This is a genomic window from Rhizobium pisi (assembly GCF_003938655.1).
Lineage (GTDB): Bacteria > Pseudomonadota > Alphaproteobacteria > Rhizobiales > Rhizobiaceae > Rhizobium > Rhizobium pisi.
This window is the reverse complement of sequence record NZ_RJJT01000004.1, coordinates 1-57671: the sequence shown is the minus strand read 5'-3', so window position 1 is coordinate 57671 and position 57671 is coordinate 1. Positions and strand designations below refer to the sequence as shown.

Sequence of the window (57671 nt, the reverse complement as noted above, 5' to 3'; positions counted from 1 at the left end):
CCCGGCCCACGACAGATCCACCATCTTGAGGTTCGGCACTTGATACAGCGCAGCGGGAAAATCGACGGCGTCAGAGATGGCCGGCGCGGCGCGGCGTAGCACATATTCTTCGCCGTGCGGGAGGAACGGATGCTGTCCTTCGGCGATGATGGCAAGGCTACGTCGGGCTCTGGTCACGGCGGCATAGAAAAGGCGGCGCGGCGCATCGGGATCCTCGTCCTTCGAGAGCCTGTCCCAACCGCCATTCAGGATAACGACATCTTCGAATTCCAAGCCTTTCGATCGATGCGCCGTCAGTAGCAGCAGTGCGCGCTGATCGCTGCGCGCATCATGGGCCCACTCAGCGAACCACTCGACGAGGTCAGGCACGGGCATGGTTTTGTTCGCAAGCTCTTTCGCCAGCGCGGCGACGCCTTCGGCGATCAGGTCCGTCCAGCGGTTGGACGGTATCGCGTTCAGCATGCCCACCAAATCACGGACGCCCAACAAACGTGTGGTCTCGCGGCGCAGGACGTCGATGAACTGCTGCATTTCTCGCAGGCGCCAGATGCTGGGGAGGCTCTCATTTGCCATCTCGACCGGAATGCCCAGCGTTTCGGCATAGGCGCGCACCGGCGCCAACCGCCGCCAGTCGCGAGCGATGACCGCCGCACGCGACCAGTTCCACTCCGGATCAAGGCGCGACAGTCGGGCGAGTTCGTCGACTGCGGCCATCGCCTGCGCCACATCGCCGGATGGGCAGTCCAACACCTGCACGCGCCCATGGGCCACCGGATCGAGCGCCGCCATCTCTCCACCGGGCGGTCCCTTGCTGCGCTTGCGATCGATGGCAATGTCGTGGCCGGCTTTCATGCGGGCCACGGCTGGCGCAATGACTGCGTTTGCGGCGCTGATGATATGCGCAGTCGAGCGATAATTTTCGACCAGAAACATCGGTCGTGCATTATAGTCAACCTCGAAGTGGCGGATGAAACGGATGGACGCCCCAGCAAAGGCGTAGATGTTCTGATCGTCGTCGCCCACAGCAAACAGGCTGAGGCGAAGCTCCTTATCGTCCAGTGAGCGGCCTGCAACGGCGGAAATCAATGCATATTCCTCAGGGCCAATATCCTGATACTCGTCTACCAGAATCCAGCGATAGCCCTGAATCAGCGTATCACGTTGAGCCTCTGCCTCTGGTTTGCCCAGTCCTTCGCCGTTCAACTGGCGCACGGCTTCCATAACGATCCCGTCGAAGTCGTGGGAGGTCTCGCTCGACGTTCCGGCAAAGCTCGCGCCCACCAGTCGCATTGCGAGGGCGTGGCAAGTGGATATGGTCACTGCAGCCGCGTCATCGCCGATCAGATGTCGCAGCCGGATGCGTATCTCGGCGGCGGCATGCCGGTTGTAGGTCAGCACCAGGATGCCGCGGGGGTCTTCGCGGCGGACACGGATCAGGTAGGCAATGCGGTGCACCAGAACACGCGTCTTGCCCGAACCCGGTCCCGCCAGCACAAGGACGTTTGTCTGTTCGCGGTCGTCAGCGACGATCTCTTGCTGAACTGGATTCTTCAGCGCCTCAACGATCGCTTTCCAGGAGCTGCCAGTGGTTTGACGCCGGATCTCACCGCCCTTGCCGGGCATCCAGCGACGCAGAAAGGAATCGCGTTCCAGCACGAAGTAATCCTCGGACAGCCGATGCGCCTGATCCATCGCAGCAAGGCCCCTTTCGGCATAGGTCGCCATCACATGGGTCTGGATCGTCTGCTCAACGTAGTGTTCCTCTAGGGGTGTAAAATCCTTCACGGTGAACTGGCCGCCCGAGGTGTTCAAATGGACCGTCATTGCCTGCCGGAAAATCGTTAGCCCTTTGCCCAGCGTTACCACCTCCTGCTCGTGCAGCCACAGAAGTGCGCGCTCCATCAGTTTTGTCATGTCCTGAATGCCGCTGCCGCGTAGCAGCGCGTCTCCTGTCAGGGCGGCGAGCAGATCACCCATCGTGGTTTCGACCTGGATATCCTTGCCGCGGCTGCCCTTTGGCAACCTTCCCAGAAGGTGTGCTAGCAACAGTTCGCCACCCTGCCGCCGCAGGTTTGCCGTCTGTTCCAATGCCTGCCAGGACCGTTGCAGCGTGACCATCAACGTGTTGCGCGAAGCCTTGCGCAGCCGCAAATTGCCCTTACCACCATCCTGATCGCGCCCGTCGCGGCCCATGCTGCGCAGCAGCTTTTCCACGATGTCGGGCCGCACAGCGCTGTACCCCTGATTTCGGAGCGCCTGACAGGTTTCGGCCAGATGCAGGGGAATGCCTTCGGCACCTTCGGCATCGGGGGCTGCCTCACGCATCAGGGCAATCAGCGCCGTTTCAAGCCGCGCGGCCTGCGCCAGACGCTGCTGGGAATGACCGTCGACTGCAACATGGACAAAGATCGTGACGACGACGTCGTTGCGGGCGATCCCTAGCGCCTCGAGATCGGCCAACGCCTTGTTCAGCATGCCCCCTGTTAATCCGCTGATCCCGGCCAGCTCGTCGGTGGAAATGCCCTGATTGGGCGGCGCGTTCATCAAGTGGCGCGTAATATCCAGAAGCTGCTTGCGACGGGTGCCGGTGATCGCGGCCTTGGCCAGGATGGCCTCGACTTCCTCCAGGTTGCGGATCCTGAGGGATGAGGGAAAGACCTGAACCTTGTTCTCCTCTCGGCTCAGCAGCGTGGCTTCCTCCAGCCAGGACACCGCGGTCTTCACCCTGGTGTCGTCGGTGTTGATGTCGCGCTCAAACTCCTGATCGCGTTCAGCTCGGACAACTTCGCCTGAGGTGGCCACCACGGTGCCGGTCTTCTTCGTCCGCTCGTCAAGTCGCCGCAGGGCCTTCAGGATCGCGCCGATTTCGTGCCGAGCCAGACGCGACCGGGCCGAAAGCGAGAACTGGCGCTCGACGTCCTCTTCGGCGAAGAGCAGCACGCAATTGGCATGAGCGCGGTCGCGGCCCGCTCGCCCGGCTTCCTGCAGATAGTTTTCCAGTGATCCGGGAATGTCGCCATGCACCACCAGTCGGATATCGGGCTTGTCGATCCCCATGCCAAAAGCGTTGGTCGCAGCGATAATCCGTAGTTCGCCGATGCGAAAACGTTCCTGAATGTCGCGTTTCTCCTCAGGCGAGAGTCCGGCATGGAACCGCTCCGCCGAAAGACCCCGCTGCTTGAGGAACTCGGCGACGCGTTGCGTCTCGCTGCGCGTGGCGCAATAGACCACTGCACCCGAAGCGCCCTCCTGTGGTAGCTTGGTCTCGATCACATCGAGGATGTCGGCCAGCTTGGTGCCCCGCTGCGTCGGCCGGACCTCGAAACTGAGATTGGTGCGCACTGCGCCACCGTCCAGCACCAAAAGTTCGCATCCAAGCCGTGACTTGAAATGCTCTCGGATGTCACGCACCACTTCAGGTTTGGCGGTGGCGGTCAAGCAGAGCACTTGCGCGGGCGCTTCATCCCCCGAGGATTCCTTGATGAAGCGGCTGACATAGCGGTAGTCCGGCCGGAAATCGTGGCCCCATTTCGACACGCAATGCGCCTCGTCCAGCACCCACAGCCCGATCGCGCGCTGCGCGAGAACCGATCGGACCGAGTTGCTGCGCAGTTGCTCGGGCGAGATCAGCAGCATTGCCGCCTCTCCCATGCGCACCCGGTCCAGCGCATCCTGCCGCTCAGGCATCGAAAGCATTCCGTTGATGGTTACGGCAGAGGAGATTCCTGCCCGCGCCATGCCCTGCACCTGATCGGCCATCAACGCGACCAGCGGCGAGATCACCACCGTCAGCGCTCCGGTCTTGTCGAACTTCGACAGGGCGGGGATCTGATAGCAGACCGATTTGCCGGTGCCGGTCGGCAGAATACCGAGTACGCTCGACCCGCGCATCGTCTCATCGACGATCCGCTCCTGCAGAGGGCGGCCCATATCATCCACCGGCTCAGCGCGGAAGGCATCGAACCCGAACCAGCGCGACAACGCGTGGACCGGGTCGTTCTTCTCGCTACACCAGGTGCAATCCGGGCTTTTGCAATTGGCGTCGCGTAGGTGCCCCACGATCAGTGCAGCCTCGCGGAACTGCGCCCGTACCCAAGGTGGCATGACGGAATCCCCGCCCGCGACCAAGATCCAGGACAAAGCATAGGCCATCGGCCAACCAAGCTGCGGGTTCGATAGGCGGTTCAGCGTTTGCTCGACCCGCCTCTCGCAGGCGCGCCCCGCCAGAAGCCGTGAGATCGCTTCTCTTGCCAAAAGAGGTTCGGGCGCAGGAGCACCGCGAACCTCCCGAAACACCGCGTCGAACCCGTCTGGGTTCTCCATTCTCGTAGCAAGGAAATGAAAGGCTGCAACGGCATCGGGTTGGTCGGCGTTCTGATGGGTCAGAGCCGCGAGTTGATTACGCAATACCTGAAACACCAGCCGCGCATCCAGTTCAGGATCATTGATATGGCCCGCTTGCAGGCGCCCGTCATGGTAGTGCTTGACCAGGTGGTGGTAGGGATTACGCGGAAATGCGAGCGGATTGAGCCATAGAGTGTCTATTGGTGATCTAAGAATTTTCGCCAGCCTGGGCCGCACCGCGAAAAGATGAGGCAAGTCATGCCGAAGTATGTTGTGGCCGAGCAGATGCACGCCGACAGTTGCTTCTGCTTCCAGGCGATCTAGGGCTGCAAGGAGATCGCGCTTTTTTGCCAGTATTGCGGGCCGAGCATCATCGCGCACCCCCGCAAAAGCGAAGATGCTGGCGGTTGCAGGATCAACTTCTAGGTCAATCGAAACGCAACACTGCAGGAAGGTTTGGAAGGGCTCAGACATATAGAAAAAGTTTTATTCGCGTGATGAAACGATTTGCGATCATGGTCGTGCGTTTGGCGAAAGGTCAACGTTCAACTTGTGCTACACAAGAACTTTGCCAGATGGCCACCTATCCAGCTCAGTTCTACAGTGCGACCCTAAACCGTCGCGACTGTCGACTGCTCCTCATATGCCTCGTAGAAAGCACGTGCGCCTGGGTTTCTCGCGGCGGCAACCAGTCGCGAAGCAATATCTGCCAATGCAGAACCCCTAGACCCATGGCACACAATACTTCGAGGCTAAGAGGCGACGCTAATGGCTGAGGACTCAGAAGGCTGGCTTGCAATCGGAGGGTTGAGGAACGGTCGAGTGGACGTCCGCTTTGGTCTGACAAGCATCATCGCCAAAGGGCTGTGTGGACGGCGCGAAGCGGAAATAATTTCCGCTTTCGGGTGTGGCGGGTGCGGGGCCCGGACCCGAATGGCAGTTTGGGCAATAGGTGATGCGTATAACTAACACGATGCCAACAACAGCGGCGTGCGCCGGACCCTGTCGATCATCAGCTCGCCCATACTGCAATAAGGTTTATTAACATATTGACCGCCCGAACCTTCAACGAACGAGCGATCTACGGACGAGTTAACGATGAAATCAGCCAGTCGAGTTCCGTGCGAGCGGACGAGAGCACGCTTGGGTAGGAACTGACGCTCGTCATGTCAGTCCCATATCTCTTGTCCATGGAGGCCGCGGAGCCCTTACCGATCATCAAGATCCTCAACGGGCTGCTTGAGGTGATGGTCCCTGACAAGTCATCACGATATTGTTCGGCTTGAGCGATGTCTTCCCGAGAAATTGGATGGTTGGGGCGTTTGAACTCAATCAGCAGATAGCTGTCAGCTAGATCCTGCGACAACAGAAGATCAGGCCGTTTCGAGGCCCGCTCGCCCGTAAATCTCATATCACTATAGTTCGCGATGACCCGTCTCAGTGTGATATTCGATGACATCAGAGCGTATTGACGGCCAAGAAGCCATAAATTTGTCTCGAAGGCCTTATGGACGTCTTTTTCGAGGGTCGCTTCGTTGTCGATAAGCTCCTGGAGGTAGTCTAGAAATCTCATTCGTCTGGTCGCTTGAGCGGCGATCCCAGAGAGCTCAACCATACCAAAATCTTCAAGGGCCGCTGCAAAGGAACTAACATCTGTGCGGTCGGTTGCATTTATCCGCTCGAGTACGGCCCAGTAGGCGTCATGCTCCATGGCGTCGAGCGCGACCTCTGCGATAGTCGCAATGCGGTCTTCGCTTTCCCGATAGAATCGCTGCAGGATCCGATGGAGGGCTTCCTCAGCGTAGCGTCGGCGGTGTTCTGGGAGGTCTTTCAGCCTAGCGTCCAACTGCTTCTTCAATCGAGCTAGCTGAAGGCTCATATCGCGAGAGTGGCTTTCCCTAAGCCCTTCTTTGACGATCGATTTCACATAAGATTGGATTTCTTGGAACGCCTTGCTGTTCTCGACCACCCCGCCCCAATCGGCAGTTACGAAATGGTCGTTACCTTCGAGCTCCACCTCTCCGTAGACTCGCTTCGACAGCTTGAGGGGAATTTCCTCGTCATCATCCAGGCCGAACATCATCGGCTTCCCGACGACCTTTCCGTCCATCTTCAGCACTATACCCGGTGATTTTGGTGCTTGCCTGCCGTCCGCAATCGTAAATTTCAAGCGAACTGAGCCGCTCTCTGCAAGGGTCTTCTCAGCTTCCACCAATACGCCCGGAACATCATCGATAGACAACTGCGCCTCATTTACGAATACCTTGAAGGCATCCTCTCGGCCATATTCGTGCACGAGGACTTCTCGAAAGCGATCGGGTGTAGGGAAATTCAATCGGCTATCAAGACCGGACAGGACGATTGTCGTGCCTGCATTAGCTTCGCCTGCATCCTCCTCGATGAATGGTAGAGGCACAGCTTCGAGGTCATTCTCGTTCTCGGCCAAGACGAGCTTGTCGATCGCCAGGCTGCATTTACGACCTCGGGCGACGGCTGAAACATCCATCCGGCTTGCCAATGACAGACCCGCGAACTTACCGATGCCCTTGCGACCCTTGACCTTCCGCTTGAGTAGAGGAGTTCGTTCGCCGGTGCGTGCCCGCTTATCGCTGGCGATGTTCAGGTATTCGTTCCTCATTTCCAGAGATGTCATTCCCGAACCGTCGTCGCGGACGATAATCGGATCAGATGACATAGGAGTCGGCAATGTGATCCAGACATTTTTAGCGTCAGCGTCCCATGCGTTGTCGACCAGTTCCTTTAGGGCTGCTTCGCTCGATCGGTAGGTTTCCCCTAGAAGTCTTGTCAGTCGTGTATTAACCGAAAAATGCACATCATCCATAAAACGCGTTCCCCAACCCGTATGTAAATCAGAGGTAGCAGAAGAAATAAGTCTCTGTAACCTTCGTCGGTAAGCCCCCACAGGAAACAGCGCGGCGCGGCCACCCAATCGTCAACGAGCCGCGCTCATCAACCGTTCCTCTGCCCTCCGCTGAAACAGGCAGGCAGGCTTGCCCTGAACTCGGTCGTGATCTCGAACTGTGCGGAACGTCCAGTCTTCTGCCGAACTACCATGCCACGAGTTCGAATTTCCTGGCCTGTGACGAGGGTCCCAATTTTCTGCCTCGGTGCTGTCGATGGCGAGATCGAACAGCGCACGGTCTCTCATTCGCCTCTCTCGGTCTAAGAAGAAGCGGACCGCCCAAATCTGGCGCTGCTTCAGAGGCTTCTCGACGCCAACTTGTCGGCCGGCGTTCCACGCCGGTCGGCCCAGCGCGGCAGGATCATACTGTGCTATCCCATTGTGGTTCTCCTTGGACCACCATTGGCCATTGGAAGAACGCACAGGTTCCAGGTTTCCAGGGGTGGTGGGAGCGGACTGTCAGTTATCCGGCAGCGCTTTCAGATAACATATGCGGTCTTCAAATGGCGGGGAGGCTTTCGGAAGCGACGAGAGACCTTCTAAGAGCACACCTCGGAATCCTCACTGCTCACGCTTAGGAATGTCGAATGTCTGGATGAATTGGATTAGCTCAGCTCCATACCTCTCTTTGAGAGTGCCAATAAACTGCGGTTCTGCACTGTTGGCAAAGCCCAGGAGTCCCTTGAGCTCTCCGAGTGATGCGGTACTGAGCTTCCCTAAAGACGCATGATGCACGGCCGCACGGATAAATCGCTTTCGCTCATGGCCAATTGAAACCTTCCCATCGTTTGTAAGGGTAAGCCCGGTGACTTTGCGACCATACTTCCGCGTGACCCGCGTGGTTTTGTCGTCGTTGACCGTCAGTGTGGGGTATTCAAGCGCTCGCAGGGTGGCACGTACAATCTTCTCTACATTGACAAGATGCCCCGTGCGCGGTGCTGAGAAAGTCAAATCATCGGCATAACGAGAATATACCACGTGATCCTTCGCCACTGCCTCAGTAATCGCCTTGTCAAACTCGAACATGAGGGCGTTGGATAGAAATGGTGACGAGGGCGCCCCGATAGCTAGCCTCAATACCGAGCTGTCCTTCGGTCGCTGGAATAGAAGCAGGCTCGTTAGTTGTATTTCCACCGGGTCCATCAGGACTCCAGTTTGCTTGCAATAAGCCGACCAGTCACGTGGTTTGATAGAGGGAAAGAAGTCCTTGAAATCCATCTTCAAGATTGGGCCGTCGCCAGCATGACGCAAAGCATTATCTTTGATGGACATACCAACACGATAAGCTGTTGCAGCTTCATGCATTGGGAGGTTTCGAAGCAGGACTTCAATGAGGCCGCGCTGGAGTGCTTTCACCTCGACAGCGGGTTGCGAGATTTCCCGGAAGCCTTTAGTGCGTTTGGGAATGCGATAAGTTTTATATCGAGCGGGTGCACTTCGCATAATGCGCTCTACAAGACCCACATCCATGCCAGTTTCTATCGCAAGAGCTTCAACGATCTTGCCCATCATAGCGCACCCTTTAGGGCCGATTGGATGCTACTGAAGCGGTCAGGGTCCGTAGCCTTCCAATGCTCGATCACTCGGGCTCGCCACCGCTCTCTGTCTTTCTCTTCCACAGGAAGTTCTTTGCGCAGCTTATATTCTATAGCTGGACCTCTGTTAGGCAGTGCACAGAAATATTCCTCAACACCTCTCTTGTCTTTCAGAATCCAATTAGCGTTCACCGCACACAACAAATAATCCGTGACCTTCTCAGGCTTAACATTCAGGTTCATCGCAAAGAGTAGCACATCGATTTCGGTCTCCGTCAGAGCGCCGTAGTGCTGGATTAAGCCAACTATCAGCTTAATGAGATGGCCAGCTCGATCGGGGATGAACGTGGTACGCTCCTTATAATCGCCTTTTCGTTTGGTGATGGCCGCAACAAGGGTTGCCGCGAATTTATCCAAATTGACGTCCGCCACTCTGGTGATGTCAGGAATGTTAATGTCCTGCCGGTTTAGTACACAAACAGCCGACTTGCCGTATTTGGCCTCAAGCCGTCGGACCGGACCAAGCTTCACAAAAGAAGGGTCGGCGTAATTTTTGTCGTCCATCACCACGAGCAGTCTGAGGGCGATTTCTTCAACCATCGCGAACGCGCCGAGCTCTGCGACGCTGCCGTAACTCTCAGAAAACAGAATAATCAGGTCCACGATTTGAGCAAATTCGCTCTCGAAACTGAGCCAGTCCTGATAGTTACCGTCAGGGGCAAATATCTTGAACTCCTCGGGCGTGACGTTTGCATAGTCTTTTAGAGCCGCACGGCCATAGACCAGCGTGTAGGCTTCGCGAAGGGACTCTGGTTTTGGGGTGCTGACGTCAATAGGCCCGCCACAAAGCAGGATTATTGGACTTGGCGCGCGAACATGCAGCGACTTCGCATCGAAGCGGTCGACCAAGTCTGTTATGTTACCCCCGGCTATCACCTTACCCTTGGAGGTGTGGAAGAAGGTGGGGTTTTACCGAGCGGAGCGGCCACCTGTGGCGGTAGGACCACGCGTTCTTCCGCACCGGATAAAACCTGCCAATCAATTGAGGTCTGACGAAACGTCGGACCAAGCACACAAGGTGCTTCTCGCGTAAGGTGTACAAGTTGTTTCATCCCCCCTCGTCCCTGTCAAGACTGTGCCCTGCCAGCGAAACAAGATCAAGAGACAGGAAAACGGAAAAAGATCAATCGGTTGTACGAGATAAGGTGCTGGCCATAGATTGGAATCTGACGAACGTCCATTAAGGCCATATATCTCGTGAAACCTGCCAAGCCGCTTGCCACCTCAATAAGATGGTTAGCCGACCAAAGCAGAAAGTCTGCTTCCCGCATTTTGCAATGCCGCGTGAATGACGGGAATGAGGGCGCAAAGCTGCCGGACGCTTCCTCGCTGCGGCGCCGCAAAACCGGAGGTCCGAAAGCGGAAATTATTGCCGCTCGACCGTCCAGTTGACTGATGTCCAAAGCCAGGGCACAAAGGTGGCATCCACGGTCGCTCGCGATGGGAAAACAGAGGGAATTTCAAGGCTTTCCGCTAAGTGTTTGAAATCATGTGAGAATCCAGGTCTCCCAGGCAGATCGTTTTTGACCGCTTTTTTGAATCCAAATTGGCGACCATCTTCCGCACGGAAAAGTGGCGTCTTCTCAATAAGTTGGGCGACTTCGGCCGCAGTTCCTTAGGCCATCCGTCGTATTCGAAGACTGTTAGTAAAATTGGCTGGGGACCCGCAGGCGATGACCGCAACGGGGCCGACAGCAGACTGACCGGTGATGGAGGGCGGGATGAAATAGCTGCCGCAGAGCGCGGCCGACTCCATGACCGCCTCCGACCCCATCTTGCAGCTCTAACCGCCGGCTTTGGCAAGTTTTATCGAACGGTTCAGACGGGCGCCGGCTGCTTCTTTGGCTTGGTGGCGGAGACAGCCTTCATATAGGGCGTTGTATCGACTGGAACAAAACGCAGTACGATATCACGGTATTTCCAGAGGTGCTGGAGCTGGTCGTATAGAAGCTTGAGTTCGTATTGGGCCATGAAGGGGAGATCGGAGGCCGTTGGAAGCTTTTTCTTCTTGTCCCATAGGATCCACAGGCACACACGGTATCCGCTGCCGGAGTTATCCTTTATATGCTCGGGAATGCGGTCCAAATAGCTTTGCTTCGTGGGCGAAGCGGAGGCGCCGATATGCTTGCGAACCTCGGTGAGCAACGCCTGATCACGAACGAAACTTTCGCAGTAGAAGCGGGTCTGCGCAAACAGGTAGCTGATCGATGACGAGCCGCCATAGGGCTTGCAATTGATGATTCTCATCACCCCGTCGTCAGTTAGGTCGAGGATGTCACAAAACTCCTTGTCCCTCCGGCCGCCTCCTATTCGTAATTTGGCTGTATCGAACTTGATGCTCTGTGGCCGACGCTTGCATGCCTCGTCGTTGAAGACACCTTCACGGTTCTTGAACTGTTTGGGATCGAATATGGAAATATGGTTATAGAGGGCCTCGCCTGGCTCCTGACGAACCTCGTTACTGACAAAATCGACGACACTCTTGTAGAAATCGCCAGCGACGACCTTCCATTCACCATCTGTAAGGATAAAGTGCTGCTTACCCAGCGTTTGCTCGAAGATGATGCAATCGTATAGCGACCACCACTTGTTCGACAGCACACGCTCATCGGCGTGCGAGTATGCCCAAATCCGCTTGTCGTGCAGCTTTTTGATTGTGAGCTGGTTGAGCTTAAGAACCGTCTTTAGCTGAACAGGGTCGAGATGCGCGTAAATATGATTCTCGGTGACTTCATGATCACTGTAGGAGAAGCTGAATTCCTCCGCAGCGAGAAACTCTGGAATCCAAAGCATCATCTGGTCGACATCACCTGCCTGCAGAACCTTCAGTAGCTTTGCGTCAAGCACTTCAACATCCTCGTCATCAGCGGCCTTGAAGTTTCGGTAGTTGGGAAAGAGCTTGGCAAAATCATCTTTGGCATAAGCGGCAAGGAAGCGCTCGCTGTGCTCGATCAACTTGTCCCACGTTAGCTTCTCGCTTCCCACGCCCTTGAATGTCAAATGGTCGCGACCTTGGAGAGTGATCAGTGGGTTGTCTTTCAGGTGCGCCGCCATTGACTTTAGGTCTTCGGCCTCGCTCAGGCCGAAGACGAAGCTGTTGGTCGGCTGTCCCACTTGGCGGTCAATCAGAGTAGGCGTGAGCGACTGGGTCTGCGTCCTGGTCTGCCGAATACCCTCGTTCCCGCATAGGTTCATCGCCGTTCGAATGCCAAAGTCACGCTCAAGCTTTTTACGCTGGACTAGAGCTGAAGCGCTACGCCCGAAAGCCGCTATGAGCTGTCGATTGTCGACTGTAAGCCCTAGAAGGGCGTTCGCGTTTCTGCTAATCCCGGCAAATACAATTGGTGCTTTGAGTTGCTCGTTTGCAAAGTCCAGCCAAGGCGGATTTACCTTAGGTGCCTCGCTCTCGAAGTAGACGAAGCGGCACGGCGTTCCTGAGACATTGAAATCAGCTTGAGTAACCTTCGCCTTCTTGATCACCTTATCCCATTCGAGAGCGTCTTCGAAACTCGTCTCTGGCTTGGCAAGATAAATCGAAATTTGCGTGAGTTCACGCTCGGCACCGTCCGCCATCAATCCCCCCGTCGTGCCACCGGAACTGGTTTCTACTTAGGGGAACTATGCAATATTATACACTACTATGACAAGAACCGTTGAGGCGCCCGCCTGCATTCCAACCATAGCAAACCATCGACCGGTCTTAGGGTCGCCCGCAATGAAAGGAAACGGCGTACATGAAGGCGCTTTTCCGACAGGAAGAACGCATTACCGTAAGCATTCGGCGAAGGTCACAGGTCAGGCCGCCTGACCACTGAGCGTCCTGGGTGTTCAGTTTCACGGCAGCAATTGCTCAAGCCTGCTGATCGGCGTGTCGGCACTGTTGCCGGAATTCCACGGACTGGATACCGATCCGGAAAGAGCAGCGGCGGGCTACCGCCCGCCACGCGCCCAGCGACCTTAGCCGCAGGGGCAATCGTGATCGTCGAATCGTCTTTCACTCGGCCTAAGTCAAGGCAGGTTCAGAGCGTGCAGCACCTCAAGCCAGCCCCGATGCCTTTTTGATCGCTTCCGTGGCCACGGCGACACCGATTTTCGTTGCAACGTCCAGGGCCCAGGTTCCAGCGGCCTTAAGCTTTTCAACAACAGTGGTCTCGTCACCGCTGCGCGCCGCATCCTCCGCCGCCGAGACGGCGGCGATGGCGTTAAACTGCTCCGTCGTCGTCGCCTGTCCAGCCATGTTTTGCTTCAACGTGGCGAGATCCTCCGCCAATGGAGCCATTTCTATTCCCTGGAGCATCGTTCCGTAGTTTTCATTGAAAGTCGTGTGTGTTGCCGAAGCGTTTGGTCCCACCGCCCCGGCCCTGCCCACAATGAACGTGTCCCTCGCCATATCTCGCCTCCGAAGTTGATGACCACTTGTAATATTTTCACGATGATGATTGCACCAAGAGTTGAACTGCCGCAAGTTAATTGGGTTGTATTTCGGGAGGCGAGCGCACGTGTTTACGGTCGAATATGTTTTGAGCTCGGACCCGTTGGTCGGCCTGATCCAGGACAGCCCCTGGGACATCTTCGGGCGGCCTTATGCGGCCTATCTTCTTTTTCTCTTCGGAGAGGCGGACGCGGAAGCTTCCGACTGGATCCGCAACAATCTACGCGCCTTGGATTCGGTGACCGGACGCGACGTTGCCGGTGTCGTATTTGCCAAAAGCGTCACCATTAAAGCCCGCAAAAAAAGAGGTCGCGGCAACGCGAACGGCCCACGCGGTATGACCCATGACCAGCAGACGATCGGGTTAAAGGACGTCATCACGAAAGGCGATTGGGACGCCGAACCGATGTTCCCCGACTACCTGTCGGATACTTGGGAGGATCGGGGTCCCGGTTATAATGGCAATCGCAATCCGAATGAACTCGTTGATATTGTTGCGACGACCTATGCCTCCGATGAAGTCGCCCAGCGGTTTGGCGTTTTCGAGGACGTGCCCTGCATCGTTCTTGTCGATGCTTTCGCCAGCACCGGCTTCGAAGTGATCCGGCTTGACGATACAGACCTCTCCCGCCTCTTCAAAACGCTCCGAACCGCCATCGGCAAATTCACACGCCTGGAGGGTTTTGCCGCAAAAAAGGATCGGCTGGAGAGATTGGCGAGGGCCCTCGCAGAGATTGCCGCCCTCAACGCGAACGCCTTACGCCTCAAGGCGACCTTCGACACCGAACTGGGACGCATCGATCATGCCAGTGTTGCCGCGCTGGCCACGGCCCAGACGTGGTTGCGTGAGGGGAGCATTCGACGGTTCACCAATACGCTTCGCAGCTCACCGCTTCTCGATCCGCGTGACGCTGAAAACGCCATCTCTCGCGCCGCGGACGCCGCCACGACCTTGTCAAAGCTGTCGAAGACGATAGGCAGCCTGACTTGGTATGCGGCCATCCGATCGTGGCCCTTGCCCGGCGAGGACATCGGTCGCTTGAACGCGATTATGGAAACGCACGCCAGCGCATTGATGTCGGTTGCCATCGCAGGCCGTGACGACTGGTCAAAGGCAGACCTTTGTTTCGAGCTCGATCGTCTGGTTAAGGTCCAGGGACGAATGGTCGAGGCGGTCTGGGGCAACCTCCCCGACCCGGCCGAACTCGCTAGGCATCAGGTTGATCAGGCGACGACGCTGGAAGCGCGCCACGCGAAAGCCGCTCAGGACAACCAAGCGCAAATGGCCGCCTTGCGGGCTACCGCCACCGGACTCGCTAAAGACATCAGCGCGAGTGATGTGTCGATCGTGCAGGCCTATCGCGACGCCAAACGCCACCTCTTCCAAAAGCCGGCGACGGCGAGCCCCGGCGTCTCAGCGGAGGCGATCCTCGCGGCCGCTTTGCAGAACACGACGATCAATGTGACCATGCGGGATATCTACATGGCCGCCAATGTCGCGGCAATGGGGCCCAATTCGCGGGCTGATAACGTCTCGTTTCACGGCGACAGCGAGGCGCCTGTCAGTCCGAGGCGCGGTCGATAAGTGAGATATTCAAAATCTCGGCGTTCGGTGACGGCCTTGTCGGCGACCTGCGTATAGAGCGAACGCGCATTGCAACGTCCCCAAAGGGGGCTTTATAGGACTATCTGAACAATGCCGCTATGTCATTCATAGGGCGGAACAGTTTGAGTGGCTGATCTGTAAACGGCAAAAAGCTCTCCCGCTCATAAAAGCGGCGGGCGTTGTCGTCCTTGGTATCGACGATGACCGCGAGCGAGGCAATCTCGCTGCGTACCGCGCGGAACAGGGCGTCGGTCTCGGGCCGAGTTCCAGCCGGCCATTGCGGATTTGATGATGTCGCCTTTGGCGCACAGGCGACATGACGCCACCATAGAGGCATGTCCGCTTTCGGGCCCCTTGGAGGTGACATCTACATCCGAAATGGAGGCGCATTGCGGAACCTGGTAAACTAGCGGCGCGCCACCGACAATTCAGCTCGGACACCCAGATCGTCGTCCAGAAAGTCCGTCTCCGCCTCGGCCCCAACGGCATCGAAATATCGACTGAGGAAATTGCGAAACGAGGCGGCGAGAGCGATATCGGCGATATTGAGGTCCGTGAACCCCAAGGCCCGGAGATGGTCAATATCGGCCTGGCCAATACGAGAGGCATCGATCGTAATCTGTTCGGCGTAAGCCAGCATGGCGGTTTGCTGTTCTGTTAGACCGGCGTTGCGGTAATCGCGATGCACGGCCAGCGTCTGTTCTCTTCCGATCATGCTGGACAGCGCCTTGAAGTAGACGTGAGAGCAATAGCTAGACGGCACATGTTTGGCCGTCACCAGCGTAATGAGCCGGAAGTTGACCAGGCCCAGGGAAAATCCATCTCTGATCTGGTGCAACAAGTGCTCGACCGGAGCGAGTATGTCCGGTCTTGCCGACCAGCATTGGGTGGCCTGCATCACGCGTCCCATCGACGCCACCTCGTTGGCATAGATCGTCGCCACTTCGCCCTCGGCCGGCTCTATGGTTCTCAGGAAAACCTTCTCCTCCCAGGTCGCTGTGAACTGGCTGCATTCTGCCTTGGAAGCGTCATTGTGAGAAGAGAGGGCAGGAACAGCGGTACCGATTTGCTTGCCTCATATGGAACCGTTGCGTCTGCTTTCAGGAACTTCTGGCGGCTTCCTGAAAGGCAGAATGGGGGGCGCAAAGCTGCCGGCGCCCTATGGCCGCCTACCCACAAAACTGAGGTCCGAAAGCGGAAATTATTACCGCTCGTCCGCCCTGTTGACTGAGGCCCAAAGCCAGGGCACAAAGGTGGCATCCACGGTTGCTCGCGACGGGAAAACATAGGGAATTCAAAAGCTCTTTTGCTAAGCCATTGAAATCATGCGAGAATCCAGGTTCCCCAGCCAATTCTCCCTAGTAGCGCCGGATATCGTTTTGGCAATGCCCAGACCTGTAGCCCACAGGTGATGCCCACGCGCGAAATATGCGGAGGCAGCGCCGGTGGCAGTTGGCGTTTGTGGACGGAAACTAGCACTACTTTGGCAGAATTGAATTTGGGGTCATTTGGAACCTGATACGGCAGTGAGGACATCGTTGTGGTGGATGGTGGTTTGAGAGCGCGGCTATGACAGCGCGCCGGATGGCCGGCAGTGTCGGCTTAGGCGGACCGTGCCTCTTCCTTTTTTTCCCGCTTTGCCTTGTTGAGGCGTTGATGTTCAAGAAAGGCATAGGCAATCATCGTCATCAACGCGTGTCGGTGTAGGCCCTGCCACGATCGGCCTTCAAAGTGATCGAGGCCGAGTTCTTCCTTCATCTGCTGATGAGCCTGCTCGCAGACCCATCGCGCTTTGATGGCGGCCGCGAGAGCTTTCAAGGTCGCCTCGGCCGGCAGATTGGAGAGATAATATTTGCGCTCGTCGTTTGAACGCCATTCACCAACGAGCCACGCCACTTCGCCCGGCATATGCTGCTGTCCCTTGTCGAGGATGCGTTGCGGGTTGCCATCAGCAATCCGAATGCGTAGGGCACCCCTGTGAAAATGCCCAAGATGGCCCATCATCGTAAATGGCCGGTTAATCTGCCAAAGTAGTGCTAGCTAGGCGAACGCCTGCCACCAGCGTTTCGGCTTTTTCGCGATGAAGCAGTGCGTGACTGCCCGAAGATCATCATCATGATATCCCTTCGCTTCAAGCTCGCGCATGATATCGGCAGGAACAGCGCCTTCAGGTTCTCGATCAAGATTATCTGCCAAAATCGACAGCCCCTTAAGGCGGCTGGTCGCTGCAGCGTAGTCGCGTGATGAACGCTTATTAAAGTTAAAAGCATCCACATACATGTAATTCACGACGACTTCCGCAGATTCATTCGCCGCAGCAATTTCAATCTTTCTGTCGACCAGATACTTCATGGCTTCGTCGCGAGATAGCCGGAGATGCGCCCATGGGTAATCTCCGAAATACTGGGGGAAATGATGCCCATTGCGAGAGTTCCACAGCGGAGAGGCGATGCTGTAGATCGCCCCGCCTGGAGCCAACACCCTCTCCATCTCAGCAAATGCCAAGAATACATCAGGGACATGCTCCATCGTCGCGAACGTATAGACAAGATCGAAGTAGCCAGATTGGAGGCTCTTCATCTCTTCTGCGCTCTCCTGATGATAGGTTACACGAGGATGCTTGAAGTCCCTACCGATGCCATCAACGACATCGACGCCGTGAACTTCCTTCGCTCCGAGGTCGACAAAATACGTGCAATCTCCGCCAGTGTTGCAGCCTATAACCAGAACTCTCTTGCCTTTGACATTCAGGATCTTGTTGGCAGTTGTGGCATGGTAAAGGTTGTAGTCCATGAAAATTCCTCTCCGATCACAACCTGCTTACAGATCAGGGAAGAGGTATTCAACTGCTCCCTGCATTTTCCGCCACAATTACACTGCACCAACATTTTCGCTAGTGTTTGAAGTGCCGCCGGACAATGAAATCCCTCACGAAGGGCCGCAGCATTCGCCGGTTGGCCAAATGATTTGCTTTTTCCCACCGTAACGCTCTTACAGACACGATTTCGCGTCAAGAACCATGCGACACGATCGCGTCGCGAATTTTGGCGAGCTGTTCACGTGAGAAGTGGGAACGATCTCACGGTGGTAGCCTCGGAACTGCCGATTGTCTCTAACCGAGGCGGTCACCGGTCGATTTACGATTTGTGATTTAAGGCAACCCGTGTAGAATCAGGCTAAGTGCCTCAATTTCTCGATGTGATTTGAAGCCGCCCGCGATCATTGCTCTCCATGATGAAATCCTCTCTCAACCACATGCCACTTCGCAAGCAGCGCGAGATTGGCCGCGTTCTCGAAATTCTCCACGAGGAGTTCGAGGACGCGCTGAAAGAGGGCACCGCGGATTTCAAGAAGCGGGGCAGGATTCTGAAGATCATCCTGTTCGGCTCCTACGCCAAGGGTGGCTGGGTCGATGAACCTTATACGATGAAGGGATATCGCTCCGACTTCGATCTCCTGATCATCGTCAACAACCGCAGGCTCTGCGAGTTTGCCGAGTACTGGTACAAGGCAGCCGACCGGCTAGTCCGGGAAAGCTTGATTGAAACGCCCGTGAGCTTCATCGTCCACTCCAGACGAGAGGTGAATACCTACCTCAGGGAGGGGCAGTATTTTTTCTCCGACATCAGAAACGAAGGCATCGTTCTGTACGAACTGGACAATGAGCCCCTGCCTTTGCCTGAGCTACTTTCGACGGAGGGTCGGCTACGTGTTGCGAAGGGGCATTTCGAGCAAAGGTTTAGGGCGGCGAGTCGTTTCCTCGAAATTGGCCGCTTCGCGATAGATCGGGGGTATGCAGAGAATGCTGCATTCGAACTTCATCAATCGATTGAACAGGCCTATTCTTGTGTCCTGCTTACGCTCACCAATTACGGCCCGCCATCGCACAATATCAAGTTCCTACGCTCGCTTGCGGAGGAGCAGGACCGACGACTGATCGAGGCCTTTCCTCGCGATCTGCACAGAGAGCGCGCCTGGTTCAACACGCTGAACGAAGCCTATGTGAAGGCACGGTACTCCGAGCATTTCGAGATCACCGACGAAGCGCTTGCTTGGCTCGGGGAGCAAACGGCCAACCTGATTGAGTTGGTCAAAGCCGTTTGCTCCGAGCATTTGGAGAAGCTGAGCGGAGTACTGTGTGGCGGCGGCTCGTGAAACGTATGTTCTTGATCAGCTGGTAGCGGAGATAGTCCGCGAGGACCTGAAAGTGATGGCACGAAATGGTCCGTCGGTCGGTGTTACCAAGGGTTTGGCCTATGCCTGAGGTGATCTAAGCCTCGCCTGAAAACGGGTCTATGTCGCGGGCCACCGCGGCATGGTGGGCTCTGCAATTGTGCGGCGCCTCGCATCCGAGGGCTGCGAGATTTTGACCGCCACCCGCGCCGAAGTCGATCTCAGGCGGGAGGACGAGGTGGAGGCCTGGATGAGGAAGAATCGTCCCGACGCCGTCTTCCTGGCTGCAGCGCGAGTCGGCGGTATGCTTGTGAACGCCACCTCTCCGGCCGACTTCCTTTACGACAACTTGATCCTGCAAGCGAACGTCATCCAACGCAGCCCATAAGGCGGACGTCGAAAAGCTGATGTTTCTGGGCTCGTCCTGCATCTGTTGGAAATTTGCAGATCACCTGATCGTTGAGGACGCGCTTCTGGCCGGATCGCTCGAGCCCACGAATGAATGGTATGCGATCGCCAAAATTGCAGGATCAAAGCTCTGACTAGGCCTATCGCAAACAGCACGGCTCATCGTAAGCATGCGCTGAGGACCGCAGGGTCAGGCTTTTTTTTGCGCGATCGGCGCTTCCACTTTGCGGCAGGAGCCTCGACGTGTTTGCGGGATTGGCGGCGTCGACGTCGCCAGGATCGTAGTGTACGTCGCCCCTCGTCCGACAAGTCGAGAAAGAAGGGATCATCGAAGTCAACGGTAGCCAGAAGGTCGTGCGTCCAGCCGTCGCCGAAGTTTAGAGATACTTGAATGATCTCGCGCCGATATCTTTGATAGCGGCAAGAAGAGTTTCCTTGCGAGAACCGATGGAGTCATCAAAGCCGTCATGAGGCACGCCGAACCCGATGTCACGGACCCTGTACTCATATAGATGGCTGCTGGTCCAGCCGAAAGCCTCCTGAAGAATCTCATGAAGCCGATCAAGCCGGATGCGGAATGGGTCGATAACGCGACGCATCACCAAGGGATCGATCGACGCCCGCATCTTCGGCACGGCGGCACTTTCACTTATGCTCCTGACGCCGGTGATCGGCGCGTGGAGGAAGGAAGCAGGACCGGGTAGGGATTCGGCCATAGCGCTCGCCCGTCTTCTGGCGACAAGTTACGTCATCACCGGCAGCTTTGGCATCATGTTCGGCAGAAGGCATTGGACCCGATCTTCGCCTTCATCGTCGCCCTGATCTGCGCGGATCGCGGCACTACGCGTTTTTCACCCGTCGTTCGGCGTTGACCTCAAGCAACCTCCGAGCATCTCCCTTTTTGTCGGCGCTTGATTGTTTTTAGCAGCTCAAGCAGATATGGTCGAAGTACGATGCGCCGATAGCCCTCGCTATCCATAATGGACGACACGAGGATTTCGACATTCCCGCTTTCAAGTCTTTCGTCGGGCAGCTACAAGCAACACACATTCAGTGAATGCCATGTTGAATAATAAACAGAAGTCAATTGCCTGGGCTGTGGTGGGGATGATAGTCGGAGCTGCCGCGACCGTGGATACGCAGGATTGACCGACAAGATATCGGCGGCAACCGCCGCAGCCCTTTTTCCCTATTGCATCGACAAGTCCCTTGGTGATCCCGACCGCTATCAAGTTGTCCTCGATCTGCGTGCAGCGAAAGTCGACGAGCGTGAAAGCGTCATAGAACAGTCGGGATGGGCGACTCCGCTGGAGCGACGAACCGATCGCGAGCTTGGTAAAGTGTGCTTGGTGAAACTCAATCTGTTTTAGCTACCGATTTGAAGCTATCCAATCAGCGCTACGTCAAGCAGGGCTTTCCATATGCGTGTTCTTCACTTCTTCAAGACTTACTGGCCAGACACCTTCGGGGGCATCGAGCGCACGATCCACGCTCTAGCCAAGGGCGGCAATGCTCACGGCATTCAGACCGATGTGTTGTCCCTTAGCCCCGATCCACTAATCAATACTGTCGAGTTCGATGGCCACATGGCTCACAAGGCGAAACAGAATCTCGAGCTGGCCTCGACCGGTTTCTCGCTGGACGTTTTTAGAAAGTTTCGCGAACTGAGCGCGCAGGCCGATATTGTACACTACCATTTTCCATGGCCTTTTATGGACTTGGTGCACTTCGCGACCCCACCTCGCAAGCCATCGATTGTGACCTATCATTCGGACATCGTGAAGCAGAAGGCGCTCGGCCGGATGTATAGGCCACTGATGTTGCACTTCCTCTCGTGCGTGGATCAGATCGTTGCGACATCGCCAAATTATCTTGAATCCAGCGAAGTTCTTCAGCGGTTCAAGAACAAGACCGTAGTCATCCCGTTGGGCCTCGACGGCGCAGATTCCGCCACTGCGGATGAAGCTGAAAAGAAGCAGTGGAAAGCCCGATTTCCAAAACCGTTCTTTCTCTTCGTCGGCGTTCTTCGCTACTACAAGGGCATTCACATCCTTCTTGAGGCTGCGAAGGAAGCGACTGCGGATGTTGTGATCGTCGGCGGCGGTCCTATGGAAGTCGAGCTCAAGGCGCGCGCGGCCGACCTCGGTCTGCAAAATCTGCATTTCGTAGGTGCGGTTTCCGACAACGCAAAGGCGGCGCTACTCGAACTGTGCATCGCATTGGTTTTTCCCTCGCACCTCCGATCGGAGGCTTTCGGTCTGTCGCTGGTAGAGGCGGAAAGGTTCGGAAAGCCGATGATCAGCTGCGAGATCGGAACCGGAACGAGCTACGTCAATCTCCATGGTGTCACTGGAATCGTCGTTGCGCCGAATGACACCCGGCAACTGGCGAAGGCAATGAACGATCTGGCGGACGATATCGAACTTACGCAGCGCTATGGAGCTGCAGCGTTCCGTCGCTATATGGAAAACTTCACGGCGGCGCGCATGGTTGCCGAATACGTCGATCTTTACAGGTCCCTAAGCTTACGCTGACCGAGGATGACGGTTAACAGATGCCGAGAGGTAGGCCCTAACCCATGAGGGCCTTGTACCAGACGGCGTAGGGCTGCATCAGCCACCATTTGATTGGCACGCTGCCGTGATGTTTCCGGACTGTGCGGATCGCCTCGCTGTAATGCTGGCGGCGCAGGGTTTTGGTCTTAGTCGTTTCGTGCTCGCGGTTGACGGCGACATCCTGCTGCACAAAATGAAGCGGGCCGCTTGCTTTGAAAAGGCGCCACCAGAGGTCGTAATCCATGACCATGTGCAGATCCGGATCGGCGCCGCCAACGGCTTCCCAGGCCGAGCGACGGATAAGCGTAGCAGGCTGAGAGATGATGCAGCGCAGCGCCAGCCTGCGCTCGCTGAACGGCTCTACCCACACCGGATAACGTCGTCCGGTCCTCTCTACGACATTTAACGCCAGGCCATACGCCGCCGGCGCATCCGGCGCCTCGTCGGCAAGCGCGCGGCAAAGATGCCCCAGTCCGCCTTTCAGATACCAATCGTCACTGTTCAGCCAGGCCACGTACGGTGCGCTGCCGCACGCAATGCCCTCATTGATGGCAGCGGCCTGTCCATTATCGCTATGGCTTCTCCAACCAGCCAGCCGATGCTCCCACTGACGGATGACTTCGATCGAACAATCCGTCGAGCCTGCATCCATGACGAACACCTCGACCGGCACATCCTGCTGGAAGATGGATTCCAGCGCCTGGTTGAGATACCGCCCCTGATTGAACGACGGGACGGCGATCGTCACCAAGGGTGCGCTCATAGCTTAACCCGCCGGCCGGTTTTGAAAGTCCGCATAGGCCTTGGCGATGCCTTCGATGAGAGGTGTGCTTGCCTGCCACCCAAGTTTCTTCATTCTATCGACATTTAGGAGCTTACGAGGCGTGCCATCCGGCTTTGTCTGGTCGAACACAATATCGCCGTCAAAACCCACAACCTTCATGACCGTCTCCGCCAGTTCCCGGATGGTTACATCCGTCCCGGTGCCAATATTGTAGAGACCCTCGGCGACGCCGCTCTCCATCAGGAACACGCTAGCATCGGCCATGTCATCGACATAGAGGAACTCGCGCATCGGACTGCCAGATCCCCAAACAACCATTTCGCGATCGCCCCGAACCTTCGCCTCATGCGCCTTTCGGATCAACGCAGGTAGCACATGGCTGTTGTTCAAATCGTAGTTGTCGTTCGGCCCATAAAGATTGGTCGGCATGGCGGAGACATACCTTGTGCCATGCTGGCGATTGTAGTTCTCGCATAGCTTGATGCCGGCAATTTTGGCAATCGCGTAGGGTTCGTTGGTCTGCTCCAGCGGCCCCGTCAGCAAGTAGTCCTCGCGGATCGGCTGGGGGCAATCCCGAGGATAGATGCAACTAGAACCCAGGAACAGCATGCGGTGCACGCCCGCCTGCCAGGCGGCGTTAGTTATATTGGCCTCGATAAGTAGGTTGGTGTATAAAAAGTCAGCACGGAATGTATTGTTGGCATGGATGCCTCCGACCTTGGCGGCAGCCATGAAGATGAAGTCAGGAGTTTCTTTGCCGAGGAACGCGGTGACGGCCTGCTGGTTCGCCAGGTCAAGCTCCTCGTGTGTGCGAGTCACGATATTGTCGTAGCCACCGTCCAGCAACCGCCGCACGATCGCCGATCCAACCATGCCGCGGTGCCCCGCAACGTAGATTTTTGCTTGCCTATCCATTGGCTCACTCGTGATAGTCATAGGCGGAAAAGCCATGGCGCTTGACCAGTTCGTCACGCTCGGCGGCCTTCAGATCCTCTCGCATCATTTCCTGCACAAGTTCCTCGAAGGTAATCTTAGGTGTCCATCCGAGTTTTTCCTTCGCTTTCGTCGCGTCACCGAGAAGGGTTTCGACTTCGGTGGGGCGGAAATAGCGCGGATCGACAGCGACGATGCATTTGCCTGACGGATCATAGCCTTTCTCGTCGATGCCTTCGCCCTTCCAAGAAATTTCTATGCCCACTTCACTTGCAGCTGCATCGACAAATTCCCGGACGCTGAATTGCACTCCGGTTGCAATAACAAAATCCTCGGGCGTCTCCTGCTGCATCATCAACCACTGCATCTCGACATAGTCCTTGGCGTGACCCCAATCGCGCTTGGCATCCATGTTTCCAAGGAACAGGCAATCCTGCAAGCCGAGCTTGATGCGGGCGATCGCGCGCGTGATCTTGCGCGTTACAAAGGTCTCGCCGCGCACCGGGCTTTCGTGGTTGAACAGGATGCCATTGCACGCATACATGCCGTAGGCTTCGCGGTAATTGACGGTAATCCAATAGGCGTAAAGCTTGGCGACGGCATAGGGCGAGCGCGGATAAAACGGTGTCGTTTCCCGCTGCGGAATCTCCTGCACCAGTCCGTAGAGCTCGGAGGTGGAGGCCTGATAGAAGCGGCAGGTCTTTTCGAGACCTAGAATACGCATCGCCTCGAGAATGCGCAGGGCGCCTAGAGCGTCGGAATTAGCGGTATACTCCGGCTCCTCGAAGGAGACCGCAACATGTGACTGGGCAGCGAGATTGTAGATTTCATCCGGCTGAACCTGCTGGATGATGCGGATCAGGCTGGAGGAATCCGTCATGTCACCGTAGTGGAGAATGAAACGGCGGCCGGTTTCGTGGGGATCCTGATACAGATGGTCGATACGGTCGGTGTTGAACAGCGACGCGCGCCGTTTCAGGCCGTGAACCTCGTAACCCTTCTCTAGAAGGAGTTCAGCCAGATAAGAGCCGTCTTGCCCTGTTACACCTGTGATTAGCGCCTTTTTCATGTGCTATCCATTCTTCCGTAAAGCGACCTGTAAAGCAGCATCGGCACGCTTGTGTTTCAAGAGATACGCGATATGGCGGATGATACGCTGCGCCGTATTCATCCTGCCATTAGCGTGGGCATGACGGAGCTCCGCCATTTCACGCGCACCCCGCTCACGAAAATCCGTTTGGGATTTCTGATTGCCGTGAACGCGGAACAATCCGAACAGCTCGGGCACATGGTTGAACACCGCCCCGGCCTGCATGAAACGCAAGATCAGATCCCAGTCCATCGCGAAGTGAAATCGCTCGTCGAAGCCGGCTCCCACCCTCTCCCATAGACCGCGCCGCCAGAACATGGTTTCCTGTGGTACGTAGTCGACAAACCGCAAGATCTCCTCGTCGTGCCCCGGCAATATCCAGCGACCGATCTCGCTTCCCTGTTCGTCGACAACAAGGCGGTTTCCGTAAATCACTTCGACCGAAGGGTTATCGCGAAAGTAGCGACCGACCAGATGAAGCGTTCCGGGTAGCAGCATATCGTCGGAATTCAGATAGGCCATGATCTCGCCGCTGCTGCGGGCAAAACCACGGTTCAGTGCATTTGTCTGTCCCTTATCGGCTTCCACAATGATGTCAACACCACGGTCGCGATAATTCGCGAGTATCGCTTGCGAGCCGTCGGAAGACACCGCGTCCTGAACGATGTACTGCAAATCGGGGTAATGCTGCGCCAGAACGCTGTCGAGCGTCATGCCGACGAACTTGGTCTGATTAAAGGACGGCGTAACAAGACTAATCCGCGGTAGATTGCGGTCATCGCCGGACCGCCCGATTGTGGCGATGCTAAGCGGACGCGGGGGATATTGCTGAAACAGGCCAAGCCGAAGGCCAGCCATGCGCCTTAGCGTTGTGCCGACGCCGAGCTCCGATAGGGTCGCCCTCATGCCAGGCCGCATTCCTTACGGAACCAAGTGGCATAGCGCGACAAGCCGGCCCGCCAGTCAATAGAGGGTTGCCAGCCCCAGACCACTGCCCGGGATATGTCAGCCTGGTAGTCGCGCGGATCGCCATGCCGCTCGGTGCCGCAAAACACGGGGCGGTCGTTCTTGCCCATAAGATCGAAGAGTTCGCCGACGACATCGGCGACGGTGACGGCGACACCGGAGCCGCCGTTTACCACCGGGCAGTGCGGGCCGGCATTATCCGCTGCACAGATCATGAGTTCGGCCGCGTCGGAAACATGCAGCCAATCGCGTGTTTCGAGCCCCGTCCCGAAAAACTCGGTCTCGTCAGCACTGATGCGGCGACAGGCATCCCAGAGGAGCTGTTTGCGGAAGCCTTCGCCGTAAATCGAGAACAGGCGGACGATTGCTGTGTTGAGTTTAAATAACCGCGCATAGTCGCGGACCAGCTCTTCGGCCAGACGCTTGTGTGCGCCATAAGGTGATGCAGGACGAAGGGGAGCATCCTCCCGTATCGGAAACTGCTCGGCGATCCCATAAACCGCGGCGCTCGACGGATAGACCAGAGTCGCCTGCGGGCATTCGCTGCGCACGAATTCTAGCAGATCGGCCGTGGCCGATACAGTCCTACGGAAATCCAAATACGGGTCGCTGATCGACGCACCCACGGAACCGCTGCCTGCACAATGAACGACGATGTCCGGACGAGTATCGAGAGAGCGCAGCGCTGCAAGAGAGACATCGTTTTCAGCCCAGCGCTCGACCCCCCAAGCGCGCTGTTCCTCGACGCCCCAACTGCCGTGACCGACGCCATGGACAGTCCAACCCTTGTGCGAAAGGGCAATAGCCACATGCCGGCCGATCGAGCCGTAGGCACCCGTTACTAACGCGATATCAGTCACTCTGCGCACTCAATGATCCTTCCGGGGGCCGCCCCACCGCGGCCGATATACCTTCTTGCGCTGCTCGCCGGGAAAGGCGGACGCGACCCTCCCGGTCAAATTCAAGCGGCCTTGCGACTCAACTCGCCTACAGGTTTTCCTTCTATGTGCAAACGCGTCCAGCATTCAAGCAGCACGAGCTTATAGAGGAAAGGCAGGCTGTAGGCCGATAGGTCCCGAGACTTCTCGGGCTCGATCAGGCCTTGGCGCACTAGGGCGCCATTTTCGACAAGCGGCAGGAAGTGAGTGACGATGCCGTGCATCCAATCGCGCACGGGCGGCGTGAAACCCTGTTTCTTGCGAGATAGGACATCGGCCGGCAAAGCGTCGTGTAGGGCTTCGACCAAGAGCCACTTGTGCGGCTTGTGCCAGTCGACGAGGCCGCTGTTACGCATACCCGTAACCCGGTCTACGAGCTCGACATCCAGAAGCGGCAACCGGCCCTCGACCGAATGCGCCATGCTCATGCGATCGAATAGGGCCAGGCAGTTCGACCGAAGCCAAGTGCGGTTCAAAAGGTTCGAGATTGCCAGATGCAGGGGGCCGGAGACGTCGAGCGCGGCCTCTTTCAGCCAGTAGCCCTCCGGCAGATGATCGAGTGCCTTTTCCGGCATGAGCTTCCGCGACCAGGCGTCTCCGTTGCGCAGATCGGGGTGAACCCCGAAGAAATCCGCCTTTTCGGGGGGCTTCTGCCCCATAAGCCGTTTCCACCAGGGCAGTTTCACCTTCTTGCCCGCCAGCAGGGTCTCGTTGCGCAACATGGCTTCGCGCACCCATTCGTAGCCCCAGAAGAATTCGTCGCCACCCATGCCGGACATCAAGACGGGATAGCCCGCCTCGCGGGAGGCCTTGGCAACGGAGTAGTAGCCGAAAGCCGCGATATCGCCAACCGGCGTATCCATGACTTCGACCAGTGCCGGGAAGCCGTCAATCACCTGGTCCGTGTCCAGCTCCACTTCCGTGAAGCCGATCCCGAGATCCTTCGCAAGGGTCTCGGCAAAACCACGCTCATCCGTCTCAGGGCGGCCTTTGTAACCGATCGTGAACGCATGCAACTGGCCCGGGAAATGCCTCGCCGTCAGCGCTGCGACTAGGCTGGAATCGATACCACCAGACAGCGCGACGGCGACTGGAACATCCGCCGTGCCCATAAGACGGCAGGCATTGTCGAGAATTTCCTCGGTAACCGCCACCGGCTTGCCGGCATCTTCTCGGACGTCGGAAAGATCCCAGTAGGATTGTGGCGCTTTATCGAGCGCGCCGGGCTTCAGCAGCAGGTAGTGGCCAGCCGGCAACAGTTCGAGACCCTGGAGTGGAGTCAGCGGCTCCGGAACGTATTGGAACGTCAGGAACATGTTGAAGGCCTCCGGCGTCAGCTTCAGCGGCTTAGGCATTACGGAGGAAATACTTCGGATTTCGCTGGAGAACCATATCCGCCCGGCATCGCCGCGATGCAGATAGAGGGGTTTTTCTCCCATCCTGTCGCGGGCCAGGAGCAGTGTCTGGTTACGCTTGTCCCAGAGCGCAAAGGCGAACATACCGCGCAGCTTGGCGAGGCAATCGACACCGTATTCCTCGTAGGCGTGGATGATCGTCTCGACATCGCTCAGGCAGGAGAACCGGTGCCCGAGCGCGCGCAGTTCCTCGCGCAGGGCATCGTGATTGTAGATCTCGCCGTTGCAAATGATGACGATGTCGCCCGTCTCGTTGAAAAGCGGCTGACGTCCGCCGGCGAGATCGATGATCGACAGGCGGCGCATGGCGAGCATTACATTTGTGTCGTCGAACATCCCCTCCGAATCGGGACCGCGATGCTCCAGCAGCGCGTTCATACGGCCGACGCCGGCTATGTCCGCCCTTGTCAGAGCCGAGTTTGAAATCATACCGCTAATGCCGCACATACTCGCCTTCCTGTTCCTCTATCCGGCTTTCGGCGCACGGCCGGCCGCTTCGTTCGCAATCGCGACAAACGCATGCGCGGATGCCACCCGCGCAGCATCGCGCCGATCGGCTGCCGCGCGTTCCGTCTCGACACAAGGTCCAGCCGTCGATCCTGGCAGTACCTGCTCGATCCGTTCAGCCATATCGTTCGCATCCGCCGCCCTGAACAGATGACACTGCTCAAGATCATTCAACTGTTCCTTGTGAACCGCGATATCAGATGCCAGGATGGGTCTACCCAGGGCCTTAGCATCTTCTATCACGGTGCTCCACCCCTCAAACAGAGAGGGTTGAAGCACGAGGCTTGCTGCACGGAAAAGTTCGATCTGATGGTCCCGAGGCACGAGGCCCAGGATCGTCACCTGATCGGCGATTCCCCAGTCGGTGAGGCTCCGGACCAGCCTGTCGTAATAGCCGGGATCGCGGCGATCCGATTGCAGGCCGGTGCAGACCATTCTCACGATCACTTTGCGATCCTTCAGGATTTTCAGTGCCCTGAAGGCCGTCTCGTGATCCTTGTGCTTCCAGAAATGGTTGGCAACGTAGACGAAGTGTTCCGGCACCCCGTAGGATTCAAGTATCTGCTTACCGGCTCCCACCTCGTCTGCCGCTATGCTGCTGCAGAACGACCAGACACGCGGCACGACCGTCGCATCAGGAAAGAAGCGCCGGAAATCGGTGAGCGCGGCATGGCTCGACAGGAGTAAGACGCCCTGTGTGGCCGCGATCGCGCCGATGCTGCGGGTGCGGGTCGCGAGTTCTTCCGCCGAAAAAAGCTCAGGGAAATGAAATATTTGGAAGTCCGGCACCCAGTAGAGATTGGTGCGCCAGCGCTGCGAGGCATCGAAGGCCGGGAAATAAACGGTGTCGCGCGCCGCCGGCCAGAATGCGCCGAGGGCCGGCGCCCGGCGAAGGATAGCCCGGTGAAGGCGCCGCGCGTGGGCCATCAATCCGGCTGCCCGGCGTCCGGCCGCCTGACGCGCCAGCACAGGATAGCGAAGCATTCGCCGAGCGAGCGCGGTTTCACCCGACGACAGGAATACAAGTCGCGTGTCAGGCTGATCTCCGACAGGCATCGAGGACAGGGCGGCCAGGAGATTGTCGATATAGATCGATCCGCCAAGCCACTGCTCGTCCTCCAGAAACTCGATCCGTAGCTTCAACCTCATGCACGGCCTATCCTATCGCCTGTCGGGCGATATCATGGAAAACCCGGCCGGCATCCAGGATGCGGCCTTCCATCTCGTGCAGCGCCTTCTGTTCCGATGCTCTGTCCGGCCCGGGTACGAGCCCGGGCCAGGCGGCGGCGAGCTTCGCAGCCAGATCGGAGGGCTCGTCGGGATCGAAATAGGTACAGCGAGCGGGATCTTGCTCACGATGAACCGGAAGATCCGACAGAAAGATTGGGCGGCCTATTGCGCGCGTATCCTCCACAACCGTGCTCCAGCCCTCGAACAGCGATGGCTGGACGATCGCCGCGGCGCGCCGGAAGATTTCCACCTGCGTAACACGGTCGATGAGGCCCAGAAGCTTGACTTGATCCTGGAGACCGTTCTCCTCGATAAAGGCGAGAAGCCCGGCAAAATGGCTTTCGTTGCGTCTGTCGGACTGCGCCCCTGTGCACACAAGTGGAATGGTAAGACCATGATCCCGCTTAAGGATTGTGAGAGCCTTCAGTACCGCAATATGGTTCTTGTGCGCCCAGAATTGGTTGGGCAGATAAAGGAATTTCGACGGCAGTCCGAACTTCCCGACTATCGAATCATCCGCTGCCCCTTGAGTCTCCAGCAGCGAGCAGAAATGCCAGACGCGTGGCGTCGCCGGCTGACCGGGATAAAAGGAGCGAAAGTCGGCAGCGGCAACCTCGCTGCTGAGTACGATCACACCGGGCTTTGCCGCCAATTCCGCGATGGAACGGTCGCGCGCGGCGATCTCGTCTGCCGAGAACAGATGGGGAAGATAACGGTGCTGAAAATCGGGGATCCAGCGCAAGGTCACCGCGCCTTCTACCTCGCGCCCGAAGCCCGGATAGACAATATCGATGGGGGGCTGGGCAATCTTCAGACCGATCTTTCGTGCGATACGCTTCAGCAGGCCTTTCTTGCGGCCCAAAGCGTCCGCTAGATGATTTTCCGCAAGGAACTTGCCGACTACATCCGGCGCGCCGAGGAGTTCGACATGCGGACGCTCGTTGGCCGGCAACCGAGAAAGGCAGATGGCAAGGTTTTGTAGATACAGCACGCCGCCCATCCAGGTCGGATCACTGATCAGCTCTATCCCGATGCGAAGTGTGCGTTCTGGTCCGTTCACGATGTGTGCAGCTCCCGCATCGACCGGCGCCAGGCCCGTTTCCTGCCTATCTTCGGTATCGGGTTCCAGGCGAGCCGGCGCAGGCGCTCCAGCTGGGGGCGGTCGGGGAGGTTCGAAAAGTCGATCGTCGTCAGCCCGAACCATCTCTCACTTTGCAGCGTGCGCAGAAGACCGCGCTGCCGCAGCGTCGCCACATCCAGGCCGACAGATTGCACGTCCGCTTCCTGCACCGGGCCCGGGGCGGCCACCAGGAACAACGGCAGGCGGATCACGCCTGGAAATATCTCCGGACGGCAGAGCACGTCGGCGCCGTCGGTTGCGATCGCGTTCCTGAACTCCCGAAACATCCGACGCTGATTGTGGATATACGCAATGGTGCGCCCTGGCAGAGAAGTGAGCCAGTAGATAGGCAGAAAGAGAGGTCTTACCCCAGTACGCAAGGTAAGATCGATGACGATGCGCTTGATGAGACGCATCCGGTTGCGATTGCGGTAGGCAGCCGGCGCATGACGGCCGATGAAGCGCCAATGGTCACGCACGTTGCTCATCGACCGGCGAGAAAACAACTCGTTCCAGATGGAGCGAAAAGTGCTGCGCCCCTGCGTGGGCACGATGCCGGTTTCCTCGATGTGCGCCATGATGCGGGTTTCATAGGTCACGCCCAGTTTGAAGCCATGGCTTTTCAAACGGCAGAAGAACTCGTAGTCGGCGAGGTAATGCGGCAGCATCTCGGCATCGACATTTCCCGCGGCGCGGATCATCCGCAGCGGGATGATGCTGCCCCGCCCCGGAAGCACATCCACGTCGTCGCGATAGATCTCGCCGGGATCGACATGCTGCCTTACCGAGAAAGTATAGCCTTCCCAGTCGACATATTCGCCGGCATCGAGCACCTGTTCCGGGTCCCTGCTGTCGACGATCAACCCGCCGACCGCCGCGTCGTGCTGAAGTGCGGCCTTGACTAGCGTCTCGACATAGTCGGAATCCAGAATCGTGTCGTTGTTCATCATCAGGACCAAATCGTCCGGTCGGCCGCCGAGTGAGAGCACATGGTCTATGCCCAGCGCCATGGATCCCGACCACCAGAACTCCTTGTCCGTTGTCAACACCGTGACATCGGGAAATTCGGCACGAATGGTTGCGACGCTCCCATCCGTTGAGCCGCCATCCGAAACGATGATGTTGATCGGTCTCCATGTCTGGGCCCGTAGGTAAGCAATACAGGCACGAGTAAAATGCAGCCTGTTGAAGACTGGAATGATCACATGCACGGTCGGTAGGCCGGAATCGGCCACCTCTGTCGCAGTGCCAAACTCCGCCTCGGTATTCATCGTCACTTGCCGATACCGGAAGAGGAATCGAGAATCTCCCCGTTTTTGCCGATCACCAGGAAGTCGATCTGGCGCTCCCAGTGGAAGGAGGTGAAGAACAGGTCGCGGTTGCGCTCGAAGAAATCCTGGAACGGGTTAGTATAGGCGCTTTGAAGCGCTTCGAAGAACTCGTTTCCGAGTTCACGGCGCTCGCTTTCGTTCCATTCTATCAGGCAGAGCGTATTTCCAAGCCTAATGCTGTGCCAGCGATGATGATCCTGCAGCCGGGTGAAATTAAACATCACATCCGAAAGACGCGTGGGCACTTCCAGATAGCCCCGCTTGCCGACGCGCGACAGTTCGCGCATCGCTTGGCCTGGATTGTCGAGGTGCTCCATCACGTGCGAGCAGAATACGAAGTCGTAGGCACCGTCTTCGAAGGGCAGCCTCTCGATATCGACCTCGAAAAACGTACGGCCATCGAGAACCATGGGTTCAACGCGATGCGTCGTTTCCTCGGGGAACTTATCGGCGAGATGATTGGCGCGCTGGAAAGGATATCCTCCGGATCCGACATCCAGCACAAGATCAGTCTCTGCGATGTCCCACTTCATCACCTCGTTCTGATAGGTCCAAGTGCTGCGTACTGGTTCAGCGCGTTTTTCAAGTCCCGGAGCCAGCATCCAGGCCTCTTTTGGCAACTGAGTCAACAGTAGCTCCTGCGCCGAGTGACGCAGATCCGCATCATCTTCTATCCCACTCGACCTCACCAGTTCCTTGACAATGGGAAGCAGCCAGCGCACGTCGTCAGCGCCGGCGGTCTTGGAGGACTGCGAGCGCGCTCTCATCCAAGCTTCGAACTTCTCGCGCTTGCGGCGCTCGAGACGGTTGACTATGCGTGTCAGCATCACTGTGTCCCAGTTTCGTGCGGGCGGGATATGACCGCCATTAATTCTTTCGTGACAGGCAGCGTCGAGACCCTGGCACCAAACTCGGCAAGCATGTCAGCGAAGCTCTCCTTGCTCCAGAACCAGTTGTGGCCGAGGAACTGGTCCCCCGTGCCGTCAGGCACAACGATCGCCACCGTGCCGCCGGGACGGCAGATGCGTACGAGTTCGGCGGCGACCCGCTTCGGATACTCCAGATGCTCGAGCACATCCGTGCACAGGACCAGATCGAAGGATGCCGTCTCGTAAGGCAGGTTCTGGTGGATCACGAACTGCTGGAACGCACCGTCAGGCATCGCTCGAGCCGCGCCTTCGACCGCTTTTCCCGAAAAATCGAGGCCGGAAACGGCGAGGGCCGGACGACGCCGACGCACTTCGCGAAGCAAATCTCCGACCCCGCAGCCAACGTCGCAGACGCTTCCGCTATTCGGGAGATGCACCTCGATAAGGTCCACGATCTCCGTTGTCAGCTTGTCGCGTGCATGGCCAGCTTCGGCCTTGAATGCAGCGAGATTGGAGCTGTCACCCCACAAGAGGTCGTAACCCTCTGCAGAGTTGTCCTCCGTCAGCCAGCCGACCCCTAGGTCGGCGCTACGCGTCTGGTCGGGAAGTAGCACGGCGCGATAGCGATTCTTCGGAACCAGCAGGAACCGGTCGACCGGACCATAGACGTACATGCCCTTTGGCACATAATCGTATTGACCTTGCGGGATATGATCCCATCCGTCGGCAGAATAGGGCGCGTTGCCGCGCATGTCACCTTCGCTCGTCGCCGGATAGAGGCGTTCGGCAACCCGTCGGAGCAGTTCCGCGCCCGTTTTGCGAATTCCTCCAATACTCAACCTGCTCTTTCCTTTTCGCATAGATAGACAAACGCCAAAGCATATCTCGGATCGTTTTCCTTCAAACCTTTCGCAAGGAAGGGCAATGCAAGGCATCGCAGCGCGACACGAGCGAAGTAGCCCAGCTTCGACCCCATTGCCTTCTTCTCGTGCAAAAACTCGGCGAAAATCAACCAGCGCCCACCAATGGATTGGCGCGACAGAACCTTGAAAGGCGAAAGCAGCTTGTCAAGGGCGGACGACGAAAACCTGAAAAAATCATCCGGGGCGGCGTGATAGTAATACATGAAAGGTACGACCAGAAGTAGGCGGCCTCCAGGCGTGAGAACGCGATATTGTTCCTTGAATGCAGCATCGAAGTCGAACAAATGCTCTAGCGCAAATACAGAAACAAGTGCGTCAACGGAACCGTCGGGCAGATCGATCTTCGTCATGTCCAAAACCATGTCGAAGCCGGGGACCACGTTGCTGGTCACATACGGCTGGTCCGAAGACATGAATTTCTTGTAGTAATCGCTGCCTGCTCCGAGTTCCAGGATCGCCCCGGTTCCAGCGAGAGCAGGCAAAAACTTGAGCATGGCCTCATCAGTCATGGCGCGCGCCGGGGTGCGCCCATCCGCCATGAATTCCGAGAGGAAGCTAAGTGGGAGCGCCGGGGGAGCGATTTTCTGAATCTCATCCGACGTCATCGTAAAGACGCCGCGCTGCTCTGCTGTTTTCTTGAAAAAAACGGTCATGCCTGGCTCCTTCCGTCCACAATGACATTCGCGATTTCCGGCAGAGCATGAGGACTGGGTTTGAGTTCGAACGTACTGTTCAGATGCATGACCGCGTTACTATCGGCATATAGAAACAGGTCCCGAGGGTGGAGGACTACGAACCTTGCCGCTCCGAACCAATAGAAAAGATGCACGCCAACCTCCTTGCGCGTAATCCCGATGTTGGCCACATAAGCGCCCGGCCTGAAATTCGGAGCCTGAACACGAACCTTCAACACGTAGTGGCCAGGCATGACTTTCGGCAAGGCCAGCCCCTGTTCGTAGTTGTCCAACGTCGCAATAAATCTGTAGTGAACGGCGTCGATAGTATAGCGGAAAAGTAAGTTCTCTTGCGGTTCCTTCACCTCGATCTCGGCAACGATCTCGATACTTTCTTTGAACTGAAATTCACCGCCGATCCTGGGTCCGGATTCGCCATTGATCGTTACAGACGTGCAGACAACATCCCCGGTACCGCCTTTGCTGTGACCATACTCGGCCTTGCTTTCCTCTTTATCTAAAGTGTCTTTATAATGAGCTGAAACTGCGCGTTCGAACTGGCTGGAAGCAATCGCGGCATTTCGGGAGTTTTGGTCGTCATAGGCACGAATTGTCTCTTCCGCGGGGCCATCGACCAAAACTGAGCCGCGATTCATGAACAAGCCGCGATCGCAGACCGACCAGATTGCACCTGGCGAGTGAGACACTAGAATGATGGCCGCTCCCTGGCGCTTCAGTTGAAGAATATGGTCAAAGCACTTCTTTTGAAAATTCAGGTCGCCGACAGCCAGCACTTCGTCCATTAGCAGCACGTCGGGACGGCTGAGCGCCGCGATCGCAAAGCCAAGCCGAACATACATGCCGCTGGAATAGTTGCGAACGGGTAGATCGATGAAATGATCCAGTTCAGAAAAGGCGATGATCTCATCCATCAGACCATCGATCTCCCGGGTCGATAGACCGAGCAGCGCACCGTTAACGTAGACGTTTTCACGTCCTGTCAGCATCGGCGCGAAGCCCGCACCGGCAGCGATCAGCGCGCCGACGCGACCGCGGATTTGGATACGTCCCTTGTCGGGCGCATATACGCCGTTCAGGATGCGCAGGAGTGTGGTCTTGCCGCAGCCGTTTACGCCCATGATACCGAGGGCTTCGCCACCATTAAGTTGGAAGCTGACATCGTTGACGGCCCAGAACTCGCCTTCTCGGAGGACATCCGTTGTGCTCGAACGACCCGCGAGTTTACGGACCGAATCGCGAAGTCCATATTTCATAGATTGCCGCAGAGTGAGCCCGAACTTCTTCGAGACACCTTGAGCGCGGATCGCCCAGTTATCGCTCATAGCCGCTCGGTTACCTTGTCCTTGATCAGATAGAAAGCGTGGACGCCAATCCACAGCACGATGCCCGAAAACAGCGTGGCAGCAAGATAGCCAGGCCAGTGGGAAACAGCACCGAGCACTATGATAGTGCGCGGCGCGTCAACCAGATAGGTTAATGGATTCCAGAAGACGACTTGCTGAAGAGCTGGGTTGGCAAACTGGGCTGTGTATACGACCGGAGTCACATACATGACCAGGTTGATCAATGTCACGAACATGCCGGTCACATCGCGCGCCACGGCGCCAACAACCGAGAGCATCAGACCGATACCTACGCCGAGCGCTAAGATAGGCAGAACGGTCACGGGATAGAGAACGACCCAGATCGACGGCAATCGACCGAAGACGAACAGCAGCAAAATAAGCACGATGACATTGACGAAGAGATTGTAGCAAAGCGATGCGAGGCCCGTGACGGCAAGGCCGATTTTCGGGATATTGGTGCGCATGACAAGATCGCTGTTGGCGATCAGTCCGTTCGCGACGACGGACAGCGCCGTGACGAAGATGCCCCAGACCGTCGTACCGACATAGACGTAGATCGGATAGGGAATTTCTGTGTCGCCAGGGTTCAGGATGCCTGTGAGCTGCATAAAGACGAAGCTGGCAATGCCGAGCAGCGGCACGAGCACGATCCAGAGATAGCCGAGCAGCTTCTGGCGGAAGCCGGCGACGAAATCGCGCTTGAAAAGGTGCCACAGAACGTGCCGCGACCATGAAAGCTCACGAGCGGCCAAAACGATGGAACCGATCGGTCCCAAGACGTCGCCGGCGGCTTCATAGGTTCGCACGATCTTTGCTGACTTGCTTGCGGGGCCCACTGTCATTGGCGCTCGCCTGCAACGGCGGGCTTGACCGCCAAGAAGGAGTAGAGACGCCCCGGCGTCTGATCGCGCGCATTCAGGGCCGCGATCAGACGCTTCAGCAGCATCCGGCCGAGGAAATGCTTGCGGTTGAAGATGATGTCGGTCAGCGACCGACCAATGATGGCGGCAGCAGGCCGGGTGCAATGGACGAAGCACTGTTCCGGCGTCATCGGGAAATAATTAATCGGCGAGTCCAGCGGCGCGAGCACCTTGTCGAGATGTAATCCGGCACCGGTCATTGCCGACAGATATTCCTGAAGCAGGAAGGCGTTTTCGCCGCCATAGAACTTGTGGAGCGTGTGTGCATCGAGGAAGGCCTGCAGATCCTCGCGGCGGCTGAGCACATGCTCGCGCGTTGCGATCATCACGCCGCCCGGCTTCAGGACACGGAAGACCTCGCGGCAGGTCTGCGGCAGATCTCGCGCATGGTGCAGCACCTGGCGGGCATTGACTACATCGAAGGTGTTGTCGGCAAAGGGCAGCTTCTCGGAATAGTCGCCGGCGACTTTGATCGTCAGTCCGCTGCTTGCCGAAAGGGAATGGATGGCACCGGCACCGACCAGCATGCTGGGGTCGGGTTCGAGAGCCGTCACGTCCCAACCGTCGCGCGCCATGGCATAGCTGCTGATGCCGCGGCCTGCGCCAAGATCGAGCGCAGTCCCGCCAGGTGTCGGAAGAAGAGCGGCGATCGCCTTCCATTCCGCACTTTCCCAGAATCGCTCGGCTGCATCCTGCAGCGGATCGTCGAAGTAGCAGGCACGCACCAGGGGCTGCTGATCCTTTTGATCGCGCAGCCATTGTACCGACTCTTCCCAGCTCATCAGTGCCATTCTATCGCTCCCGATCTTCGATCGTTACTTGCCGGCGGCGTCCAGCGCTCGTAGCGTGGTGTTTGCGCCGGTGATGACATCCATAACCGGCACATCGAGAATCTCCATCCGCCGCTTTTCGCCGCCCAGGAAATTCAGCTTTCCAGATTCATCGCGCGAATCCCGGAACCGCGAGTCGATGTAGGCTTCAGCCGCCGTCAACGCGCTGAGGCGGCCGAGACGGTCTCTTCGCACGAAGAACAAGTTGTTGGCGGCAGTATTGGACCCGACCAGTGCATAGCCCTTCTTGGAAGCGAGATGTTCGAACGCCCTTATCGAGGCGCCCCAGAACAGGTTCGAGTAATGCGCCTTCTCGCGCTGGAAAGCCCGGTCGTAGGGAACGGAAATTGCATAGTCGGGGCCGAAAACGCTGTTCCACTCGACAATGACGATGACCGGATTGCAGATGTCAATCTTTTCCCAGACCCAGTAATCGTTTCCATCGATATCTACGCTGAGAATGCCGACATCGCCATCAAATCCCGCATCGCCTATGAGCTGGTTAATGTTGTCCCGGTCGATCCAGGCATCCACTGCCGTCAGGTCATGACGCCAGTAAAGGTCCTGATTTCGGACGAAATCCATATATTCCTTGCTGCCGTCGATGATCAGACCGCGCCAATGATCGTTCATCAGCAAGAAGCGTGTGCTGGATTCGGAGTAGTTCTGAACGCCGAACTCGACGAAGCTTGTCTCTCTGCGCGTGATTCCGGTCTCGCGGATCAGGTATTGAAGTATGCCGTCCTCGCCGAACTGCGAAAACACTTTGAATTCCGCATCCTGAAGGCGCGCAAGCGGCGCCCGTTCGGAATTCTGCAACGCCAGCGCCCTGCCTTGGAGGATCATCAGATCGTCGATCTGCTGCCGGGTATTCGACAACCCGCGCGCGACCACGCCCTCTATATGTTGGGATACGGGCGTGGCGATCATGCGGGTGAGCTTATTCAGGAGAGACACGTTATTCCTCTTTGCCTTGGGCGGTCAGGGCAGACGTCTTATCTGTCGTTGACCCGCCCGCCAGCGGTTCGATAACAGGGATCACCTTATTGCGATAGACCATACCCGGGGGTACGTCGCTGGTAACGATGGAGCCGGCCGCAATGACGCTGCCGCGCCCAATGCGCACGCCGCGCAGGATCGTCACGCCGAAACTGATCCATACATCGTCTTCGATGATGACAGGCGCCGAGAAGACGCCAGGCATGTCCGCAGCGGTTACAGGATGGCCTTTCTCGATGATGTGACGAAAGTGGGCGTGGCGCTCGTCCATATCGGCGGAATGCGCCGTGCCGTCATGAATGTTCACGTCATGGGCGATTAGCACACGGTTGCCGATAATGACCCGCTCCATCGACCAGATCTCTGTCCTGATGCCGATATAGCACCAATCGCCGATGCTGACCTCACCCCCGTGACCATAGGTTAGGAGCCGGCCACGCACGTAGGAGTTGCGCCCGATATTGATTTTCTCCGGGCCGCCCGAAAAATTGTTGACTTCCGATTCGGGCATAAGCGCCGAACCGGCGCCCAATACGCAGGCATCTGCGCCATGAACCCGCTTTCGCTCACGATCGAGTTCATGCGCCAGCCAAGCGAATGCCCGGTATCTCAGTCTTTCAAGAAAACGCATTACGCAGCTTCTGGTTGGCCCTGCGGGCGAATATCTTCAGAGACGCGATCACCCCTGATCCCGGTGAGCCGGACTGCGCGACCGGCCTCTGCCTCCCACGGAAGAAATCCTTGAGTTGCGCGAAATGGCGTTCATTGACAACCGTCTGCGCCGGAAAAGAGACGTGCTCCGGCAGTGCAGAGCCGATGTAAAGCGTAGCATCCCCCTGCTTGAGGAAATCGTCGCTACCGCAATGTACACCAGTTCCGTCGAAGCCACCGTTCCAGACCAGGCTGTTTGACGGATAGACGACAAGCCCCCGCTTGCGCGATGTAGTATACCACCAAAGGATCCCCCAGGAATCGTTGCGCCCGGCAATTCGGTCTTCTAGCATCGAAGTATAGGCGGAGCTACCGTCGAAATTGAAGAGGCTCATCCATTCGCGATCTTGGCGCGCGGCGTCCAGATCGGGAACGTCGAGATTGAAATCCTTCCAGGCTCGCTGCCATGTGGCCCAACCCCACGTCGTCGTTACGGGCAGAAGGAATGCATCCTCGACTGGACCTTTCGGCGGACTGATCGTGAAACCACCCACCTGAACCACTCCCGGCTCGTTTTCATAACGATCAAGCGATGCAATCATAAAGTGCAAAAAATCAGGACTGACAACTAGATCATCCTCGACGACGACCGCACGGCCGTAGCGTGAACACAGTTCGCTGACGCCGCCTGAAATCGAACGGGCAAGACCGATATTCGCCTCACGTTCAACCACCGTCGCGTTCAACGTCTGTGCCCAGCGACTCAGAATTTCACGCGTTTCAGCCACCTTTGCGCGCGCGCTCTCAGTCTTGGCTGCATCGGAGAAAAAATAGAAATCGCAGTCCTGAAGGCGTCGTGATTTCGAAAGAGCGAGCAGCGCCCGCTCCGTATGTTCCGGGCGATTATATGCGAAAAAAGCGACGGGTGTCTTGCCGGTCATCGATTACTACCCCACAAAACCTTCGCTTCGACCACTCCGAGTCAAAATCCGACCCATCAATTCTGCTACCCCGTTGCCTAAGGAAAACATCTCCTTTCGCGATATATAGCACGCTCCAGGATCGCTTCGGCCTAAAAGCGCCGGCATTATATTTTTCGGAACTCGATTCCGACTCGACGCGCACATTCCATGTACCTACCGCCCGGAAGCGATCGCATATCGTCCCGCAGCACCCAGTTCGAGAGAAGCCATAATTCGCAAAAAGTGGCTTTGCAAGCGAATTGCTCTGCATCCACAACCATGGGATAAAGCGACAATTGCGCTTCCCGCAGGACAGGCCTTCCTGCTCAAGACCACGTGTCCACGTGATCTGCAACTTAGTATTTCCCCCGGGGATGGGTTAGAGTCCGGTCCATTAGGGCGGACGAAGGAAGGACGGTCAAGTGGGCCGGCTTGCCGTGGCGGGGTGGCATGGTATTCCACGCCGCCGAAAGTATCCGGCCAGTACGTCTTGAAGAAATGGAGAACTCTCATCCGGGCTTCGGCCGTCGTTTGGTCGTGCTTTTCAAGGCGCCGTTACCCGATTACGAGCGTTACGCCTTCAGATATCCCATGTAGGGGTGCTTCCGGCGATTAAAACTTACACCGCACTCCTCTCCCGCACACCATCCGCGATTGCCATCATCTTATCCGCCGCCGCATGCCCGATCAGCATGAAGGCATGCATCGCGTTCGACCAGTAAACCACATTCATACCCTTGCGGTTTTCAAGATCGGGCGGTTTGCGGCCGGCGTCAGACATCACGATACATAGCGCCATCGGGCCGGTTTCGGGGTCGAGGTAGGCGATCTGGGCGAGCGGCTTGCCGTCATATTGCAGGAGCAAAGCGCGTTTGAAATCGATGCCGGGAAGCAAGACGGCTTCAAGGGAGAGCGACAGGCCGAGTTTTTCGTTTAGGCTGGCGAGTTGGGCGACCTGTACTTCCCTCGCAGGGACGGGGCCAGTGAGCGTTTCTGGAGTGTAGAGCGAGATATATTCAGCGACCACGGCACGCCATTCGCTGTTTTCGTCCTTTGCCGAAAAGCCTCTGCCGATACCGATGACAGCGCGGTCGATGGCGATGCCTGCGACAAGCGAGGCGGCAAGCGCGCCGAGAAAGCGGCGGCGGGTGGCGATGGGTGGTGCGGAAGCGGAGCTTGTGCTGTTCTGCGCGGGGATGGCGGCGAGCATCCTCTCCAGTTTCTCGCGCGGTGCTTCGGACAGCAGCGGGGCGAAGGCTTGCTCGAACGGAAGGTTGGCGCGCGCCAGGAAGTCCAGCCGTTCGGCGACGCTTTCGTCTTTGCTGACGAGCGCTTCGATGCGCGCGGCTTCTTCTGCCGGCAGTTCGCCGTCGATGAAGGCGGTCAGGTCCTCGTCGGAGGGAATGGTGTGTTTCGTGTTCATTGCCTTCCCCCTTCCGGTCCGGCGCCGGAGAGCTTTGCGCGGGCTGCCGCCAGCCGGCTCATGACGGTTCCGATCGGAATATCCAGTATGCCTGCAACCTCGCGATAGGAAAGTCCTTCCACATAGGCGAGGAAAACCGCTGTCCTTTGCGCCTCGGGCAGCGCATTCACCTGTCTCAGAACCTGACCCGCCATCACATGCGTTTCGGTATTGTGGGCGCCGTCGAAGGTCAGCGCATCCCCGGCATCGACGAACCCTTGGCCCCGGCGGACACGCCGCGCGCGGATCTCGTTCAGCCAGATCGAATGCAGGATCGAAAACAGCCAGCGATCGAGCCGCGTGCCGGGCATGAATTGATCGGCGCGCTCCAGCGCGCGAAGGCAGGTCGCCTGCACGAGGTCGTCGGCAACATCGCGCTGATGCGAGAGAACGAGACCATAACGCCAGAGCCGCGCCAGATTTTCCGTCAGGCCGCTTCTGATATCCGCTTCGCTCGCGATGGCCGCCTCCGCCAGTCTTGCATCCTTCGGAACCGCCGGGCGAACCGGCGATTCCATCGTTGCGTGACTATAGGCAGGAAATGTGGTGCGCGCGACCGACATTCGGATATGCCTTTCCCTGGTTCCGTCTTCCCGCCCGCTCCGTCGATCAGATCTTCGACGGGTCGAGGATCGCAGCGTTGAGGTCCTGATATTCCTCGCAGCTCGTGCCGCAGATCGCCTTGATCGTGTTCAACTGGTCCTTGGCGAGATCGAGCTGGCCCTTGATGACATAGGCTTCGCCGAGATATTCACGGACCTTGGCGTATTGCGGATCCATCTTCACCGACTTGAGGTAATAGGAAATGCCTTCGTCGGTGCGGCCGAGCTTGCGGGTGGCGTAACCGCGATAGTTCAGCACTTCGGCCGTGTTCTGGTCCTTGACCGTGTCGAGCATGGCAAGCGCCTCTTCATAGCGGCCGCCCTTGGCCAGCGAATAGGCATAGTCGGTGCGGTTCTCGTCGGAGACGTTGGCGCTCTGCTGCTTGACGCATTTCTTGGTCTTCTGATCGTAGATCTCGCCCTTCTTGCAGGTCGGCATGGTGCTATTGTTATCGCCGATCGCAAAGACCGGGGCAGAGAAAACGGAAGCGGCAAGGCAACCGCCGAGAAGGATGGAAGCGATACGGACTGTCGTGAGCGTCATGGGAAAACTCCTCTAGAAGTGACGTTGCGAGAAGAGAACACCGCTGCATCGAGCTTTATTCGGCGACCTTTTCATCTTCTCGATCACAGCTTCGTGAAGCAAACCAGATCGAATAAATTATCGACACGACGTGTTCTCAGTCGTTGCGCCGGGAACGACAAGGAGAATTCAGTGACCGATACCGTAAGACTCGTCAGCCTCGCCGTCGCCACGCCCGAACACGTCATTACCCAAAGTCAGGCCGCGGAAGCCTCGGCCAGGCTATTTGCCAATCGGTTCGAGGACTTCCGGCATCTCGCCCGCGTCTTCGACAGCGCCGGCATCGAAAAACGGCATGCCGCGCGGCCGCTTGCCTGGTTCGAGGAGCCACATGGCTGGCAGGATCGGATGGAGGCCTATGCGGAGGCGGCGGGCGGACTGTTCGTCGAGACTGCCACCTCCGCACTTCGTCGGGCAGGGCTCAAGCCCAGTGATGTCGACTGTATCGTTACGGTCTCGTCCACCGGCTTTACGACGCCGAGCCTTGATGCGCAGCTTGCCCGCCGAGTAGGCTTCCGGGCCGATATCGAACGCGTGCCGGTCTTCGGGCTCGGCTGCGCTGCCGGTGTCTCCGGCTTTGCGATCGCCTCGCGCCTGGCGCGCAGCCGGCCGGGGGCCGTCGTGCTGTTCGTTTCGGTCGAGCTTTGCACGCTGGCCTTCCGGCTGGACGAACTGACGCGGCCGAACATCATCGCCACGGCGATTTTCGGCGACGGCGCTGCCGCCTGCGTCCTGCGCGCAGGGGGTGATGGACTGGCGCAAGTGGAATCGACCGGCGAGCATCTCTTTCCTGATACGCTCGATATCATGGGCTGGAAAATCGACGACGGCGGGTTCGGCATCGTGCTGGCGCAATCGCTGCCACCCTTCGCCGAAAAGGAGCTCGGCCCGGCGGTGGCGGGCATTCTGGCGAGAAACGGGCTGAAAACAGAGGATATCGGCCGCTTCATCTGCCATCCTGGCGGCATGAAGGTGCTGGCCGCGATGGAAAGCGCGCTTTCGTTGGTGCCGGGTACTTTGGATCACGAACGCGCCGTGCTTGCCGAATACGGCAACATGTCCTCGCCCACCGTCCTCTTCGTGCTGGAGCGGGTGATCCGCGCCGGATTGCCGGAACGTGCGGCGATGATCGCCATGGGACCTGGCTTTTCGGCGAGCTGCGTGACGCTCCGGAGGCCGGTATGATGTGGCCGTCGATCGCGCTCCTTTCTTTCGTGACGCTGCAGCGGCTGGGAGAACTCATGCTCGCCCGGCGCAACACCGCCGCCCTTCTTGCCAGAGGCGCCAGAGAAGTCGCGCCGGAGCACTATCCCTTGATGGTAGCGCTGCATGCAGGCTGGATCATCGGCCTGTGGCTGCTGGCACCTGGAAGAGCGGTCGAGCTCTTCTGGTTTGTCGCGTTCATGGGGCTGCAGGCGCTGCGGCTCTGGGTGCTGGCAACGCTGAAAGACCGCTGGACGACGCGCATCATCATTCTGCCCGGCGCGCCGCTTGTGAGATCAGGCCCCTATCGCCTTCTCCGGCATCCCAACTATGTGATCGTCATCGGCGAGATCGCCGCGCTTCCCCTCGCCTTCGGCCTGCCGCTTTACGCGGTCGTCTTTTCGCTTCTCAACGCCTGCGTCCTTTATATCAGGGTGAAGGCCGAAAATGCCGCACTGGAAAGCGCAATGATTTTGAAATGAATGAGATTTTTCGTTTGCGTGCCAGTATCGGCACGGGCATTTTCACCTGACAGCAGAGCGGAATTCAGGGGAAATGACAAAGAACGCAATCGTGCTCGGCGCCGGCATCGTCGGGGTTTCCACCGCCATCCACCTTCAGCGGCGCGGCCAGCAGGTGACACTGGTCGACCGCAAGGATCCGGGGAGCGAAACCTCCTTCGGCAATGCCGGCCTGATCCAGCGCGAAGGTGTCGCCCCCTACGGTTTTCCCCAACAGCTCGGCCTTCTGCTGCGCTATGCCCTCAACAATCGCATCGACGCGCATTATCACCTGCGCACGCTGCCAAGCCAGATTGCCTTCCTTGCCCGCTACTGGTGGAACTCCAATCCGCGGCGCCACGCGGTCATCACCCGAGCCTATGCGCCGCTGATCGAAAATTCGATTGCAGAACACAAGGACCTGATCGAGGCGTCGCATGCCGAAACGCTGATCCGTAGGGATGGCTGGATGAAACTTTTCCGCACACAGGCCCGGCAGGACGAGGCCCTCGGGGAAGCCGCGCTTTGGCGAAACGAATTCGGCGTGGAATATGACAGCCTGACTGCGGCCGATATCGCCCGCATCGAACCTGATCTTAGCGGCGATTTCACCGGCGGCATTCGCTGGCGCGACCCCTGGTCGGTGCTCGACCCGCATGCGCTGACATCGGCCTATCGCCGCTATTTCGAAAGTCTCGGTGGCCGGTTCGTCACGGGTGACGCGGCCTCGCTCGGCCAGTTCGGCTCCGGTTGGAAGATCATGACGACTGAAGGTCCGCTCGAAGCCGGCGATGCGGTGATCGCGCTCGGTCCCTGGGCGGCCGTCGCAACCGGGCGGCTAGGCTATTCCTTCCCACTCGGCGTCAAGCGCGGCTATCACATGCATTATGCGCCCGAAGGCAATGCCGTGCTCAACAACTGGATGCTCGATGCCGAACGAGGCTATCTCCTTGCGCCGATGAGCCGCGGCATTCGCCTGACGACAGGGGCGGAGTTCGCGACGTTGAATGCACCAAAGACCCCGGTTCAGCTCGATCGCGCCGAAGCCGTGGCCCGCACGATCTTCCCGCTCGGCAAAAGGCTCGATCCCGAGCCCTGGATGGGCGCGCGTCCTTGCACGCCCGATATGATGCCGATCATCGGCAAGGCGCCGCGCCATCAGGGCCTGTGGTTCGCCTTCGGCCATGCCCATCACGGGCTCACACTCGGGCCGGTAACCGGCCGCGTGCTTGCCGAACTCATTACCGGAGAAGCGCCGTTCATCGATATCGCGGCCTACGCGCCGCAGCGTTTCAACCCGTGACGCCTAGAGAAGCGAGACCTTTGAGAGCGGTCGCCGCGATGCCGTCCACCGTGTCGTCGATATCGACGGTGACGACACCCGGCTCGCCTGTGGGCACCTCAAGCGTCGCCAGCTGGCTTTCGAGCAGCGACACCGGCATGAAATGCCCCTTGCGCTCGCCCATGCGCTGCGTCAGCAGCGCCCTGGAGCCTTCCAGATAGACGAAGAAAAGATTGCCGCCGGCAGCAGCTCTCAGCCTGTCGCGATAGATGCGCTTCAGCGCCGAGCAGGAAACGATGATGCCATTGCCTTTCTCCAGCGAGGCCTTCATGTCTTCGCCGATGCGGTCGAGCCAGGGCATCCGGTCCTCATCGGTTAGCGGAATGCCCTTCGACATCTTCTCAACATTGGAGGCCGGATGAAGCGCATCGCCTTCGACGAACTGCAGGTGAAGAGCTTCGGCAAGCTTTTCGCCGACCGAGGATTTGCCACAGCCGCTCACCCCCATGACGATGATCGCATGGGCTTCGTTCATCCGCTCATCCGGCATGTTTCCTCCGCACATCTAACCTTTTGTCTACGCAATTCCCGGCAAAAGCGCTTCGCGCTTTGCCTGGGAAAAACCCTCCACACTTTTCCTGGAATTGCTCCTGTTTCCCGCTCAGTCGAGCGGGAAGTGGCAGGCATATTGTTGTGCGCCCTCTCCACTTAGTTCGGGAGAAACCTGGCGACAATAGTCCTGCGCTTTCCAGCAACGCGGATTGAAGTGGCAGCCCGATGGCGGCTTCAGGGGCGACGGCAGCTCGCCCTGCAGGCGGATGCGGTTCTTCGCGCGTTCGGGATCGGCGATCGGCGTCGCCGACAGCAAGGCTGCGGTATACGGGTGGCGCGGCCTTGCGAAGACCTCGGCGGCGGGACCGGTTTCGACGGGGCGGCCGAGATACATCACCATCACGTCGTCGGCTATGTGATGAACGACGGAAAGGCCGTGCGAGATGAAGAGATAGGCAAGGCCCATCTCCTTCTGCAGGTCCATCAGCAGGTTAAGCACCTGCGCCTGGATCGAAAGGTCGAGAGCCGAAACCGGTTCGTCGAGCACCAGCACCTTCGGCCGTAGCATCAGGGCGCGGGCGATGGCGATGCGCTGGCGCTGGCCGCCGGAGAACATATGGGGATAGCGGCCGTGATGTTCCGGACGCAGGCCGACCCGGGCCATCATCTCCTCCACCTTGCGGCGTCGGGCGGCAGCGTCGAGATCGGTGTTGATCTTCAGCGGCTCCTCGAGGATGGAGCCGACCTTCTGGCGCGGGTTGAGCGAGCCGTAGGGGTTCTGGAAGACGATCTGCACCTGGCTGCGCAGGCTGCGATCGCCGACATGGGCGGGCTTGCCGTCGATGAGCAACTGGCCTGCGGTCGGGTCCTCGATCATCGTGACCAGGCGGGCGAGCGTCGACTTGCCGCAGCCGGATTCGCCGACGACGGCGAGCGTCTTGCCGGAATGCAGGCTGAAGCTGACACCGTTCAGCGCCTTAACGGTCGCGTCGGCTTTGAAAAGCCCACGATTTACGGTGTAGAAGCGGGCGAGATCCCTGCCCTCGAGAACAGCGCCCGTCATACCAGGTCTCCTGCAGTTTGAACGGCCATGACACCGGGATGTCCGAGCGGCTTGCCGTCCTTCAAAGGATAGTTGCAGAGCGCCAGCCCGAGCTCCGGTCCCTGGCGGACGACGCCGCGATCGCATTCGATCGTCGCGTAGCCGCAACGCGGCGCGAACAGGCAGCCTGTCGGGCGGCCGTGCTGGCCGGGAACGACGCCAGCGATCGAGGGAAGACGGTGACCGACTTCGGCGCGTTCCGGCAGGGCGGCAAGCAGAGCCGCCGTATAGGGGTGATGCGGATCGCGGAACAGCGCCCTCACCGGCTGCTCCTCGACCTTCTGGCCGGCATATTGCACCTGCACGCGCTCGGCAGTTTCGGCGACGACACCCATGTCATGGGTGATCAGCACCAGCGCCATGCCATGCTCCTTCTGCAGGCGGACAAGCAGATCGAGAATCTGCGCCTGGATCGTCACGTCGAGCGCCGTCGTCGGCTCGTCGGCGATCAGAAGCTTCGGATTGCAGGCGAGCGCCATGGCGATCATGACGCGCTGGCTCATGCCGCCTGACATCTGATGCGGAAAGTTCGACAGGCGGTCTTCCGGCGCCGGAATGCCGACGAGATTCAGCAGTTCGATCGAGCGTTCGCGGCGCTCCTTCCGATTGAGGCCCATATGGAAGCGCAACGTCTCGCCGAGCTGGAAGCCGACCGTGAAGCACGGGTTGAGGCTCGACATCGGCTCCTGGAAGATCATCGCCATGTCCTTGCCGACGATCCTGCGGCGCTGGCGGGCGGAGATGCCGCGCAGGTCCTGACCGTCGAACTGCATGCGGTCGGCGGTGATCTTCGCCGTCCAGGGCAGAAGCCCCATCAGGGCCAGCATGGCAACGGATTTGCCCGAGCCGGATTCACCGACGACCGAGAGGATCTCGCCCTTGTCGCAGGTGAGCGATACGCGGTCGACGGCGCGGAAGAGACCGGATGACGTCTGGAATTCAACTGTCAGATTTTCAATTTCGAGAAGTGGCATCACGACCTCTTCAGCTTGGGGTCAAGCGCATCGCGCAGGCCGTCGCCCATCAGGTTGATGGCAAGAACGGTGATGAGGATGGCAAGACCCGGAAAAGTCACAACCCACCAGGCGCGCGAGATGAACTCGCGGGACTCGGCAAGCATCGTTCCCCATTCAGGTGTCGGCGGTTGGGCGCCCATGCCGAGAAAGCCGAGGGCGGCGGCATCGAGGATCGCGGCCGAAAAGGCGAGCGTCGCCTGGACGATGAGCGGCCCGAGACAGTTCGGCAGGATCGTCTTGAACATCAAACGCAGAGTGCCGGCGCCGGCAACGCGCGAGGCGATCACATATTCCTTCTCGCGCTCGGAGATAACAGAGGCGCGGGTCAGCCGCACGAAATGCGGCTGGTTGACCAGTGAAATCGCAATCATCGCGTTGGTAAGGCCGGGCCCCAGCACGGCAACCAGCACAAGCGCCAGAAGCAGCGACGGGAAGGCCAGGATGATATCCATCAGACGCATGATGGCCGTATCGATCCTGCCGCGGAAATATCCGGCGACGAGGCCGATCAGCACGCCTGAAATGACCGAAAGCGTGACGACGACGACGCCGATAAACAGCGAGAACCGCGCGCCGTAGATCAGCCGCGAGAGGATATCGCGGCCGACTGCATCAGTTCCGAGCGGAAAGGAAGCACTGCCGCCCTCCATCCAGGCCGGCACGGCGAGCAGCACCGCACGGTTCTGTTCGTTCGGCGCATGCGGTGCAAAGAGCGGCGCGAAGACCGCGACGACAAGGATGACTGTGAAAACGACGAGGCCGATGACGGCGCCCTTGTTACGGGAAAAGTAATGCCAGAACTCCGCAAGAGCGGATGGCTGGCCGGTTTTGACGGTGACCGTGCTCATGGACCGCTCCTAGTGGCGAATACGCGGATTGATGAAGCCGTAGAGAACATCAACAATCAGGTTGACCATCATGATGACGCCGGCGATCAGAAGAAGTCCGCCCTGGACCACGGCGTAGTCTCGCTTGAATACCGAATCGACCATCCACTTGCCGATGCCCGGCCAGGAGAAGATCGTCTCGGTGAGGATGGCGCCGGCAAGAAGAACACCGATCTGCAGGCCGATCGTGGTGATGACGGGGATCATCGCATTGCGCAGCGCATGCACGCCGACGACGCGCAGCGGCTTCAGACCCTTGGAGCGGGCGGTGCGGACATAGTCTTCGCCGAGAACCTCGAGCATTGCCGAGCGTGTCTGGCGCGCGATGACGGCCAGCGGAATGGTCGCCAGCACGATGGTCGGCAGGATGAGGTAGCTGACCGCCGAGGCGAAGGCGCCTTTTTGGCCCGACAGCAGACTGTCGATCAGCATGAAGCCGGTGACCGGCTTGAAGAAATACATCAGCGAGATGCGGCCCGAAACCGGTGTCCAGCCGAGATAGCCGGAGAAGAAGATGATAAGCAGCAAGCCCCACCAGAAGATCGGCATGGAATAACCGATGAGGGCAACCCCCATCACGCCCTGATCGAACCAGGTGCCACGCTTGACGGCCGCAAAGACGCCTGCGGGCACGCCAAGACAGACCGCGATGATGATGGCGCAGAGCGAAAGCTCCAGCGTTGCCGGGAACAATGTGAAGAACTCGCCGAGAACAGGCCGCTTGGTGACGATCGAGGTGCCGAGGTCGCCGTGCAGCACTTTTACGAGATAATCGAAATATTGCACATAGACGGGCCGGTCGAAGCCGAGATCGTGCATGATTTGTGCGTGACGTTCAGGCGCCATGACACGCTCACCCGACAAAAGCATGACCGGGTCGCCTGGGATCAGGCGGATGAACGAGAAGGCTATCAGTGAAACGCCGAGGAATGTCGGGATCAGTACCGCGAGGCGGCCGATGAAAAAACGCAACATGGCAGGTTTTCCAATAGTTTCCGGCGGTCAGGGGAACCTGACCGCCGGCCGCACCCGGCGTTGACCGGGTAGTTTACAGATTTTTTATTATTCGGAAATGTCCACGCCGTCGAAACGGTGAATTCCGAGCGGATCCATGAAGAAGCCCGAGACCTTCTTGCTCATCGGAACGAAGACCAGCGAGTGGTCGAGCGTATTCCAAGGCGCTTCCTTCTTGAAGATCAACTGAGCCTGCTCATAAGCCTTCGTGCGCTCGGCAACGTCGGCCGTCTCCTTGGCCTTCGTCATCAGATCGTCGAATTCCTTGTTGCACCACTGAGCGCGGTTGTTGCCGCCGACAGCGTCGCAGCCAAGCAACGTATCCATGAAGTTGTCCGGGTCGCCGTTGTCGCCGGTCCAGCCGAGAATGACGGCACCGTCGCGCTTCTTGTCGGACGAAAGCTTCAGATACTCGGCCCATTCATGCGTGACGATTTCCGCATCGACACCGACCTTGGCCAAGTCGGCCTGCATCAGTTCTGCGGCGCGACGCGCGTTCAGCATGTACGGACGCGAAACCGGCATGGCCCAGATCTTCATCTTCAGACCCTTGACGCCGGCATCCGCCAGCATCTTCTTCGATGCTTCGGGATCGTACTTGTCGTCTACGACGGCATCGTTATAGGACCACATGGTCGGCGGGATCGGGTTCTTGGCAACGGCCGCGGCACCCTGGAAGACGGCATCGACGATTGCCTGCTTGTTGATCGCCATGTTCAGCGCCTTGCGGACTTCGGCCTTGTCGAAGGGCGGAATCAAGGTGTTGTAAGCGAGATACGAGACGTTAAGACCTGCCTGCTCGAGCACGGTCAGGTTCGTGTCCTTCTTGAGTTCGGCGACGTCAGCCGCATTCGGATAAGGAATGAGGTGGCATTCGCCGGCCTTCAGCTTCTGCGCGCGGACGGCGGCGTCAGAGGTGATGGCGAAAACCAGGTCGTCGATCTTTTCCTTGCCCTTGAAATAGGTCTCGTTCGCCTTGTAGCGGATGACGGCATCCGGCTGGTAGGCAACGAAGGTGAACGGGCCGGTGCCGAGCGGCTGCTGGTTCATCTGCGCCATCTTGCCGTCGGCGGCGAGCTTGTCTGCATATTCCTTGGAGATGATCGAGGCGAAGTCCATGGCGAGGTCGGCGAGGAACGGCGCTTCGGGATGATTGAGCACAAACTTGACCGTGAGGTCATCGACCTTCTCGACCGACTTGATCAGCTCGGGGAAGCCCATGCCGGCGGCATATTCGTAGGAGCCGCCTTCGACATACTTGTTCCACGGATTGTCAGCCTTGAGCTGGCGCTCGAAGGAGAAGATGACGTCGTCGGCGTTGAAATCACGCGTCGGCGTGAAGAAGTCGGTGGTCTGGAACTTGACGCCGGGATGAAGCTTGAAGGTGTACTCCTTGCCATCAGCCGAAACGCTCCAGCTGTCGGCCAGACCCGGTTCGATCTCGGTGCCGCCATGCTTGAATTCAACGAGGCGGCTGTAGACCGTACGCGACGACGCGTCGAAGGTCGTGCCTGCCGTGTAGAGGCTCGGGTCGAAGCCTTCCGGCGAGCCCTCGGAGCAATAGACAAGGGTCTTGGACCAGGCCGACGTCGCCATGACGGAAATCAGGGCCGTCGCTGCCAGGAGGACAGAGATCTTTTTCATAATATTGTTTCCCGGTTGTTCTTTTTTGATGTTTGGAGACCGTAGATAGGCATCCCGATCGACGGTCGATGGAACGACATTTATCTACTGAAAGCAACGGTCTACGGAGAAAATTTTTCCAGCTGGACAATTTTAGAAATTTTCAGTCAAAAATCAGCCTTATTTGGAAATATTCGCACAAAAACAACCGGATTTTTGTCGCATTTGGTATAAATGCACCTCCCAGAACGACATGCAGCCGCCAATTCCCCGCATTTCGGAGGCCGGCGAAATCCAGCAAAAGCAAAAACCGCGATTGCAGGGCAACCGCGGTTTGAGAAGTCTGGACTGCGCTTTTGATCAGGCGGCCGGGGCAACGACCGAAGGCTTGCGATAATGCTGCTCGCCGGTCAGTCCAAGTAGGAAATTGATCTGCGGACGAGCCTTGACGAGGTCGTCGATGGTATATTCCGAAAGCACTGCGAAGAAGGCGTTCAGCGCCTTGCGCAGGGCAGAATTCAAGCCGCAGCTGTCGACCAGCGGGCATTCGACCACGCCATCGTCCTCGAAGCATTCGGCCATGGCGAAACTGTCTTCCGTCACGCGCACGACATCGAAAAGGGTGATCTCGGCGGCCGGTTTACCCAAGCGCACGCCGCCGTTGCGACCGCGGAGGGTTTCGACGAGACCCGCCTTGTTCAGCGGCTGAAGGATCTTGAAAAGAAAGAGCTCGGAAACGCCATAGGCCTTGGCGATTTCCGGAATCCGGCTCAGGTGCCCTTCATTGGCAGCACAATACATCAACATGCGAACCGCATAGTTCGTCTGCTTCGTCAACCGCATGCCAATCTCCTGACTCGTGCCTGTTGAGACCTATATAGGCTGTTTGATAGTTTTGAACAATTCCAAAATATGAAAATCACATTCAGCTTATGAGGCCATTTGCCGCGACGTTAATCCGGCGCCATAAACGGCAATCGCAGACCGGCAGCACAGCTGAAAGGCAGGCGGGCTGACATCAACGGCTTAAAATCAAGAAATCGGGGGCCGAAAGGCCCCCGAATAACAGATCGCGGATCGTGGTGTCGTGAAGATCACTTCATCGTCGGCATGACGAATTCCGCGCCGCTCTTGATGCCGGAGGGCCAGCGGGCGGTGACGGTCTTGGTCTTCGTCCAGAACTTGATCGAATCCGTGCCGTGCTGGTTGAGGTCGCCGAAGCTCGATGCCTTCCAGCCGCCGAAAGAGTGGTAGGCCAGCGGAACCGGGATCGGAACGTTGATGCCGATCATGCCGATATTGACGCGCGAGGCGAAATCGCGGGCGGCATCGCCATCACGGGTGTAGATCGCGACGCCGTTGCCGTATTCGTGCTTCATCGGCAGCGACAGCGCGTCCTCGTAGTTCTGGGCGCGAACGACGGAGAGGACAGGCCCGAAGATCTCGGTCTTGTAGATATCCATCTCGGGCGTGACGTGGTCGAACAGGCAACCGCCGACGAAATAGCCGTCTTCATAACCCTGAAGCTTGAAATCGCGGCCGTCGACGACGAGCTTGGCGCCTTCCTCGATGCCGCGGTCGATGAGGCCGCGAACACGGTTATAGGCATCCTTGGTGACGAGCGGGCCCATGTCGGCCTTGTCGTCGGTGTACGGGCCGATGCGGAGCGATTCGATCTTCGGCGTCAGCTTCTCGACGAGACGGTTGGCGGTCTCTTCGCCGACAGGGACGGCCACGGAAATCGCCATGCAGCGCTCGCCGGCCGAACCGTAGCCTGCGCCCATCAGCGCGTTGACGGCCTGGTCCATATCGGCATCCGGCATGATGATCATGTGGTTCTTGGCGCCGCCGAAGCACTGGGCGCGCTTGCCGTTCATTGCCGCTGTGCCATAGACGTAGCGGGCAATCGGCGTCGAGCCGACGAAGGAGACGGCGCCGATATCGGGATCGGTGAGGATCGCGTCGACAGCGCCTTTGTCACCGTTGACGACGTTGAGGATGCCCGCCGGCAGGCCGGCCTCGATCATCAGCTCGGCAAGACGGATCGGCAGAGAGGGATCGCGCTCGGAGGGCTTCAGGATGAAGGCGTTGCCGCACGCAATCGCCGGCGCAAACATCCACATCGGGATCATGCCGGGGAAGTTGAAGGGCGTGATGCCAGCGCCAATGCCGACCGGCTGACGGATCGAATACATGTCGATTGCCGGACCCGCGCCCTCGGTGAACTCGCCCTTGGCGAGATGCGGGATGCCGCAGACGAATTCGCAGACTTCGAGGCCGCGGATGACGTCACCCTTGGCGTCCTCGATCGTCTTGCCGTGCTCCTTGGAGAGCATTTCGGCGAGCTCGTCCATGTGCGTGTTCAGGAGCTCGACGAACTTGAAGAAGACGCGGGCGCGGCGCTGCGGATTGGTGGCAGCCCATTTCGGCTGCGCGGCCTTGGCGTTTTCGACTGCGGCGCGCAACTCCTCAACACTTGCAAGCGCCACCGTCGCCTGCACTTCGCCGGTCGCCGGATTGTAGACATTGCTCACGCGGCCGCTGGTGCCGGCAACATGCTTGCCGCCGATGAAATGACCGATCTCACGCATGGGATGCTCCTCCTGTTTTTGGGATGCCCCACAATCGCACTTCAATTTGCACAAATCAATGCGCTGATATAAGCAACCATTGTGCGTGAATTGAAGTCACCCGATAAAAGGGACAATGACCGATGAGCGGAAACCTTGTCGTCAGAATGGCGGAACTCGAAATCGAGCCAGGCATGCTCGAGGCCTATCGGGTTCTTCTTGCCGAAGAGATCGAAGCATCGGTCGCCCTGGAAGAAGGCGTCCTCTCGCTGAATGCGATTAGCCTCAGGGACAATCCAAGCAGCATTCGTATCCTCGAGGTCTATGCCAACAGAGAAGCTTACGAAGCGCATCTGAAAACGCCGCATTTTCTCAAATATAAGAATGAGACAGCCGGCATGGTGAGGTCACTGACGCTCATCGACGTCGATCCCATCATGATGCGCGCCAAATCATGAACTGGGATGATGTCCGCATCTTTCTGGCGGTTGCCCGTACGGGGCAGATCCTTGCCGCCTCGAAAAGGCTGGGGCTCAACCACGCGACGCTCTCGCGGCGCCTGACTTCGCTCGAAGAGGCATTGAAGACCCGCCTTCTCATCCGCCGGCCGACCGGCTGCGAGCTGACGGCGGAAGGCGAGGTGTTTCTTGCTTCAGCCGAACGGATGGAAACGGAAATGCTGGCCGTTCAGGCCAATCTTGGCCACACCGATGCGGCAATTGCTGGAACGGTGCGCGTCGGCGCGCCCGACGGCTTCGGCGTTTCCTTTCTTGCACCTCGCATGGGCAGGCTGATCGAGCGCCATCCGGAACTGAAGATCCAGCTCGTGCCCGTGCCGCGCTCGTTTTCGCTGTCGCAGCGCGAGGCCGATATCGCCATCACGCTCGAGCGACCCGAACAGGGCCGGCTCGTCTCCTCCAAGCTCACCGATTACACGCTCGGCCTTTATGCCTCGCACGATTATCTGGCTACGCAGGGAGCACCCGCCGATATCGACGCGCTCAAGGTGCATCGCCGCATCGGCTATGTCGAAGACCTGATCTTTACCGCATCGCTGAATTTCTCCAGCGCAGTGATGCGGAGCTGGGATGCAGGCTTCGAGATTTCGACCGCGATCGGCCAGACGGAGGCGGTACGATCAGGTGCCGGCATCGGCATTCTGCACGACTACATCGCCCGGCAATATCCCGAACTCCAGCGCATCCTGCCTGATGTTTCGATCCGGCGCGCTTACTGGACGACCTATCATGAAACGGCCCGTGACCTGCTGCGCGTCCGGAGCGTTGCCGACTTTCTTCAGGAACTTGTCAGCGCGGAGCGGAACATCTTCCTTTAGGAGACGTGCTTGGCCGGCTCGTCGTTCTCATCGGGATTTGGAACCGGCGCCTCGTCGGGAAGCCGGTCCGGCTCCGGCTCCTTGATCGGCGGCACCGGCTTCCAGCCCGGTGCGGGCATCGGCGGCTGATCGGGAATGGGTTCATTGGGCACGGACATGACCGCCTCCCTTTCATGATTTTCAATATGAGTGATGTTCGCCGGGCTATTTGTCGGGCTTCAACGATTCGGCGGCGCGCATCGGCATGCTGTCGATGATGGCGAAGAGCTCGCCGCTGGCGATCGGCTCGGTGGCTTTCAGCTTGACCGTGCCGTCCTTGCCGAGGAGAAAGGCAGCGAATTCGCCCTCCTCGGGTGCCTCCAGGTCACGGCGGATCGCTTCACCGTCGAGACTGCCAGCCGCGCCGAAGAGCAGCCGGACATGGCCCCCCGACACCTTCAGCACCACGATGTCGCGCTCATCGAGCCCGGCCCGGTCGGCAAGCAGCTGATTTTCCTGGCGGGCGGCGCGGGCATTGTCCTTGTCGGCAAAAAGGATGAAGACGCGGTTCTTCCATTGGTAGGCTGCAAGGCTTTCGGCCGGCGCATAGGCGCTGTTGGTCTCGTCGATCTTGGTCGCGCCATAGAGAAGGGTTTTTGACATGCTCATTCTCCCGTCAGCAGGAACAACGGTCCGGGCGCAGCATGGGTTCCATCGAAACGTCGGGAACCGTCTTTTGGTTTCGCTTCCCGAAATCATCAGTGAGATTTGTACAATTGCCAATCTTACCTTGCGGCCTTAGCACGCTCGCCACAGTGCCTGATGATTAACCTTCGTTTGGCACTATGGAGACTTTCGTGAGCGTGGAGATCTCCTACGCGCACGGAGAAAGCTCTCGGGATGCGAAAGACCCGTCGACCTCGTCTTGGTGGTCTCCATCTCATGGGCGCGGCGCAGGTAAGCCGCAGGATCGACCGAACTCCTGGCATCGCCTTAATCAGTATGGAAATCGTCGGGTGCCGCATGGGAGGCTCAGCAATCTTGCCGTTTCGCGATGGGAAGGACAGCCAAATCGGGTATTCGGCTGGCGTTGAAATAGGCGCCATCATCGCATGACTACAGCTTGGAATGCGCCAGTCTATCGCGCATCAGTGCCAGCAACTCCGCCTTGCCCGACCGTTCACGGGTGGGCCGGGACTGCAGCGCGGTGGCGCCGCCGAAGGCTTGGTTCACGATCTCACTGGCCATCCCCGCGCGCACGATAGCGTCGTAAGAGGCCTCCCGCCGAGCGATGACCACCCTTTGTCTCCTTCATCGGCTTCAGAGATCAATGCCGCGTCTGCGGTTAACCGTGCGCTGGCGCCGTTCCGAGACGATCTTGTCGCTGCTCTCGAGTCGGACGGTCTGCTGCAGGA

At 58.3% G+C, this 57671-nt stretch carries 52 protein-coding genes and 3 pseudogenes (1 of these 55 running past the window's edge); 12 read left to right on the top strand and 43 right to left on the bottom strand.

Annotated features, from left to right (window positions below; translation table 11 throughout):
- The 6 genes from EFD55_RS06650 to EFD55_RS06620 all read right to left on the bottom strand — a co-directional run.
- On the bottom strand, positions 1-4818 hold the 5' portion of the coding sequence (locus tag EFD55_RS06650) for a RecQ family ATP-dependent DNA helicase (protein WP_125843824.1). It extends 285 nt beyond the left edge of the window; only the first 4818 of its 5103 coding nucleotides appear in the window; the start codon lies at positions 4816-4818; its stop codon lies beyond the left edge, outside the window.
- Between the two features lie 607 nt (positions 4819-5425).
- Complete coding sequence (locus tag EFD55_RS06645; protein ID WP_125843823.1) at positions 5426-7186, bottom strand: ATP-binding protein; 1761 nt, start codon at positions 7184-7186, stop codon at positions 5426-5428.
- Positions 7187-7828: 642 nt separating this feature from the next.
- Complete coding sequence (locus EFD55_RS06635) at positions 7829-8776, bottom strand: retron St85 family RNA-directed DNA polymerase (RefSeq protein WP_167493240.1); 948 nt, start codon at positions 8774-8776, stop codon at positions 7829-7831.
- On the bottom strand, positions 8776-9711 hold the full coding sequence (locus EFD55_RS06630) for a retron St85 family effector protein (protein ID WP_125843821.1): 936 nt from the start codon (positions 9709-9711) through the stop codon (positions 8776-8778). Before EFD55_RS06630 ends, EFD55_RS06635 begins: the two co-directional genes overlap by 1 nt.
- Before the next feature lie 969 nt (positions 9712-10680).
- Entirely contained in the window at positions 10681-12435 is a 1755-nt protein-coding gene (locus EFD55_RS06625; RefSeq protein WP_125843820.1) for a DUF6119 family protein, read from the bottom strand.
- Positions 12436-12898: 463 nt separating this feature from the next.
- Entirely contained in the window at positions 12899-13252 is a 354-nt protein-coding gene (locus EFD55_RS06620; protein WP_125843819.1) for a hypothetical protein, read from the bottom strand.
- Positions 13253-13361: 109 nt separating this feature from the next.
- Here EFD55_RS06620 and EFD55_RS06615 point away from each other — a divergent pair, with 109 nt between their 5' ends.
- Positions 13362-14879 carry a hypothetical protein gene (locus tag EFD55_RS06615; RefSeq protein WP_125843818.1) on the top strand — a complete coding sequence of 506 codons (1518 nt, stop codon included), beginning with the start codon at positions 13362-13364 and terminating at the stop codon, positions 14877-14879.
- Between the two features lie 100 nt (positions 14880-14979).
- On the opposite strand, the gene EFD55_RS06610 is transcribed toward EFD55_RS06615, so the two are convergent.
- The 4 genes and pseudogenes from EFD55_RS06610 to EFD55_RS06595 form a co-directional block, all read right to left on the bottom strand.
- Positions 14980-15237, bottom strand: a complete 258-nt coding sequence (locus EFD55_RS06610) for a hypothetical protein (protein WP_125843817.1) — start codon at positions 15235-15237, stop codon at positions 14980-14982.
- A gap of 69 nt (positions 15238-15306) precedes the next feature.
- Positions 15307-15843 carry a carboxymuconolactone decarboxylase family protein gene (locus EFD55_RS06605; RefSeq protein WP_245438408.1) on the bottom strand — a complete coding sequence of 179 codons (537 nt, stop codon included), beginning with the start codon at positions 15841-15843 and terminating at the stop codon, positions 15307-15309.
- Positions 15844-16517: 674 nt separating this feature from the next.
- Positions 16518-16871 (bottom strand): annotated as a pseudogene (locus EFD55_RS06600) (transposase); the annotation flags it as partial.
- Positions 16872-16940: 69 nt separating this feature from the next.
- Positions 16941-17693 (bottom strand): class I SAM-dependent methyltransferase, encoded by a 753-nt coding sequence (locus EFD55_RS06595; protein ID WP_125843815.1) that lies wholly within the window; start codon positions 17691-17693, stop codon positions 16941-16943.
- A gap of 438 nt (positions 17694-18131) precedes the next feature.
- Between EFD55_RS06595 and EFD55_RS06590 the strand changes: the two genes are divergently transcribed.
- Together EFD55_RS06590 and EFD55_RS06585 are read left to right on the top strand one after the other, a co-directional pair.
- Entirely contained in the window at positions 18132-19055 is a 924-nt protein-coding gene (locus EFD55_RS06590; RefSeq protein ID WP_125843814.1) for a nucleotidyltransferase and HEPN domain-containing protein, read from the top strand.
- A gap of 160 nt (positions 19056-19215) precedes the next feature.
- Positions 19216-19612 (top strand): annotated as a pseudogene (locus EFD55_RS06585) (NAD-dependent epimerase/dehydratase family protein); the annotation flags it as partial.
- Positions 19613-19858: 246 nt separating this feature from the next.
- Here EFD55_RS06585 and EFD55_RS33645 read toward each other — a convergent pair.
- Entirely contained in the window at positions 19859-20080 is a 222-nt protein-coding gene (locus EFD55_RS33645) for an IS1096 element passenger TnpR family protein (RefSeq protein ID WP_245438331.1), read from the bottom strand.
- A gap of 10 nt (positions 20081-20090) precedes the next feature.
- Between EFD55_RS33645 and EFD55_RS06575 the strand changes: the two are divergent.
- From EFD55_RS06575 to EFD55_RS06565, 3 genes and pseudogenes are all read left to right on the top strand, one after another.
- Positions 20091-20353, top strand: a pseudogene (locus EFD55_RS06575) (O-antigen ligase family protein); the annotation flags it as partial.
- A gap of 273 nt (positions 20354-20626) precedes the next feature.
- Positions 20627-20851 carry a hypothetical protein gene (locus EFD55_RS06570; protein ID WP_125843813.1) on the top strand — a complete coding sequence of 75 codons (225 nt, stop codon included), beginning with the start codon at positions 20627-20629 and terminating at the stop codon, positions 20849-20851.
- Between the two features lie 51 nt (positions 20852-20902).
- Positions 20903-22015, top strand: a complete 1113-nt coding sequence (locus EFD55_RS06565) for a glycosyltransferase family 4 protein (RefSeq protein WP_125843812.1) — start codon at positions 20903-20905, stop codon at positions 22013-22015.
- Positions 22016-22052: 37 nt separating this feature from the next.
- Here the strand turns inward: EFD55_RS06565 and EFD55_RS06560 are convergent, their stop codons facing one another.
- The 7 genes from EFD55_RS06560 to EFD55_RS06530 form a co-directional block, all read right to left on the bottom strand.
- A complete protein-coding gene (locus EFD55_RS06560) occupies positions 22053-22784 on the bottom strand; it encodes a glycosyltransferase (RefSeq protein ID WP_245438419.1) in 732 nt (243 codons plus the stop codon).
- 18 nt (positions 22785-22802) lie between these two features.
- Positions 22803-23735, bottom strand: a complete 933-nt coding sequence (locus EFD55_RS06555) for a GDP-L-fucose synthase family protein (RefSeq protein WP_125843810.1) — start codon at positions 23733-23735, stop codon at positions 22803-22805.
- A 4-nt stretch (positions 23736-23739) separates the two neighbouring features.
- Positions 23740-24822 (bottom strand): GDP-mannose 4,6-dehydratase, encoded by a 1083-nt coding sequence (gene gmd / locus EFD55_RS06550; protein ID WP_125843809.1) that lies wholly within the window; start codon positions 24820-24822, stop codon positions 23740-23742.
- Positions 24823-24825: 3 nt separating this feature from the next.
- Positions 24826-25749 carry a glycosyltransferase family 2 protein gene (locus EFD55_RS06545; protein ID WP_125843808.1) on the bottom strand — a complete coding sequence of 308 codons (924 nt, stop codon included), beginning with the start codon at positions 25747-25749 and terminating at the stop codon, positions 24826-24828.
- The gene (locus tag EFD55_RS06540; RefSeq protein WP_245438330.1) at positions 25746-26669 is read right to left on the bottom strand and encodes an NAD-dependent epimerase/dehydratase family protein; all 924 of its coding nucleotides are present in this window, start codon (positions 26667-26669) and stop codon (positions 25746-25748) included. Before EFD55_RS06540 ends, EFD55_RS06545 begins: the two co-directional genes overlap by 4 nt.
- Before the next feature lie 101 nt (positions 26670-26770).
- Positions 26771-28609, bottom strand: a complete 1839-nt coding sequence (gene asnB, locus EFD55_RS06535; protein WP_125843806.1) for an asparagine synthase (glutamine-hydrolyzing) — start codon at positions 28607-28609, stop codon at positions 26771-26773.
- Between the two features lie 18 nt (positions 28610-28627).
- Positions 28628-29596, bottom strand: a complete 969-nt coding sequence (locus EFD55_RS06530; RefSeq protein WP_245438406.1) for a glycosyltransferase — start codon at positions 29594-29596, stop codon at positions 28628-28630.
- Here EFD55_RS06530 and EFD55_RS33640 point away from each other — a divergent pair.
- Entirely contained in the window at positions 29588-29806 is a 219-nt protein-coding gene (locus EFD55_RS33640; RefSeq protein ID WP_245438328.1) for a hypothetical protein, read from the top strand. The two genes, EFD55_RS06530 and EFD55_RS33640, sit on opposite strands and share 9 nt — an antisense overlap.
- A 19-nt stretch (positions 29807-29825) precedes the next feature.
- Here the strand turns inward: EFD55_RS33640 and EFD55_RS06525 are convergent, their stop codons facing one another.
- The 14 genes from EFD55_RS06525 to EFD55_RS06460 form a co-directional block, all read right to left on the bottom strand.
- Positions 29826-30959, bottom strand: a complete 1134-nt coding sequence (locus EFD55_RS06525) for a glycosyltransferase (RefSeq protein ID WP_245438404.1) — start codon at positions 30957-30959, stop codon at positions 29826-29828.
- Positions 30956-32290 carry a glycosyltransferase family 2 protein gene (locus EFD55_RS06520; RefSeq protein ID WP_125843804.1) on the bottom strand — a complete coding sequence of 445 codons (1335 nt, stop codon included), beginning with the start codon at positions 32288-32290 and terminating at the stop codon, positions 30956-30958. Before EFD55_RS06520 ends, EFD55_RS06525 begins: the two co-directional genes overlap by 4 nt.
- Before the next feature lie 2 nt (positions 32291-32292).
- A complete protein-coding gene (locus tag EFD55_RS06515; RefSeq protein ID WP_245438332.1) occupies positions 32293-33177 on the bottom strand; it encodes a class I SAM-dependent methyltransferase in 885 nt (294 codons plus the stop codon).
- The gene (locus EFD55_RS06510) at positions 33177-34058 is read right to left on the bottom strand and encodes a class I SAM-dependent methyltransferase (protein WP_164737607.1); all 882 of its coding nucleotides are present in this window, start codon (positions 34056-34058) and stop codon (positions 33177-33179) included. The genes EFD55_RS06515 and EFD55_RS06510 overlap by 1 nt, the downstream gene beginning before the upstream one ends.
- The gene (locus EFD55_RS06505) at positions 34055-34795 is read right to left on the bottom strand and encodes a methyltransferase domain-containing protein (protein WP_125843801.1); all 741 of its coding nucleotides are present in this window, start codon (positions 34793-34795) and stop codon (positions 34055-34057) included. The genes EFD55_RS06510 and EFD55_RS06505 overlap by 4 nt, the downstream gene beginning before the upstream one ends.
- Positions 34792-36159, bottom strand: a complete 1368-nt coding sequence (locus EFD55_RS06500; protein WP_125843800.1) for an ABC transporter ATP-binding protein — start codon at positions 36157-36159, stop codon at positions 34792-34794. Before EFD55_RS06500 ends, EFD55_RS06505 begins: the two co-directional genes overlap by 4 nt.
- The gene (locus EFD55_RS06495) at positions 36156-37025 is read right to left on the bottom strand and encodes an ABC transporter permease (protein ID WP_125843799.1); all 870 of its coding nucleotides are present in this window, start codon (positions 37023-37025) and stop codon (positions 36156-36158) included. The genes EFD55_RS06500 and EFD55_RS06495 overlap by 4 nt, the downstream gene beginning before the upstream one ends.
- On the bottom strand, positions 37022-37894 hold the full coding sequence (locus tag EFD55_RS06490) for a class I SAM-dependent methyltransferase (protein ID WP_125843798.1): 873 nt from the start codon (positions 37892-37894) through the stop codon (positions 37022-37024). Before EFD55_RS06490 ends, EFD55_RS06495 begins: the two co-directional genes overlap by 4 nt.
- A 24-nt stretch (positions 37895-37918) precedes the next feature.
- A complete protein-coding gene (locus tag EFD55_RS06485; RefSeq protein ID WP_125843797.1) occupies positions 37919-38890 on the bottom strand; it encodes a hypothetical protein in 972 nt (323 codons plus the stop codon).
- Position 38891: 1 nt separating this feature from the next.
- Positions 38892-39563: an acyltransferase gene (locus EFD55_RS06480; protein WP_125843796.1), complete on the bottom strand. Its 672-nt coding sequence runs from the start codon at positions 39561-39563 to the stop codon at positions 38892-38894.
- Positions 39550-40524 (bottom strand): glycosyltransferase family 2 protein, encoded by a 975-nt coding sequence (locus EFD55_RS06475; protein WP_125843795.1) that lies wholly within the window; start codon positions 40522-40524, stop codon positions 39550-39552. The genes EFD55_RS06480 and EFD55_RS06475 overlap by 14 nt, the downstream gene beginning before the upstream one ends.
- A gap of 640 nt (positions 40525-41164) precedes the next feature.
- Positions 41165-41968 (bottom strand): anti-sigma factor family protein, encoded by an 804-nt coding sequence (locus tag EFD55_RS06470; RefSeq protein ID WP_125843794.1) that lies wholly within the window; start codon positions 41966-41968, stop codon positions 41165-41167.
- Positions 41965-42570 (bottom strand): RNA polymerase sigma factor, encoded by a 606-nt coding sequence (locus EFD55_RS06465; RefSeq protein WP_125843793.1) that lies wholly within the window; start codon positions 42568-42570, stop codon positions 41965-41967. The genes EFD55_RS06470 and EFD55_RS06465 overlap by 4 nt, the downstream gene beginning before the upstream one ends.
- Before the next feature lie 46 nt (positions 42571-42616).
- Entirely contained in the window at positions 42617-43153 is a 537-nt protein-coding gene (locus tag EFD55_RS06460; protein WP_125843792.1) for a tetratricopeptide repeat protein, read from the bottom strand.
- Between the two features lie 171 nt (positions 43154-43324).
- Here EFD55_RS06460 and EFD55_RS06455 point away from each other — a divergent pair, with 171 nt between their 5' ends.
- The 3 genes from EFD55_RS06455 to EFD55_RS06445 all read left to right on the top strand — a co-directional run bounded on the left by EFD55_RS06455 (position 43325) and on the right by EFD55_RS06445 (position 46198).
- Positions 43325-44377, top strand: coding sequence for a type III polyketide synthase (locus EFD55_RS06455; RefSeq protein ID WP_125843791.1), 1053 nt, complete (start codon positions 43325-43327; stop codon positions 44375-44377).
- On the top strand, positions 44374-44877 hold the full coding sequence (locus EFD55_RS06450) for an isoprenylcysteine carboxyl methyltransferase family protein (protein ID WP_125843790.1): 504 nt from the start codon (positions 44374-44376) through the stop codon (positions 44875-44877). The genes EFD55_RS06455 and EFD55_RS06450 overlap by 4 nt, the downstream gene beginning before the upstream one ends.
- Positions 44878-44950: 73 nt before the next feature.
- Complete coding sequence (locus EFD55_RS06445) at positions 44951-46198, top strand: NAD(P)/FAD-dependent oxidoreductase (protein WP_125843789.1); 1248 nt, start codon at positions 44951-44953, stop codon at positions 46196-46198.
- On the opposite strand, the gene EFD55_RS06440 is transcribed toward EFD55_RS06445, so the two are convergent.
- From EFD55_RS06440 to EFD55_RS06405, 8 genes are all read right to left on the bottom strand, one after another.
- Positions 46188-46727, bottom strand: a complete 540-nt coding sequence (locus EFD55_RS06440) for a gluconokinase (protein WP_125843788.1) — start codon at positions 46725-46727, stop codon at positions 46188-46190. The genes EFD55_RS06445 and EFD55_RS06440 overlap by 11 nt on opposite strands.
- 111 nt (positions 46728-46838) lie before the next feature.
- Complete coding sequence (locus EFD55_RS06435) at positions 46839-47792, bottom strand: peptide ABC transporter ATP-binding protein (protein ID WP_125843787.1); 954 nt, start codon at positions 47790-47792, stop codon at positions 46839-46841.
- Positions 47789-48805, bottom strand: a complete 1017-nt coding sequence (locus EFD55_RS06430) for an ABC transporter ATP-binding protein (RefSeq protein WP_125843786.1) — start codon at positions 48803-48805, stop codon at positions 47789-47791. The genes EFD55_RS06435 and EFD55_RS06430 overlap by 4 nt, the downstream gene beginning before the upstream one ends.
- Entirely contained in the window at positions 48805-49695 is an 891-nt protein-coding gene (locus EFD55_RS06425; RefSeq protein WP_125843785.1) for an ABC transporter permease subunit, read from the bottom strand. Before EFD55_RS06425 ends, EFD55_RS06430 begins: the two co-directional genes overlap by 1 nt.
- Positions 49696-49704: 9 nt before the next feature.
- Positions 49705-50709: an ABC transporter permease subunit gene (locus tag EFD55_RS06420; protein WP_125843784.1), complete on the bottom strand. Its 1005-nt coding sequence runs from the start codon at positions 50707-50709 to the stop codon at positions 49705-49707.
- Positions 50710-50796: 87 nt separating this feature from the next.
- The gene (locus tag EFD55_RS06415; protein ID WP_125843783.1) at positions 50797-52392 is read right to left on the bottom strand and encodes an ABC transporter substrate-binding protein; all 1596 of its coding nucleotides are present in this window, start codon (positions 52390-52392) and stop codon (positions 50797-50799) included.
- Between the two features lie 339 nt (positions 52393-52731).
- Positions 52732-53214 (bottom strand): iron-responsive transcriptional regulator RirA, encoded by a 483-nt coding sequence (gene rirA, locus EFD55_RS06410; protein WP_125843782.1) that lies wholly within the window; start codon positions 53212-53214, stop codon positions 52732-52734.
- A 251-nt stretch (positions 53215-53465) separates the two neighbouring features.
- Positions 53466-54962, bottom strand: coding sequence for a CoA-acylating methylmalonate-semialdehyde dehydrogenase (locus tag EFD55_RS06405; protein WP_125843781.1), 1497 nt, complete (start codon positions 54960-54962; stop codon positions 53466-53468).
- A gap of 122 nt (positions 54963-55084) precedes the next feature.
- On the opposite strand from EFD55_RS06405, the gene EFD55_RS06400 reads away from it, so the two are divergent.
- Together EFD55_RS06400 and EFD55_RS06395 are read left to right on the top strand one after the other, a co-directional pair.
- Complete coding sequence (locus EFD55_RS06400; RefSeq protein ID WP_125843780.1) at positions 55085-55399, top strand: putative quinol monooxygenase; 315 nt, start codon at positions 55085-55087, stop codon at positions 55397-55399.
- Positions 55396-56277, top strand: coding sequence for a LysR family transcriptional regulator (locus tag EFD55_RS06395; RefSeq protein ID WP_125843779.1), 882 nt, complete (start codon positions 55396-55398; stop codon positions 56275-56277). The genes EFD55_RS06400 and EFD55_RS06395 overlap by 4 nt, the downstream gene beginning before the upstream one ends.
- On the opposite strand, the gene EFD55_RS33055 is transcribed toward EFD55_RS06395, so the two are convergent.
- The 3 genes from EFD55_RS33055 to EFD55_RS06385 form a co-directional block, all read right to left on the bottom strand.
- Positions 56274-56435 (bottom strand): hypothetical protein, encoded by a 162-nt coding sequence (locus EFD55_RS33055; RefSeq protein ID WP_164737606.1) that lies wholly within the window; start codon positions 56433-56435, stop codon positions 56274-56276. The two genes, EFD55_RS06395 and EFD55_RS33055, sit on opposite strands and share 4 nt — an antisense overlap.
- A gap of 46 nt (positions 56436-56481) precedes the next feature.
- Positions 56482-56919: a DUF4174 domain-containing protein gene (locus tag EFD55_RS06390; protein WP_125843778.1), complete on the bottom strand. Its 438-nt coding sequence runs from the start codon at positions 56917-56919 to the stop codon at positions 56482-56484.
- Between the two features lie 453 nt (positions 56920-57372).
- Positions 57373-57555, bottom strand: coding sequence for a hypothetical protein (locus EFD55_RS06385; protein WP_125843777.1), 183 nt, complete (start codon positions 57553-57555; stop codon positions 57373-57375).
- Positions 57556-57671: the final 116 nt, after the last annotated feature.

Coding starts and splice junctions, on each gene's coding strand:
- EFD55_RS06490 (WP_125843798.1), bottom strand. CDS start 37,894: ATGGCACTGATGAGCTGGGAAGAGTCGGTACAATGGCTGCGCGATCAA.
- asnB (WP_125843806.1), bottom strand. CDS start 28,609: ATGTGCGGCATTAGCGGTATGATTTCAAACTCGGCTCTGACAAGGGCG.
- EFD55_RS06440 (WP_125843788.1), bottom strand. CDS start 46,727: ATGCCGGATGAGCGGATGAACGAAGCCCATGCGATCATCGTCATGGGG.
- EFD55_RS06545 (WP_125843808.1), bottom strand. CDS start 25,749: ATGAGGGCGACCCTATCGGAGCTCGGCGTCGGCACAACGCTAAGGCGC.
- EFD55_RS06530 (WP_245438406.1), bottom strand. CDS start 29,596: ATGGCCCACGCGCGGCGCCTTCACCGGGCTATCCTTCGCCGGGCGCCG.
- EFD55_RS06390 (WP_125843778.1), bottom strand. CDS start 56,919: ATGTCAAAAACCCTTCTCTATGGCGCGACCAAGATCGACGAGACCAAC.
- EFD55_RS06595 (WP_125843815.1), bottom strand. CDS start 17,693: ATGGACTACAACCTTTACCATGCCACAACTGCCAACAAGATCCTGAAT.
- EFD55_RS06625 (WP_125843820.1), bottom strand. CDS start 12,435: ATGGCGGACGGTGCCGAGCGTGAACTCACGCAAATTTCGATTTATCTT.
- EFD55_RS06610 (WP_125843817.1), bottom strand. CDS start 15,237: ATGCCTCTATGGTGGCGTCATGTCGCCTGTGCGCCAAAGGCGACATCA.
- EFD55_RS06400 (WP_125843780.1), top strand. CDS start 55,085: ATGAGCGGAAACCTTGTCGTCAGAATGGCGGAACTCGAAATCGAGCCA.
- EFD55_RS06405 (WP_125843781.1), bottom strand. CDS start 54,962: ATGCGTGAGATCGGTCATTTCATCGGCGGCAAGCATGTTGCCGGCACC.
- EFD55_RS06395 (WP_125843779.1), top strand. CDS start 55,396: ATGAACTGGGATGATGTCCGCATCTTTCTGGCGGTTGCCCGTACGGGG.
- EFD55_RS06475 (WP_125843795.1), bottom strand. CDS start 40,524: ATGACCGGCAAGACACCCGTCGCTTTTTTCGCATATAATCGCCCGGAA.
- gmd (WP_125843809.1), bottom strand. CDS start 24,822: ATGAAAAAGGCGCTAATCACAGGTGTAACAGGGCAAGACGGCTCTTAT.
- EFD55_RS06520 (WP_125843804.1), bottom strand. CDS start 32,290: ATGAATACCGAGGCGGAGTTTGGCACTGCGACAGAGGTGGCCGATTCC.
- EFD55_RS06505 (WP_125843801.1), bottom strand. CDS start 34,795: ATGACCGTTTTTTTCAAGAAAACAGCAGAGCAGCGCGGCGTCTTTACG.
- EFD55_RS06635 (WP_167493240.1), bottom strand. CDS start 8,776: ATGGGCAAGATCGTTGAAGCTCTTGCGATAGAAACTGGCATGGATGTG.
- EFD55_RS06555 (WP_125843810.1), bottom strand. CDS start 23,735: ATGGATAGGCAAGCAAAAATCTACGTTGCGGGGCACCGCGGCATGGTT.
- EFD55_RS06515 (WP_245438332.1), bottom strand. CDS start 33,177: ATGCTGACACGCATAGTCAACCGTCTCGAGCGCCGCAAGCGCGAGAAG.
- EFD55_RS06480 (WP_125843796.1), bottom strand. CDS start 39,563: ATGCGTTTTCTTGAAAGACTGAGATACCGGGCATTCGCTTGGCTGGCG.
- EFD55_RS33645 (WP_245438331.1), bottom strand. CDS start 20,080: ATGCGTCGCGTTATCGACCCATTCCGCATCCGGCTTGATCGGCTTCAT.
- EFD55_RS06495 (WP_125843799.1), bottom strand. CDS start 37,025: ATGACAGTGGGCCCCGCAAGCAAGTCAGCAAAGATCGTGCGAACCTAT.
- EFD55_RS06470 (WP_125843794.1), bottom strand. CDS start 41,968: ATGAACACGAAACACACCATTCCCTCCGACGAGGACCTGACCGCCTTC.
- EFD55_RS06465 (WP_125843793.1), bottom strand. CDS start 42,570: ATGTCGGTCGCGCGCACCACATTTCCTGCCTATAGTCACGCAACGATG.
- EFD55_RS06435 (WP_125843787.1), bottom strand. CDS start 47,792: ATGACGGGCGCTGTTCTCGAGGGCAGGGATCTCGCCCGCTTCTACACC.
- EFD55_RS06645 (WP_125843823.1), bottom strand. CDS start 7,186: ATGGATGATGTGCATTTTTCGGTTAATACACGACTGACAAGACTTCTA.
- EFD55_RS06620 (WP_125843819.1), bottom strand. CDS start 13,252: ATGGCGAGGGACACGTTCATTGTGGGCAGGGCCGGGGCGGTGGGACCA.
- EFD55_RS06500 (WP_125843800.1), bottom strand. CDS start 36,159: ATGAGCGATAACTGGGCGATCCGCGCTCAAGGTGTCTCGAAGAAGTTC.
- EFD55_RS06460 (WP_125843792.1), bottom strand. CDS start 43,153: ATGACGCTCACGACAGTCCGTATCGCTTCCATCCTTCTCGGCGGTTGC.
- EFD55_RS06425 (WP_125843785.1), bottom strand. CDS start 49,695: ATGAGCACGGTCACCGTCAAAACCGGCCAGCCATCCGCTCTTGCGGAG.
- EFD55_RS06590 (WP_125843814.1), top strand. CDS start 18,132: ATGATGAAATCCTCTCTCAACCACATGCCACTTCGCAAGCAGCGCGAG.
- EFD55_RS06565 (WP_125843812.1), top strand. CDS start 20,903: ATGCGTGTTCTTCACTTCTTCAAGACTTACTGGCCAGACACCTTCGGG.
- EFD55_RS06430 (WP_125843786.1), bottom strand. CDS start 48,805: ATGCCACTTCTCGAAATTGAAAATCTGACAGTTGAATTCCAGACGTCA.
- EFD55_RS06415 (WP_125843783.1), bottom strand. CDS start 52,392: ATGAAAAAGATCTCTGTCCTCCTGGCAGCGACGGCCCTGATTTCCGTC.
- EFD55_RS33055 (WP_164737606.1), bottom strand. CDS start 56,435: ATGTCCGTGCCCAATGAACCCATTCCCGATCAGCCGCCGATGCCCGCA.
- EFD55_RS06450 (WP_125843790.1), top strand. CDS start 44,374: ATGATGTGGCCGTCGATCGCGCTCCTTTCTTTCGTGACGCTGCAGCGG.
- EFD55_RS06445 (WP_125843789.1), top strand. CDS start 44,951: ATGACAAAGAACGCAATCGTGCTCGGCGCCGGCATCGTCGGGGTTTCC.
- EFD55_RS06420 (WP_125843784.1), bottom strand. CDS start 50,709: ATGTTGCGTTTTTTCATCGGCCGCCTCGCGGTACTGATCCCGACATTC.
- rirA (WP_125843782.1), bottom strand. CDS start 53,214: ATGCGGTTGACGAAGCAGACGAACTATGCGGTTCGCATGTTGATGTAT.